Consider the following 57671-nt stretch of genomic DNA (forward strand, 5'->3'; position numbering starts at 1 on the left):
CTTTTGTATTCAGGATGACTCATTATTTTAGGAATGGACAATTGAGGTAGAATCGTAGAGCACACCTCTATCATCTTCGCATTCTCCAAAGTCAGCACAAACTTACTGAACTCCTTTGAAGCTTCACGGTTATAAAACTCCATCCAACCACATCGAGATCCCGGCCACGGGAATTCCTTGGAAATTCCTTTTAAGGAAATGGCAGGCAAATCTCCAATCACTTCCGAAAGCGCTACGGCATTGACTCCATTATAAGTGATATTTTGGTAGATTTCATCTGCAATCAGCAACAACTTGAATTCCCTTGCGATCTTCACAAATCCCTCCAGAACCTCTTTTGGATAAACCATGCCTGTGGGGTTATCCGGATTGATAATCAAGATGCCGACGATAGTTGGGTTGTACTTTACTTTATTGTAAAGGTCATCCATATCAGGCAACCATTGGTTATCTGGATCAAGCTTGTAGGTAATCGGAGCTGTATTTGCATGTGCCGCTTCCGCAGAGCTATGTGTACTATAAGCAGGTGATGGGCCAATTATCCTTGCTGTAGGAATCAAAAATTGATACAACTTGGCAATAGCATCCCCCAAACCATTGAAAAACAGAACATCATCAGCCGAAATCTGACTCCCACCTTTCTCATTGTTCAAATCTGCCAAGTATTTTCGAGTTTCCAGTACCCCCTTGGAATCAGCATAGCCATAAGATTTATCTTGACTAACCAAATCAGAGACAATCTCCTTCATCCAAGCTGGGACAATGTTGTTTTTTTGGATTGGATCACCGATATTTTCCCATGTAATAGTCTGCCCAAGCGACTCTATTAGTCTGGCTTTTTTGACTATCCCCCTGATTTCATAATTCAACTCTTCGGCTCCAGGCCTAAGCAACAAAGTTCTCATAATACTGGTTTTTGAAAATCGACAGCAAAGAAACAAAAATATGCTCTAAGACTAATTGATATTTCAAAAAAGTTGAAAGTGAGTAATAAAAAAGGAAATAGATAATGGCCTTTCCTAAAAAGCCCAAATAAATTAAACGAAGAATCAAAACCTGACACTAGACACTAATGTGTAAACCAAATTCAGGCAAGATCATGCGGATACTCGTCATCAGACAACAGTTCACAGTCAACAGAACCACAAATCGTTCATCCAATAATCTATTGCTTGGCTAAGTGCAAGAAAGTGGATACACATAATAAATTAATTGGATTTCTACATTAAAGGTGAATTAATGACCTATTCAATCAAAAAATATTTCGGTACTATAAAAATCCCGAGGATAGAATACGTTAGATATATTGAAGTTCTTTAGTTTATTTTGTAACTTCAATACATGCGTTATGCGTTAATCCATTTATATAATTTAAAAGAAATGAAAATTATTATTGAGATACCTGATAATGAAGCAACTTTTGGAATGAAAGTCTTAAAAAGCTTATCTTTTATAAAAAATGCAAAACCTATGTCAATAGCTGGAATCGAACTATGGAACGAACTCAAAGAAGCTACGGAACAGGTTCGTCAACATAAACAAGGAAAAGTCAAGTTAAAATCTGCTCAAGAACTTTTGGATGAATTATAGCATCATCCCAACATTTCGTTTTGAAAAAGAACTAAAGCGACTGGTTAAAAAATTCCCTTCGCTAAAAAGCGAATTTTCAGGACTCATTGAAGATATTTCTAAAAACCCAGAAATGGGAGCATATATTGGGAACAGTTGCTATAAAATCCGTTTAGCTATTGCTTCCAAGGGAAAAGGAAAAAGAGGAGGTGCTAGAATCATTTCTCACCTGTATATTTATACCGAAACGGTTTACCTTCTAACAATTTATGACAAGGGAGAAAAGGCTGACCTAAAACAAAATGAACTTAAAGAAATAATTGAAAGCCTAGAGTTAGGGTAAAGCCTCTACCTACATAGAAGAAAACACAGTTGAAATTCATTCAAAATCAAAAGCTCTATTTTTTCATACTCCCAACTAACCAAAAAAAAGTATCCCAAAAGAACTCAAATTTAAAAATGCCTGTTGTTTTTTTATGCCCAAAATATCCTCTCTGAAAGAGTTTTGATTTTTCAGATTCAGCAAAGGATAAACAATGAAGAAAAGAGAACATTTTGTAATTATATTGATTTTGGGGGCTTTGAGTACCATCAGCCCTTTTTCAATAGACATGTACTTGCCAGGATTCCCTGCAATGGCCAAAGACCTTGGTGTCAGTATTTCCAAGATCCAACTTTCCCTTACAAGTTACTTGGTGGGGATTGCCATTGGGCAGTTGTTTTACGGGCCCTTATTGGATAAGTATGGAAGAAAAAAACCATTGGTCCTGGGAATGCTGATTTATATCATCGCATCTATTCTTTGTGCATATGCAGCTTCTGTAGAAAACCTGATTATCATGAGATTTCTCCAAGCGATCGGGGGATGTGTCGGCATGGTAGCTGCACAGGCACTGGTAAGGGACATTTTCCCAATCAACAAGACTGCTCAGGTATTGGCATTACTTACCTTAGTGATCGCTGTATCGCCAATGATAGCACCTACTGTTGGTGGTTATATGACTGCACATTTTCATTGGCATTCTGTATTCTTGGTATTGGCAGCAATCACAGCTGTCATCTTACTAGCGGCAGTTTTTTACCTGCCCGAAGGTGCCGCTCCAGAGAAAAATCTATCCCTGAACCCGGTAAAGGTTTTTGTAAATTATAAATCGGTGCTAAAACAAAGGCAATTTCTCACCTATATGCTTGCAGGAGGAATTGCAGGAGCCGCCCCTTTTGCCTATATCGCTGGCTCTGCCAATGTATTCATGAATATCTACCAAGTCACTGAGCAAGAGTACGGTTTGATTTTTGGGTTTCTGGCATTCGCTATGATCGGCTCTACACAGCTCAACCACTATTTGCTGAAAAAATTCTCGAGTCGAGAGATTATCCAATTCTCATTGATTTATCAGACGCTAACTGGCCTGTTCCTAATCCTCGGTCTCTGGCTTAACATTTTCAATGTGCAAGGTTTGGTTATCACAATGTTTGTATTCCTCACAGCACATGGTCTTAACCAGCCTAATGCAGCAGCGCTATCACTGGCTCCATTTGCAAAAAGTGCAGGAAGTGCTTCTGCTTTATTGGGAAGCATGCGTATGGCAATGGGAGGGATAGTCTCTGCCACAGTCAGCTTCATCCACAATGGCACTGCCATGCCAATGGTCATCATGATGGCACTTTGTGCATTCGGTGGACTGATCACAGTACTTCTTGACAGAAAAATCCCAAATAAAAAACACTCTTCACCTTCAATAAAAAAAGAGATTGTACTTTCAACATAATTTCTGCTGAACAGGATCAATTTCTAAGCTACTTTTGACTTTGATAATTATTGTCATCGGACACTAATGGATTCTATGTTCGTCCGCTTAAGAAAACTTTGTTTTCTTAAGCGGAATTAGGATAAAAGTACTTTAACAAAAAAAACCACCAACAACAGGATCATTTCTGCTTTGGTGGTTTTTGTTTTTCCAGCTAATAATTCTACCTCAAAGGCTTATACTTAATCCTTTTGGGAGTCAGATCGCCAAGGCGTTTTTTCTTATTCTCTTCATAATCTGAGAAGTTGCCTTCAAACCAATACACCTGAGAATCTCCCTCAAATGCCAAGATATGGGTACAAATCCTATCCAAGAACCATCTATCGTGGGAAATGATCACTGCACATCCACCAAAATTCTCCAATGCCTCTTCCAAAGCTCTAAGCGTATTCACATCCAAGTCATTGGTAGGCTCATCGAGTAAAAGCAAGTTCCCTCCTTCTTTCAAGGTCATTGCCAAATGCACTCGGTTCCTTTCTCCTCCAGAGAGTACGCCAACTTTTTTCTCCTGATCTGAACCTGTGAAATTGAATTTCCCTACGTAAGCACGAGAATTCATTTCTTTATTGCCTAGCTTCATGATTTCATTTCCACCGGAAATAGATTCATAGACAGACTTATTTGGATCCAAACTATCATGCTCCTGATCCACATAAGCTAGCTTCACTGTCTCCCCTACTTCGAAGTTCCCTGCATCAGCTTTTTCTCTTCCAGTGATCAGTTTGAACAAAGTAGATTTACCAGCACCATTTGGTCCGATGATCCCGACAATTCCACCTTGAGGTAAATTGAATGACAAATCCTCAAAGAGCAATTTATCTCCAAATGCTTTTGACACGCTATTCACTTCTATGACTTTTGCTCCCAATCTTGGTCCAGGCGGAATATAAAGCTCCAACTTGGCTTCTCTTTCCTTGCCTTCTTCACTGACCAATTTATCGTATGCGCTTAGACGTGCTTTTCCTTTAGCCTGACGTGCTTTAGGAGTCATTCGTATCCATTCCAACTCTCTTTCAAGAGTTTTCTGTCTTTTGGATTCGGTTTTTTCTTCTTGCTTCAACCTGCTTTGCTTTTGGTCAAGCCAAGAAGAATAATTTCCTTTCCATGGAATCCCTTCTCCCCTATCCAACTCAAGAATCCATCCTGCAACATTGTCTAGGAAATACCTATCGTGGGTCACTGCGATTACAGTTCCTTTGTATTGCTTCAAATGCTGCTCAAGCCAAAGTACAGACTCTGCATCAAGGTGGTTGGTAGGTTCATCAAGCAAAAGCACATCCGGCTCTTGGAGCAAAAGTCTACAAAGTGCCACCCTTCTTTTTTCACCTCCAGATAAATTCCCCACTATCGCATCACTAGGAGGAAGCCTCAAGGCATCCATAGCTTTTTCCAACATTGTCTCCAACTCCCAAGCATTGGCAGCGTCAAGCTTTTGCTGTACATCTCCTTGCTTTTCGATCAGCTTATCCATGGCATCAGGATCTTCCATCAGGGCAGGATCCATGAATTGCTCATTGATTGCCTCGAATTCCTTCAGTAAAGCGACTGTTTCGGAAACGGCTTCTTCTACAATATCCTTTACAGTTTTGGCTGGATCTAACTGTGGCTCTTGCTCGAGCATTCCTACAGAGTAGCCTGGTGACCAAACTACCTCACCCAAAAACTCCTTATCGATTCCTGCAATAATCTTCAAAAGTGAACTTTTCCCTGATCCATTGAGACCCAAAACGCCAATTTTTGCCCCGTAAAAAAATGACAAATAGATATCTTTCAGAACTTTTTTCTGTGGAGGATAAACTTTCGACACCCCCGCCATTGAAAATATGATCTTTTCTCCGCTCATTGGTTTGTTTTTTTATTAATATAAATTAACTGAAAGACAAAGATGCAAAAAAAGGGCTTTCTTAGGATAAATGCGATTGAATTAATTAATTTGCAGAAAGTAACCAAAACTAATACAACCTATTAAATCAAAATGGAGCATCCATACGGATACATTAAGGACAATAAGGTATTTCTAAAGGGATTTTTGAACCAACCCGATCGTATCATCGGAGAAGTGAAAGAAGACGAGGCGTCAACCCTTAAGTACTTTGAAGATCGATTTGCTACTGTCAAAGAGAAAGTAGAGAATCTTAAAAAAGATATTGAAGAGAATCAAAACAAAGGCTCTTTCCTCATGAAGCTAATTCATTTGAGGGATTCCCTGATGCAATTTGATGCATTGGGAGATTTTGTACCATTGATAGAAGACCTCAATAAGCTGGAAACATACCTTGAAGAAATCATCAAGGTAAATCGTGAGCGCAATCTTGAAATCAAAAGAGGTCTGATTCTTGAAGCAGAGGCTATAAAAAACAGTACTGATTGGAAAGAAACCACAGAAGAGTTGAAAAACATCAAGCTTCGTTGGATCAAGACTGGACCTGTAGAAAAAGAATATGAAGATGAAATTGAAACTTCATTTAACACTGCAGTAGATACTTTCTTTGACAATAGAAAACTTTTTTTTGAAGGACTCGCTTTACAGGCAGAAGAGAATATAAAAATCTATGAGTCACTTGTAATCCAAGCGCAAGAAGCTTTTAACAATCCAGATGCTAAAAAAGCTTTTGAGATCAGCAAAAGAATCCAGAAAGAATGGAAAGCTTCGGGGAAAGTACCAGCAGAAAAAAGACAGCCACTTTGGGATGAGTTTTCAAAGCTAAATAATAGAATTTTCAGCAGATTCAAAAGAGAAATGCAATCTGGCCCAAGGTTGAGCCCTAGAGAGGTTTTGTCTAAAATGGAAGCGCTAGCGGAAGAAATGAAAAGACTGGCATATCTGGAAACCTCCCCCATGACAGTATCCCAAGGTAGAAAGCTCCAAAATGAATGGAAACCGCTTAGCCAAACCAGACCAAGGGATGCTAATTTGATTTCTAGAAATTTTATATTTTATTCAGAAATTGTATTTGAAAAATCATTTCTAAATAAATTGGCTCTTTCCAAATATTCGGATTTTAGAGATAAATCACAAGAAGAACAGAACAAAATCAAAATCTCCATAATTAGAGATTTGATCAGTAGGGATGAAAGTGAACTAAAGACAGTTAAAGAGAATTCAGCAAACTTCAAAAGTACTGAGCCTGATTTTGAAATAATGCTTAGAAGAAAAATAAGCGCTTTTAGACGAAAAATAGACGTAAAAAATTTCATATTAAAGGAACTTTCAAACAAATAATGAGTTTAAGATTGATAATTTAAAACAATTTCTATTTTTGCACTCCGTTAAGGCGGTAAACATTAAAACATTGACACTATGTACTGGACATTAGAACTTGCATCATATCTAGAAGATGCTCCTTGGCCTGCGACCAAAGACGAATTGATTGACTATGGAATCAGATCAGGTGCCCCTCTTGAAGTTGTAGAAAACCTACAAGAATTAGAGGATGACGGTGAGCCTTACGAGAATATCGAAGAGATTTGGCCGGATTATCCTACCAAAGATGATTTCTTCTTCAACGAGGACGAATATTAAAATAAGAGCCCTTGTGGCTCTTATTCTTTTTTTATACACCCAATACCTTTTTGAGTTTGGGATATCCTGACTTGCTTACTGGAATGGATTCTCCTGATCTCAGTTTTACGATATAGCTATCTTTTTCGTAAGATTCAATTTTGGTGATTTCTGTGATTTTTACAATATAAGATCTGTGGACTCTCACAAATAACTTTGCGTCCAAATCATTTTCAAAAAACTTCATGGTCTTGTTTTTCAAAAACTTGCCATCGACTGTATGGATGTTTACATAATCATCATTGGCTTCAAGGTATATGATCTCAGTGTATGGGATAATCTTGATATCATTTCTATCCTTCAAAACGATTCGCTCTGATGGCCCTTTCAGCTCCAGTTTTGAAACATCTTGTCCAACTCCAACCACCCGCTCCCCGGTTTTGAGGTATTTCTCCATCGCCTTTTCAAACCTATCTTTTGAAAAAGGTTTTAACAGATAATCTATCGCATGTGTATCAAATGCTTTCATAGCATATTCATCATAAGCTGTAGTAAAAATCACAGCCGGCGGATTCTCCAACAATTCAAGCATCTCAAAACCAGTGATTTTAGGCATTTGAACATCTAAGAAGATCAGGTCTGGATCATATTCCTTGATAGCCTTCAACCCAGCAAAACCATCATGACAGACTGCCAAAACTTGAATTTGCTCAAACTCGGACAAATACTCCAGGACAATTTCTGTTGCCAATGGCTCATCATCAATGATAATTGTTTTGATCATAATTTTGAGGGATTTTTAATTCTACTTTAAATACTTCTGCGTGATTTTGAGTTTGGAATAAATCATTTCTTCCAAACAATAGAAACAACCTTCTTCGAATGGCTTGCTGACCAAAGCTTTCTCCAGATGCCTGACCTGCCGAAGGGTCAAAAGGATTAGTAATCTTGATAAAAAGATACTCTTCGTGGCATTCAAAGCTCACCTTGATCAACACAGCACCCAAGACTCCATATAGCCCATGCTTGACTGCATTTTCTAAAAGTGGCTGCACTAGCAACTGAGGCAGCAGAAGTGATTTGCAATTCTCATCAAACTGAAAATCAACCTCCAGCCTATGACCAAATCGCACTTTTTCTATTCCGACAAATAGTTGTAAATACTCAATTTCTTCAATTACAGAAATCCATTTTTGATTTTCTTTTCTAATTGTTTTCCTTAAAAACTCCGAAAGTTGCAAGACCATCTCTCGTGCTTCATCTGGCTTTCTCTTTACTAGGGAGCTGATAGAATTTAGACTATTGAACAAAAAATGGGGCTGAAGCTGCTGTCTTAACTGATACAATTCTGCCTCTTTAACCAACTTATCAATCTGTTCTGCTCTTTCCAACATTTTGATTTGCGTTTCAAGTCTAGAGTGAAAAAGCAACAACAAAGCATAACCCAAAACCATCAAAAAAATCACAAATAACTTAACAATTTGAATTTCTTTTACAAAGTCCAAATATGATTGCTGATGAATCAAAACAAGCTCAATTGAATACTTGCCAACATAAAATATTATGACAGAAACAACCAATGGGAATGATAAAAAAATCAAGAATTGCCTATCCTGCGGAGTGTAGTATCGAAAGATATTTTCCAAGAAAAAATATCCCAAAATCAATAGAAATGTATGGAATCCCACATCCAAAGCTGCCATTCCTAAACCAGGCTCAAAAGTATGAACCAGATAAGCCACTCCCATTACCCAAGCAAGGGTAATAAGAATGGCCTTTAGCCAATTGGCTTTATTGAATTTTAAAGTTGCGCTAATCACCTTTACAATTTGGATCAGAAAGATTTAATCTCCAAACCTCCCAAGATGACAGAGCCATATATTTTTAAAATTTTCTTGGGGTCAGGTGTCACTTGAGGATAAAGTCTTTTGTCTTCGACCCCTGCCAATACATTGGAAACATTCACCTGTACATTCCAATGTGGAGGGACAATTAATTTGACACCTCCCATGGCGACTTCAATGTTGAGCATCGCTGGCTCTACCATATCCGCTTGGGATAGGTCAATTTCAGCACCTCCCAAAATCGCGGATATTTTACCCCCTTTGAAATTTTTTGATAAAATCCTTTTTTGGTCTCCTGACAGAAATGCTTGGGAAGTAATCACCTCTGGCTGATCAAAAGTGCTTTGTGAATAGCTTTTCGTCGAATCCGAATTCTCCTCTCCTACCACTTCTGCATCTTCAGCCTTATAGCCAAAAGGAGGGGTTTGGAAAGATTGATTGAAGTTAGGAGATTTTATGCTTTTTTGATTTAAAATAAAATACAATCCAACAGCGATCAACCCACCTGCCACTAAGTATCCTTCAAATCCATATGGAAGATCAACATATTTTTTCAACATAAAGAATGAACCAAAGAGCAAAAAGAAAAATCCTGCACCACTTTTAAATTGCTGATTGATCAAAAGTACCAAACCAACTGCAATAAAAATCATTGGCCAGCTGAATACCCAGATTGGAAGAAAAATACCTATTTTCTTCAATAAGATTATTGATCCTACTACGATTAATATAATTCCAAGAGTGTAGTTATTACTTTGATTGGAGAACTTTTGATTTGCCATGATTTCTATGTGTTTGATTAATTACTATACCCAAATCTCTCACAAATCATAAAATTATCTAATGTTAAATAGGTCAATCAAAGCAAAAATTCGGTGAACGATAGGATTTTATCGGTAAAAAAAGAGATATGAGACATAAGACATTAGATTCAAGATCCTTATAAATAGTGCCCACTAATTACTTATTGTGACACTTGTCTCTACGAATGGAATGACACGATCAGAAACCTCACCCAAATTATTTGCTCAGCAAATACTCAGCATATTTCATATCCTCGGGAGTGGTGATTTTGATGTTTTCAAGGTTCCCTGCAATCAAAGTCACTTGCCAACCTTGATGCTCATAGACAGTCGCATCATCAGTAAAAGTATGAAGTTCTGATACATCAAATGCTTTCATGATTTTTTTCAGTTGAAAAGTCTGAGGAGTTTGTACTAATCTGAAATATTGTCTTTCCTGATAGACAGATTTGCCATCGTCAGTTAATTTCCTGATTGAATCTTTCAAAGCAACAACGGCTACCGCACTCCCTCTTTTGGCAGCTTCTTCATAGCTATTGAGAATCACATCCACCTCAACAAAAGGTCTGACGCCATCATGGATTGCGACTAACCCATCTTCTTCCTTGATTGAAACCAAACCGTTTTTGACTGACTGAAATCGACTATTCCCTCCTCCTACAAGCCTATGATCAATCTGAAAATCATGTTTTTGGCAAAGTTGTTCCCAAAGCAAAAAGTCATTTTTTGGAATAACGAGAATCAATTCTGAGTCTGGATCAGCTAAAAAGAACCGCTCTAATGTATGCATCAGTATCGGCTTGCCACCAATCTCTAAATATTGTTTGGGCATGGGTGCTCCCATCCTTGTCCCACTACCTCCAGCTACAATGATTGCAAACTTTTTCATTGGTTGATTTCTTAGACATATTTACGAATGCCCAAAGGTGGGGAATAAATAAAAATAAAAAAAGGCTCACAAGGAGCCTTTCTGTTATTATAAGATTAACATTGCATCTCCATAAGAGAAGAAGCGATATTTTTCTTTAATGGCTTCTTTATAAGCCTTCATGATCAAATCATATCCTCCAAATGCCGAAGCAGTCATTAACAATGTAGATTCTGGTAAATGGAAATTTGTAATCAACGCATTTGCTATCTTGAAATCGTAAGGAGGGATAATAAACTTATCAGTCCATCCACTGCTCACTTTCAGCCTGTTGTTAGCAGTCACTGATGACTCAATAGTCTTCAATGTGGTCGTTCCAACAGCTACTACCTTTCTTTTATTATCCAATGAATCATTTACCAAGTCAACTGTTTTCTGAGGAATATCATAATTCTCGGAATCCATTTTATGTTTGGTCAAATCTTCAACATCCACTTGACGGAATGTTCCAAGACCTACGTGTAGGGTAATCGGAGATACCTCAACACCCTTAAGTTCCAATCTTCTCAACAAATGAGGAGTAAAATGCAAACCTGCGGTTGGAGCAGCTACAGCACCTACATGCTCAGCAAATATCGTCTGATACCTTTCTCTATCTTCTGGCTCTACTTTTCTGTCAATAAACTCTTTCAAAATCGGAGTTTCCCCCAAGGTATCGATAGTCTTATAGAATTCTTCGTCAGTACCATCAAAAAGGAATCTGATAGTCCTACCTCTTGAAGTAGTATTATCGATAACCTCAGCTACCAAGTCACTATCTCCAAAATAAAGCTTATTGCCTACACGGATCTTTCTTGCTGGGTCTACCAACACATCCCATAGGCGTAATTCTTGATTCAATTCCCTCAAGAGGAAAACTTCAATTTTGGCTCCTGTCTTTTCTTTATTTCCATACAACCTCGCTGGAAACACTTTCGTGTTATTCATCACGAATACATCGCCCTCTCCAAAATATTCTGTGATGTCTTTGAACAATCTGTGTTCTATTTCACCTGTCTTTCTGTGGACGACCATAAGACGAGATTCGTCTCTATTGTCTGCTGGATATAATGAAATGAGCTTTTTTGGAACTTCAAATTTAAAATCGGATAACTTCATATGGAATGAATGTAGTATGCTTTAGGTTAATTTTACGATACTTTGTAAAAAGTGCAAAGATAATAAGAAAAATCACGAAATCTACCTATATTGTCAAATAGTTTTAACCTGCAAGTAAAAACAGTGAAAGTAATCAAACTAATTTGGGAAAGCTTGAGATTCGCTTCCCAGGCACTTAGCTCCAATCTCACTCGTACAATTTTATCCCTCCTTGGCGTCACAGTAGGGATTTTTTCTATCATTGCTGTTTTCACTTTGGTGGACTCTCTGGAGAAAAACATTAAGTCAAGCCTAAGCTTCTTGGGAAACAATGTGATGTCTATTGACAAATTCAGTTTTTCTGGAGGCGGTGAGGATTATCCATGGTGGAAATACTTTAGAAGACCTAATAACTCTTTCATTGAATATACTTTTCTTAGAGACAATTTGAGAAATGCGGATGCTACAACAATTTTTGCCGATGCAAATACGACAGTTCAATTCGGAAGCAATAGTTTCAGTGGAACAAACTTAAAAGGTGTAGTTTCAACCTACAAAGATGTATATGATGTGCCTCTTGGTTCTGGTAGGTTTTTTACTGAACTGGAAATTTCAGGTGCTAGAAACGTGGCAATTATCGGTGCAAAAATAGCAAATACACTTTTTCCAAATCAAGAACCTCTTGGTAAAGAAATGAAGATCCGAGGGCAAAAATTCTTTGTAATTGGGATTTTTGAAGAAGAAGGAGAAGGTTTGTTTGACATACCCTCCAAGGATGAAGCTTGCATGATACCTTATGGTGCATTTTCTAAAATTTATAATGTTGGAAGGTATGGCATGGGACCAAGTATTGCAATGAAAGGCAAAGATGATGACACCGGTTTGATTGCACTAGAAAATGAAGTAACTGGCCTACTGAGGGCACGAAGGGGATTGAAACCTACGGAAGAAGATGACTTTTCACTTAATAAATCTGAATTTATCATGAATACCATTGGCTCCATTTTCGATGTGATAAGTGGTGCCGGTTGGGTTATCGGAGGATTTTCCATTCTAGTAGGCGGATTTGGAATTGCAAACATCATGTTTGTATCTGTCAAAGAAAGAACTAATATTATAGGAATTCAAAAATCCTTGGGTGCGAAAAATTATTTCATTCTATACCAATTCCTTTTCGAAGCTATGTTCTTGAGTTTGATTGGGGGAGTTACTGGTATTATCTTAGTTTATCTAATCACATTTATCCCACTTGGATCTTTGGTTTTGACACTTTCATTCAAAAACATCATCCTTGGGCTTGGTGTTTCTTCGGTTATTGGTATTGTATCTGGCATAGTACCTGCCGTTTTGGCAGCGAGACTAGACCCTGTAGAGGCCATCAGATCTACTTAATAGAAATCTACATTTACTTTATTCAACAAAAAAAGCAGAAGGAAGTCAATTGACTCTCTTCTGCTTTTTTGTTTCTATCGTATCCTGAATTTACTTGTTGCTATTTTTTATACTTACGCCCTCGATTTAGAAGCAAGTCATTTCGACCAGAGACGCCTGTTCCATGGAATTACAAGGAGAAATCTCGTACTAAATTTCACAATCCAACTTCAATTTTCACTTTCCTGGTTTTAAAAACGGGACGAGACCTCCCCGCAATTCTGCGGGACAAACTTCTCCCGAATGCTTTCGGAATCAAAGTGAAGTAGTCGTAAAAACGAACTTGTCTTTCGCTTCTCGCTTCTAGTCTCTCGCTTCTCTTTCTCAAACCTAGCCTCTTACTTCTTTTGTCTAATACCTTCGAGGTTCAAAAAAACCTCAAAGGTATTACTGGCCTAATTTTCTCAACCCTATTCTTCAGTTACTTCGATTTTCAAAGCTTCGCCATTGAGACCTGCTTTGTCTTTGATCTTTTTCTCAAGCTCTTCCATCAGTTCAGGATTGTCCAAAAGCAATGATTTTACCGAATCTCTTCCTTGACCAAGTTTGTTGCCATCATAAGAGAACCAAGAACCTGCCTTTTTGATGATTTCGAATTCCACTCCCAAATCGATGATTTCTCCGACTTTGGAAATCCCTTGACCATACATGATATCGAATTCCACTACTTTGAAAGGTGGCGCCACTTTATTTTTGACAACCTTAACCTTGGTTCTGTTTCCAAGAATATTGTCTGCACTTTCCTTGATCTGACCAATTCTCCTGATATCCAATCGCACAGACGCATAAAACTTCAGCGCATTTCCACCTGTAGTAGTCTCTGGGCTACCAAACATCACTCCTATCTTATCTCTCAGTTGATTGATAAATACACAAGCACAACCTGTCTTGTTGATCGCCCCGGTAAGTTTTCTAAGTGCTTGGGACATCAATCTTGCTTGAAGCCCCATTTTACTGTCACCCATATCACCTTCAAGTTCGCCCTTTGGGACCAAAGCTGCTACTGAGTCAATAACAATGATATCTATCGCCCCTGATCGGATCAAATGCTCAGCTATTTCCAGTGCTTGCTCGCCATTATCAGGCTGAGAGATCAGTAAATTTTCGGTATCAATACCCAATTTTTCTGCATAAGCTTTATCAAAAGCATGTTCAGCATCAATAAATGCAGCCAAACCACCAGCTTTTTGTGCTTCAGCAATGCAGTGCATCGTCAAAGTCGTTTTACCAGAAGATTCTGGACCATATATTTCTGTAACTCTACCTCTTGGTATCCCACCTATTCCCAATGCCATGTCAAGACCTAATGAACCAGTGGAGATCGCAGGAATATCCTGCACTTTATTGTCACTAAGTTTCATGACGGTACCTTTACCATAGGTCTTTTCCAACTTGTCAATAGTCAGTTGAAGGGCTTTGAGTTTTTCTGTATTTGCGCTCATATTTTTATATTAACTATTTCCTAATTTGATTTTGTGAAATTAATGATTGATACTTGGAGAATCAAATATCTAAACACTCAAGCGTTGTAATCGTATGAAATGATTGTGTACAAAAATCTACATATTTTATTCATTCCGTAAATATTGGAATAAGATTTGAAAAGATGTACTTAGAAACCTTAAGTTAATGAAAAAACAGCTATTAAAGTCAGTAATTGTCGCAATTTTTTGCTTTGCATCTATCCATACTGGATATTCGCAACAAAAGAACAGTGCTTTCAAAAGTGGTGAAGAACTGACATTTAAGGTGACATATGGTTTTTTTGATGCAGCTGAAGCAAAAATGAAAATCAACCCCTATGTCACTAAAATAAATGAAAGACCTGTTTACAAGATAGATGTAACAGGTTCCACCTTGGGGTTGTTTAAACTTTTTAAGGTAAATGACACATGGGGGAGTTATTTAGACACTGCCAAGATAATCCCACTCCAATCATATAGATTTATAGAAGAAGGAAATTACAGGAAAAATGAACGTGTAATTTTTGATCATAAAAAGGGAAAAGCATTGGTTCACTTGTATGACAGAGAAGATACTAAGATTTTAGACACTAAAGATTACAGTATTCCACAGAATGTTCAGGATATAGTCAGTGGATTTTATCTTTTGAGGACCATGGATTTGAAAAAATACCGAAAAGGAGATGTGATTTCTATCTCAGGTTTTTTCGATAAAGAAATATATAACCTAAAATTAATATATGAAGGAAAAGAAAAGATCTCAACTGAAGTTGGGGAACACGAAACCTTCAAACTCACACCAATAATGCCCTCAAATAAACTTTTTAGGGGTAAACGTCCTGTCACTGTATGGGTATCTGACGATCAGAACAAAATACCACTTAAAATCAAAGCTAAATTGATGGTTGGGGCACTGAATATGGACATAGTAAAAGCGGAGGGATTACGTAATAATTAATTTACCTTATGTTAACTTAAACTTAACAAACAGGTGGTTAAAAAAAACTTTGTGTTGTTTTTTGGTTTAGTAAAATGTGAAAAGCGAATTTATCTTATGTCTTTTTATAAATTCGTATCGAAAATAGATTAATAAACCTGCCGCTACCCATGAGTGAAAAACAGAAAGTACGTATTCTTGTAGTAGATGACGAGCCAGACATCATTGAAATCCTTTCTTACAACCTCCAAAAAGAAGGCTATGAAGTAGCTACAGCCGAAGACGGAGTAAAAGGTGTCAAAATAGCATCTAAATTCCAGCCGGATGTTATTCTACTCGATATCATGATGCCTCACCAAGACGGCGTAGAGACATGTAGGCAAATCAGGGAAATCCCTGAATTGAAAAACACATTTATCATTTTCTTGACTGCAAGGTCTGAAGAATATTCTGAAGTCGCAGCTTTTGATGTAGGTGCCGATGATTATATCACCAAACCTATCAAGCCACGAGCTTTGATGAGTAGGATTGCAGCCCTTTTCAGAAGAGAATCCAAAAAAGAACAAGAGCTTACGCAAATAAAAATCAAGGATCTTACAATAGATCGAACAAGTTACACTATAGATAAAAGTGGTAAAACGATTATTCTTCCCAAAAAAGAATTTGAACTGTTGTATTTCCTTGCAAAAAACCCTAATATGGTATTTAGTAGAGATGAACTCTTACAAAATATCTGGGGAGTGGATGTCTTTGTTCTTGCTAGGACAGTCGATGTGCATATCAGAAAAGTAAGAGAAAAAATTGGTGACGACTATATCACTACTGTCAAAGGAGTTGGATACAAATTCGAACTGAATTAATATTACTGCATGCTAACCACATCAAGGGGGATTTCAATAATTTTGGCTATTGCCATTTCGGCCTTGACTGTGGCTTTTTTATTTTTGATGGATGATGCTACCCCTACCCTTTTATTGGTGGCGGGCGGCATTTCATTTTCAGTCTCTTATATTTTGATGAATGTTACTTTGGAGTTTCTGATATTCAAGGAAATCAGCAACATCTATGCGATGCTTGAGAAAATCCAAAAAAAGGACGTTCTGAATATCTCTGAAAAATCACATAAAACATCCATCTCACCACTTCGAAAAATCAACAAAACGATCAATTCTTATGCACTTGCCAAAAACAAGGAAATAGAAACTTTGCAAAAAAATGCGGAATTTAGAAGGGAGTTTATTGCAGATATTTCGCATGAGTTGAAAACACCGATTTTTGCGGCTCAAGGGTTTGTGCATACATTGTTAGATGGGGCAGTAGATGATGAAGAAGTCAGATATAAATTTCTCAAAAGAGCAGCAAAAAGTCTGAACTCCCTAGACAAGCTTGTTCAAGACCTTCTCACGCTCAACCAAATGGAAAGTGGTGTTATCAAATTCCATTTTGAAAAGTTTGATCTGAAAGATGTACTGCTAGAGGTGATCGACGAGTTGGAACAAAAAGCAGAAAAAAGAGACGTATTGATCAGATTCTATTATGACAAGGAAAAAACATTTTTTACTACTGCCGATAGAGATAAAATATTTCGTGTAAGCCAAAATCTTATTTCCAATGCTATCAAGTACAACCACGATGGTGGAGAGGTAGAAGTCAGACTTACCTCTAATAAAAACCAACAGGTAGTAGAAGTCAAAGACAATGGAAAAGGCATTCCACCTGAAGACTTGAAGCGGATCTTTGAAAGATTCTATAGAGTAGAAAAAAGCAGGTCACGGGAAAAAGGCGGGACAGGACTAGGGCTGGCAATCGTCAAACATATACTTGAAGCACATAAAAGCAAGATATCTGTGAGCAGCACTGTAGGCAAAGGTTCTATTTTCAGCTTTTCGTTACCAGCAGAAAAGGAGAAGAAAAAAGAAGAAGAATAAATTCTGTCTTTAAAACGCTGTATCTTATTTAATGGAATTTCCTCACGAAGAAAGTCAATTAAGACACAAACAAACAGAATAACTCTTCCAAAGTCGCCTCCAAATCTTCGGAAAAACCCCCATGAGGAGAGGAAGTCTGTATCATTGAGCTTCTGTTGGCAGTAAGCCACCTAAATCTAGATGTGGCGTCTTGCAAAGCAATCGGACTTCCATTGTCATTCCCAATACAGATTTGATTCAATGACTCTAAATATTTGTCAAAAAGGGCTATATCAGCGTCAGGGTCTAGTGCTTTCACTTTGTTGACATCCATAAAAATCTTGGCTTTCAAAAACCCCTCCTTTTTGCAGGACACCAATACTCCCACATTGATAAATTCCTCCCGTTCTACCCTTGGCACAATTCTCAGGACGGCATATTCATATAAGTATTTACCTTGCATCTTCTGCTTCCTTTATAAATGTCCCAGAAAACTCCAATCGCCTTAACAAAAACTGTTCATAAATAGCTTTTCCATCATCAGCATCTTCTACATCCCTAGAAGCCAAAATCCATTCAGCAGGTATTAAATCTACAATAGCCCTAATGGAATCTCGTGTCAGGATTTTCTTAAATTCAGCATCCACTTCGTGTAGCATTTTCGCTTGCGGCAACAAAACATGTGTTTTGATAGAAGAAAATGGGCTTTCTGCGTGTTTTTGCCAGTTGTCCCAAGAATGGTGGAACAAAAAAGAAGCTCCATGATCAATCAACCACAGTTCTCTGTTCCAAATTAACATATTCGTATTTCTGAAGGTACGATCCACATTTGTAATATAAGCATCCAGCCAAACAATCTTAGATGCCAATAGCGAATCAACCTGCGTAGCACCTGGATCAAAAGTCAAAGCCTTAGATAAAAAGTGCAGTGCCAGATTCAATCCTTGACTTCCCTTGAGCAAGTCTTGGATTTCCTCATCCCCCTCCGATCTTCCAAAAGCTTCATCCAGATTGGCAAAGACTAATTCAGGTACTTTGAATCCTAACAACCTCGCAATCTCTCCTCCAAGCAACTCAGCGATCAATGCTTTTTCACGTTGTCCCGCTCCCCGAAACTTCAATACATAGCTAAACCCATCATCCGCATCTGCCAATGCAGGCAAAGAACCACCTTCCCGCAATGGCATGACATAGCGCATGACATTGACGGTGCGAAGTGTTTTATTGATTGTATCCTTATTCATTTTTGTAATATTCTAATCTCAAAGGTAAAACAAAAGAGGAAATGTCAAGGATAAAGAAAAAATGAAATTTTCGAATTAAAAGTCTCATCGGCACGGACGGCATATTAACCGTAGGCTTTAGCCTACAGAAAAAAACAACAATCTCCCCCAAAAGTCTCGTAGGGATGGCCGACATTTGACAAATCCATAAGATCGGTCATACCTACAGCACTCAACTTCTAAGCTACCATCTTTTACAATGGGTTTAAACCCATGGTCAATATATCGGTCACTCCTACGGAGTTTATTTAAGCTCCTCCAAAATATTCTTCTATAAAAATTTCATCTACTTAATTAATTTCCATACTTTTGCGGCCTTATTGGGAAAAGAAGCTGCATGAAGAAAATTGATTTTAAGGATCTTATTCTGTTTGAAAATGAGGATTACCTCGTGATCAATAAGCTTCCATATTTATCGACATTGGATGACCGACATGAGGCCCAGAACATTCTGGACTTGGCCAAAGGATACACCCCTGATGCCCAGGTGTGTCATCGTCTGGACAAGGAGACTTCGGGTTGCTTAGCTATCGCCAAGCATCCTGCAGCCTACCGAAATATCGCCATCCAGTTTGAAGACAGGAAAGTTGATAAAATCTACCATGCAGTAGTAGAAGGAATCCATGAATACAAAGATGTATTGGTGGATAAGAATCTACTCGCCAATAATAAAGGGATCGCCAAAGTCAGCAAAGACGGTAAGCCGGCACAAACTTATGTCAACACCGCAAAGACCTACTACAAGCATTCTTTAATAGAATGCAGGCCGGTCACAGGAAGACTTCATCAGATCAGGGTTCACTTGGCTTATTTGAAGTCTCCAATCTGCGGGGATGAAACTTACGGTGGAAAGCCACTTTACCTTTCTGAACTAAAAAGACGATTCAACCTCAAAAAAAACACAGAAGAACTACCTATCATGCAGCGAGTTTCGTTACATGCTTATGCTTTAAACTTCATTGGTACAAAAGGAGAAAAAATAGAAGTAATCGCTCCATATCCAAAGGATTTTGATGTGCTTATCAAGCAATTGGAAAAAAACAGATGATTATCAATCATTAACTTCTAGATAAAGATAAGAAAGTGTCAAAAAATCCAATTGTAACTAGGGATTTTAAGGTGTAGATTCAAAATGTTTTAGATAGGAAACACGAGAGTTTAAAAAAAAACAGAAGTAATCCCATGAAAATGTGGGTAATAATATTTTTTCTTTTGCATTAAAAAGAAAAAACTTCTATCTTTGTGTCCCTTTTTGAGGGTGAAATATATTTAACAAGCTAATAATTAAACATTTACACAGTGGATACATTAAGCTATAAAACCGTATCAGCGAATGCCGCAACTGTAGAAAAGAACTGGATCGTAGTGGATGCCCAGTCTGCAGTATTAGGTAGATTCGCAAGTGAGGTAGCGAAAATCTTGAGAGGTAAGCATAAGCCTTCTTATACCCCTCACGTAGACTGCGGAGACAACGTAATTGTCATCAACGCAGACAAGGTTAGATTAACTGGTAAAAAGTGGAACGATAAGGTATATGTTCGTCACACTGGATACCCTGGAGGTCAGCGTATCTCTACGCCAAAGTTGTTGATGCAGAAGTCTGCACCAATCTTGGTAGAGAAAGCAGTAAGAGGTATGCTTCCTAAAAACAGACTTGGAAGACAGTTGTACAGAAACTTATTCGTGTATGAAGGACCAGAACATCCTCATGCTGCACAACAACCAAAAGAACACAAATTCTAATCAAAGCAGTCTATGGAAATTATCAACACAATCGGTAGAAGAAAAACGTCTGTTGCTAGAATCTACATGCAAGCAGGAAAAGGAGAGATCTCTGTTAACAACAGGACGATCGAAACTTACTTCCCGTTTGATTTGCATCAGATCGTAGTAAAGCAGCCTCTTGCCCTAGTAGGTGAAGATGGAGCATATGACATCAAAATCAATGTTGACGGTGGTGGAATCAAAGGTCAAGCAGAAGCTGCGAGAATGGCAATCGCCAGAGCACTATGCGAGATCAACGAAGAGCACAGAGGCGCATTGAAAAAAGAAGGTTTCTTGACACGTGATTCCAGAATGGTAGAACGTAAGAAGCCGGGACGTAGAAAAGCAAGAAGAAAATTCCAGTTCTCGAAACGTTAATCGGAAGATTCTTTACATTTTATATCGAAACTATATTATTTATTAATGGCACAAATAGAATATAAAGACTTACTGGATGCTGGTGTTCATTTTGGACACTTAACTAGAAAGTGGGATCCGAGAATGGCTCCGTATATCTTCATGGAGAAGAACGGTATCCATATCATCGACCTTAACAAAACGCTTGTTTGCCTAGACGAAGCATCCAACGCAATCAAGCAGATCGTACGCTCAGGCAAAAAAGTAATGTTCGTTGCTACTAAAAAGCAAGCGAAAGACTTAGTAGCTGATGAGGCTAGAAGACTAAACATGCCTTACGTAACCGAAAGATGGTTAGGTGGTATGTTGACTAACTTCGCGACAATCAGAAAATCCTTGAAGAAGATGTCTTCCATCGACAAGTTGATGAAAGAAGAGGCTTACAAGAATCTGGCGAAGAAAGAACGTCTGATGATCACAAGACAAAGAGAAAAATTGGAAAGTGTATTGGGCGGTATCGCTGACCTTACAAGACTTCCAGCTGCTTTGTTCATTGTGGACATCAAAAGAGAGCACATCGCTATAGCCGAAGCACAGAAGCTTGGTATCCCTGTTTTCGCATTGGTAGATACGAACTCTAACCCGAACGAGGTAGATTTCCCTATCCCATCCAATGATGATGCATTCAAATCAATCTCTTTGCTCGTAAAAGCGTTTGGCGCAGCTATCGAAGAAGGACTTTCTGAAAGAAAGAAAGATAAGGAAGATGCTAAACTCACTGAAGAGGAGGAAGCAAAAAAAGCTGTGGACGCTGAGACTAAAGAGTAATCCACTACTTTGAAATATAACTTAAAAAATTGAACATCAGGTTTACCCCTATGTTCAATTTTTTGTTTTTGCCTAACCTTTGAAGTTTTTACCTCCAATAAATTAGGCCAAAAACAAACAAACATAAAACCTCGAAGGTTTCTGACCAAAGCGTCAAAACCATTCTTGTTTTCCTGAAATAGAATAAAGTTTAATCTAATAAATTGACTAAAAAATGGCTATTACTGCACAAGAAGTAAATAAATTGAGACAAATGACCGGAGCTGGTATGATGGACTGTAAAAAAGCCCTTACCGAAGCTGAAGGAGATTTCGAAAAAGCTATTGACATCCTTAGAAAAAAAGGTCAAAAAGTATCTGCTTCAAGAGCTGACAGAGAAACCAAAGAAGGTACTATCGTAACGCATGTAAGTGCTGACGGTGCTACAGGAACTTTGCTTTCTTTGACTTGTGAGACTGACTTCGTGGCTAAAAACGAAGAGTTTGTTGCTTTCGCTAACACACTTCTAGACCTTGCTACTTCAAACAATGCTACTTCAGTAGAGCAAATCTTGGCATTGCCATATGAGAACATCACTACTGCAGAAAAAATCATTGAAATGACTGGTAAGATTGGTGAGAAAATCGAAATCTCTCATTATGAAATCGTCACTGGTGAAGCTGTAGTTCCTTATATACACTCTAATGGTAAACTAGGTGTATTGGTATCTTTAACAAGCACTAGCGGTGCGGACGTTGAAGAAGCAGGTAAAGATGTAGCAATGCAGATTGCTGCTATGAACCCTGTAGCAGTTGACAAAGACGGTGTAGATGCTACTACTGTAGAAAGAGAAATCGAAGTTGGTAAAGACCAAGCAAGACAAGAAGGTAAACCTGAAGAAATGCTTGAAAAAATCGCTTTGGGTAAATTGAACAAGTTCTACAAAGAAAATACTTTGTTGAGCCAGCAATTCGTAAAAGATAGCAGCCAAACTATCGCTCAGTACCTTGATAGCGTAAGCAAAGGAATGACTGTAGCTGCATTCAAGAGAGTGTCTATTGGTTAATTATATTTTAGATTTAAGATCTTAGATTTAAAATTTAGAAATACTAAAAAAGCTGACTTCGTGAGGAGTCGGCTTTTTTTAACCTTTGAGGTTTTTAAAACCTCGAAGGTTTTAAATAATTATTTTTTTTACAGATCACTCGAAAGTTTTAAGAGTTTTTTTTCTTAATCCTCTACCATTCCTGCATGCGAAGCCTAATTGCCTCTGATAATGTAGGTGTCTGTATAGAAAAGTACTTCTCTTTAAAGTCAGCCACCATATCAGAGAGTAAGTTCAATTCTATATAATTTTTGGAATCTGTGTTTTCTATATTAACAGGATTAGAAAGCAATTCTTCAATCCTTACTATAAGAGCATTATACTCTTTTTCAGACTTAATCATAATTTAAAACCAAACCTATAATTTACATTCAAATAGTAAGGCCAATAGCCTTCAAATGAAGACATGCTTACTCCCAATGTATTTCTTCGGTTGATATTTTTTCCTGACCAGTCAAACGTCACTTGTGTCACATATCCCAACCTAGCATGTCGCTCCACTATCCAACGACTAGCATACTCTCCTTCATAATTCAAAACCCAGCCGCCATGAATTCCATCGCCTCCATATTGGAAGGATGGACCAAAGCCAATGCCAAGTCTAAAATCATTCTTGGTCTTGATAATATCATATTGGAATCTTACATCTGTAAATAGACTGGCTACAAATGTTTCCATATTTTCTCCATTCATCATAGGTTTCCAATACCTTCCACTTAAGTCAAAATCTTCAACTGATGCCATAAAAGTAAAAGATGGATTGATTGAAAACCTAGGTGTGGCATAATAACTCAATTCATTCATCAAGTTTATCGTCCACAAACCAGCATTCCCTTCAATCCCAGGCCCTGCCCCTATTCTATAAATCAGTTCCTTTTCTCTGCTTTCTTGAGCAATAGCACTGTAAATGGAGATTGACAAAAATGCAATTAGAAATACTAAATGCTTCATCCCTATTAGTTCTGAAATGATTGATAGATACTTTTTCATAAGTAGGAATTTATTAGTTTATAAAATGTTCTCACAAGAATATTGATTCAAAACATTAGTTCAAAATATTTTTTAGTAAAGCACATCTTTAAATTATTTAATTTAAAAAAATAAATAGGTTAAAAACATGAATCACAGGTTTCAAACCATATAAAACATATGAATTTTTGAAGGTCACAAAGCGTGAAAAAATAATTTCCCAAAAATTAACCATAAAGAACCCCAAGATTTCACTTTACACTTTATTCATTGTTTTCCTTTAGTTTTCAATCCTCTTAAATGCCTCATAGCCCAAGTAAAGAGACCTTGCAGCAATTCTGCGGGACCGGCTCCTCCCGAATGCTTTCGGGATCGAGGCGACTTTGTCTCGTCTTCCCGATTTTCACCGGGACAGGCTTTGCTTCTTTTGTCATGTCCTGAAAATAGTTGACACTTTTCTTAAACTTAACTCCTCGTTTTAAAGGCAAGTCATTTCTACTAAAGGGAGAAATCTCATCCTGAATTTCACACCCCAACTTCAACTTTAACTTTCTAGTTTCAAAAAGGGACGAGACCTCTCCCCATAATGCTTTCGGGATCGAGGTGACATAGTCGTTGAAAGCACACTTATATCTTGTGTCTATCTCGTCCTTCTTGAATCTTTTACATTATGTCGCGGATCTCCCAAAACTTCGCTGCTTCCCCACCTTTAGGAGCCTTCTTTTCTTAATCCTTCTAAATTCACCCTTTCATCATCAGTTCCTCAATCTCCTCCGCTTCTATTGGGATATTGCGCATCAGGTCAAGGTAGCCATTTTCTTGGATGACGATATTATTTTCCAATCTAATCCCCAAACCTTCCTCTTGAATATAAATCCCTGGCTCTACGGTGAAAACCATCCCCGGTGTTATCGCTTCATACATAGTCCCAACATCATGAACATCCAAACCTAAATGGTGAGAAGTGCCATGCATAAAGTATTTTTTGTATGCTGGCCATTTTAGGTCTTGATTTTTGATATCTGTTTGGTCTATGAGCCCCAAGCTCACCAATTCCGACTGCATAATCAAGCCCACTTCTTTGTGGTATTCTTGAATATTCACTCCAGGTCTCAAGATATCCATTGCTGCCCTTTGTACACGTAGGACAGCGTCGTAAACGGATTTTTGTCTTTTGGTGAATTTACCATTGACAGGGATTGTTCGGGACATGTCTGCATTATAGTTGCCATATTCCGCCCCTACATCAAACAGTATTAAGTCACCATCTTTGCAGATTTCTTTATTTTCGATGTAGTGCAACACACAAGCATTTGCACCAGAAGCGATAATAGGTTCGTAAGCAAATCCTTTACTCCTATTTCTGATAAATTCATGGATATATTCAGCTTCTATCTCATATTCAGTTACTCCAGGTTTTACAAAAGAAAGGATTCTTCTAAATCCCTTTTCAGTAATATCACATGCAATCTGTAGCTGATCAATTTCTTCCTGTTCCTTTACAGCTCTCAGCTGATGCATCAAAGGAGCCACTCTGCGATAAGTATGAAGCGGATATCTCTCTTTGCAACTATTGATAAATCGAGCATCCCTGCTTTGTACTTGTACATCTGCTCGAAGGTGTTCGTTAGTATTCAAGTATACATTTTCGCTCAAAGCCATCAAGCTGTTGAAAACACTGTCAAAATTTGTCACCCATTGGACATTTTTAATCCCTGAAGCCTCAAAAGCCTCTTCTTTGGTATATTTATGACCTTCCCAAATTGCGATATGCTCGTTAGTCTCTCTTACAAACAAGATTTCTCTCATGTCTGGATTTGGGAAATCTGGACAAATCACCAATATAGATTCTTCTTGGTCAATTCCACTCAAGTAAAAAATATCATTATTCTGCCTAAACCGCATCGTTCCATCAGCATTCGTTGGCATGATATCATTGGAATGAAACACTGCGACAGATTTCGTTGGTAATTTCTCTGCCAGTTTTTTACGATTCTTGATGTAAAATTCTTTTGAAAGCGGGTTATATTTCATTTTAATCGATTTTTTTAGATTTTTTTTGTGAAATAAAACAATCTACAAGAGTTTATTGACGAGTCTATTTTCTCCTAATAAGATTGAATTCTATTAGTCTGTGAAGACTTAAACCAAGGGTTAGAAAAAACAATTTATATAAGTGTTTTTAATAGTCCTCCATAGAATTACAAATATACTTTTACTATTTCTTCTATCCTTCCCTATCGGAGATTTTTACAAGAGTTCAAAACGGAGATTTATCAAAATTTTCACTTCTTTCATTACTATTTTTTGAAAACCAATCAAGTAAACCTTTCTTTAACTCCAACAACTCAAAAACTATTATAATTTTGTACATTAATTGCGAAAACATTACTGATGCAATACAACCTCAAAGAATTACCAAACGGAATCAGAATCATCCATATGGAAGTACCACACACAAGGATGGTTCATTCAGGTTTCATATTGAATATTGGCAGCCGAGATGAATCCAAAGAACAGGAAGGTCTTGTGCACTTTTGGGAACACATGGCTTTCAAAGGAACCAAAAAACGAAAAGCGTTTCATATAATCAATCGCCTAGAGTCTCTTGGAGGTGAGCTCAATGCTTATACGACAAAGGAAAAGGTCTGTTTTTATGCCACTATATTAAAAGAACATTTCAACAAAGCAGCTGAATTGCTCTGTGATATTACATTCAACAGTACTTTTCCCGAAAAGCAAATCGAAAAAGAGAGGCAAGTCATTTTAGAAGAAATGGCGATGTACAGAGATTCTCCCGAAGATGCCATTCAGGATGAATTTGACGAGTTGGTGTTTGAAGGACATGCTTTGGGCAGAAATATTCTTGGGACAGAGGAAACAGTAGGGAAATTTAGCCAACAGGATTTTTTTGATTTTATCTCTAGCCGAATGGATACCACAAACATCGTTTTTTCGGTAGTGGGAAATATCACTTTCAAGAAAGTTCTAAACCAGGTCGAAGGATATCTGTCTTCTATCCCTGCCAAGAGGAGTCTTTACATCAGAAGTAGTTATAACCAATACATCCCAAAATCCAAGGTAGTAGAAAAAGACATCACTCAGGCACACTGTGCAATTGGCAAACCGGCCTACTCCATCTATGATCAGAAAAGGTTTAAGCTTTATCTTTTGAACAATATCTTAGGTGGGCCAAGTATGAATTCCAGGCTTAATCTTTCATTACGTGAAAAGCATGGATATGTGTATGCAGTCGAATCAGCATATCAAACATATTCTGACACAGGTTTTTTGGGGATTTTTTTCGGTACTGAGGAAAACACTGTTAATCGTGCCAAGAAATTGGTTTTGAAAGAAATGGAAAAATTGCGGACGCAAAAACTCGGTATCATGCAACTTCACATGGCAAAAGAGCAGGCAATAGGTCAAATGGCTATGGCGGAAGAAAATTATGCTGCTTTGATGTTGGTTTTTGGTAAAAATCTCTTGGACAAAGGCAAAGTTGATTCTTTGGACAGTATCTTTGATACCATAAGAGAAACCACAGCTGAAGACCTATTAGAAATAGCAAATGAAGTATTTGCACTAGATCAATTAAGTTTTCTTACCTATTTACCTAGATAAAATGGAATTTATAGCACCTGAGCTATTGGCATATTGTGAAAACCATACTTCGGATGAAGATGAATTACTCTTGCATATCACTCGGGAAACACACACCAAAGTGATGATGCCACGGATGCTTTCAGGGCATTTGCAGGGAAAAACCCTGGAACTGATTACCAAACTTTTGAGGCCAAAAGTGATATTAGAGATCGGCACATATACCGGTTACTCAGGTATTTGCATGGCTAGAGGTTTGGGAAAAGATGGAAAATTGATCACTTTGGATATCAATGACGAAATTGCACCTATGGTTAGGGGATTTTTTGAAAAATCAGGACTTGCTGATCAGATTGATTACCAATTGGGTAATGCCTTAGATCTTATCCCAAATTTAGAGGGGAATTTTGACATGGTTTTTATTGATGCTGATAAGGCAAACTATATCAATTATTACAACCTAATCATTGACAGAATGAATCCAGGAGGGATTATATTGGCTGACAATGTCCTTTGGTCTGGGAAAATACTGGTGGAAGAAGGAAAAAAGGTGGACAAAGACACGAAAATATTATTGGAATACAATAAAATGGTGCAAGATGATCCGAGAGTAGAGAATGTACTACTTCCTATTCGTGACGGAATCATGTTAGCGAGAAAATTATGAAGCAAAATAAACTAAATTATATTTTCAGAAACCTGCTTACTATCTTTTTGTTGCTGGCTTTCAGTAAGGCAATGGCACAAACACCACAAGTGCCAAAGGAGATAAGGTTTGCCGATCTTACGCTGCGACTCAATGAGCAAGTGAGAAGAGAAATACAATTGGACGTGGATGCCCTTTACAGAAACCCTACTTATTTCAAAACGAAATTGGAAAGGGTGAATCTTTATATGCCAATTGTCGAGCGTGAATTGCAGAATGGAGGTGTTCCTACAGACTTGAAATATTTGGTAATCCAAGAGAGTAGTTTGATAGCTGATGCAGTTTCGACTTCAAACGCTGTAGGATTTTGGCAATTCAAAAAAGGAACAGCAGAGGAAGTTTTTCTCCGTGTCGATAGTCAGATCGATGAAAGAAAAAATATCGTATCCTCTACACAAGGGGCAGCTAGATATCTAAAGAAAAACAATGCCCAATTCAATAACTGGATGTGTGGACTAGTTGCATATCAGATGGGTTTAGGTGGTGCGAAATCATACTTTGGTACGCAATACAATAATAAAAAAGTAGTAGAGCTTGACAGAAATACACATTGGTATTTCAAAAAATTCCTTGCACACAAAATTGCCTTTGAAGGAAACAATGTACAATTGGTGTCAAATACAGGCTATCTGGAGGAAATCAGCATTCAAGGGCCTACTACTCTAAAAGCTGTAGCTTCTCGATTGAATGTAACAGAAGCTCACCTTAAAGAATATAACAAATGGACTAGCAATGGGAATATCCCTGGAGATAGACCTTATTCAATTATTTATCTGAAAAGCGGATTAGCTCCGACTCCTGCAATTACTCAAACAGCTTCAACTGAAAATGTAACTGAGATCAACTATCAAGATACTAGATATAGTCAGTCTTTAAGACAAGTAAACACCTATCCAAAAGTCTCAGGCAATACTTCTAAAGCAACGCAACCAAATCAGATATTGGTCAATGATATCGAGGCTGTACAAGCTGCCATCAGTACTACCCAAGATGAGTTTACTGATCAAATAGGTATTAGAAAAGCAAAATTTCGCCGAATCAATGATTTAAGTAAAAAAGAACCAATAAAAGCTGGAGAATATTATTACACAGCTCCAAAAAACACCAAAGCAGAGACGGAAGTCCATATCGTAAAGAAAGGTGAAACATTGTGGTCTATTTCCCAAAAATACGGAATAAAACTATCCTCACTTAAGGCCAAGAACAGAATCAGAGTTGACAACCACTTGGTTCCGGGTATGGTTTTGAACCTTCAAGAACATAGAAAAAGAGGAGAGGATATTAAGATCCTTCCTCTAAACCAACAAAATCTAACGACCAAACCCGCCACTGTACAACAATCAAGTCCAACAAACAGTACCCAAGCACAGACAGCTCCAACACCTGTGAGCCAAGAAGTAAAGCAAAGCGCTGACACCTCAAGAATTGTACATACAGTGATCAAGGGAGAAAATCTGTTTAGGATTAGTCAAAAATATGGTGTGAGAGTAGATGAAATCAAAAAATGGAATAACCTTAATGGTGATAATATTCAGCTCGGACAAAAACTGACGATTTATAAACCATAAATCACAAAAGTCAAATATATTTGAATCATGATCAAAAAGCTGTTTTTACTTTTATTTACTTTGTTCGCTTTTTCCCTACAAAGTCAGGCTCAAGATGACTTACAACTTGCTGATACTCTTATCATCAATGGTGAAACGATCATTATGTTGGGCGACTCTGTAATCATATTAAGACCTGAGCAACCTAAATATTGGAAGAAAGGCGGGAATTTCAACCTGAGCATACAGCAAGTGAGCTTGACCAATTGGTCTGCAGGTGGAGCAAGCAACTTGGCCTTAAATACTGGTGTGAATCTTTTTGCGAATTTTCAAAAGGACAAAAAAATATGGGATAGCAACCTGACAGTCAACTTTGGTTTCAACAGACAAAGCGATAGGATGTTTGCTACCCGAAAAACAAATGACAACTTTATTTTCATTAGTAAATACGGGCGAGAACTTACACCCAAATGGTATCTATCGACACAAATCGATGCTAGAACACAGCTACTTTCTGGATATCGATATTTTAGACCCAGTGGTGCTGAAAGAGATGCTAGAACGAAAATATCTGATTTATTGGCTCCTGCATATATTCAATCCTCCACAGGTTTGAATTACAAGAGAGAAATGAAAAACAAGGATAGAATCTCCATTATTGGCTCACCATTTACTGGTAGATTTACAATTGTAATGGATGACTCTCTAAGCCGAGCAGGGGCATTTGGGATAATACCAGGAGAAGTGGTACGTGCTGAAGCAGGGATGTCTCTGACTTCATCCACAGACATACAAATATTGGAAAATATAAGGTGGAAAATGGATCTAAACCTATTTTCGAATTATGAAAAGTTAGGAAATCTGGTCGTAAACATGAATTCTGTCATCAGTATGAAGGTGAATCGATTCATCACTACAAGAATCGAAACCGTGTTGATATATGACGAAAGGGTATTGATTACAAGGTCTGATGATACACAGGGGCCTGCCATTCAAGTTCAAAACTTGATCAACTTTGGGATTGGATTGGATTTTTAGAAGTCTGTCTCTAGGCCAAATTTACGCTGTAGCTCTCTCAAAGCCCCATGTTTCTCCAAAAGATAATTCAACTTATCTGAAGATGTGTAAAGTCTCTTGCCTTCAGGGACTGCATCTTCTTGGATTTGTGCAGAAATGGTCACATTATAATTATTCAGCCTTCTCCTGATTATATTCATCACAACAGGTCTATTTTTTGCGAAAATATCTTCCTGAATCTCACCATTTAGGAAAAATGTGATATGCTCTCCTTCAAGCTTGTAAGGTTGCTTTAGAACAGTCACTTCAAGATTTTTGTGGTCTTTCCTATATTCTTCAACCATATCATGCAGCACATTCTTGAGCTTGTTTTCATCAAATACTTCTGCTAACTGATTGACTTCTGCTTTGATATCAGGCTCCTCTACTTTTGATTCAAGAGATACAGGCTTTTGTGCTGCCATTTTTTTGGCATCCTGAATCGAAGATGGTATTGCTATGGTTTTTTGAACAGGCGATTTTTTCCCACCAAAAGGATTTGCTGCTTCTTTGAATAAACTTGGTGCTGAAGCTGTAGATTCAGACTGTACTGCTAGGCTTTTTTTTTTGCATCCTCTTGTGCCAATACCGCAAGGGAGATTGCTTGATTCAACTTTGCAAGTTTCATCAAAGCCAATTCCACATGCAATCTTTGGTTTTTGCTAGACTTGTAGTGAATATCGCATTGATTGCAAATATTCATAGCAGATAGCAAAAAAGATAGCGAAGCCTCTTTTGATTGTTTCAAATAGCGCGCTTTAGCACCCTCAGAAACTTCGATCAGCTCTACTGTAGCTTCATCTTTGCAAACCAAAAGATCACGAAGGTGCTCATTGAGTCCTACGATGAAGTTATGTCCATCAAATCCTTTTTTCAGAATTTCATCAAAAATCAATAAGGTTTGTCCTATGCTTTCGGCGATAAGGGCATCCACCACCTTGAAATAATAATCATAATCAAGAATGTGAAGATTAGAAATTGTCTCTTGATAAGTCAGCTTATTCCCTGCCGAATAGGTGACGATCAAATCAAAAATCGACAAAGCATCACGCAATGCCCCATCCGCTTTGGTCGCAATCAATCTTAAGGCTTCGTCTTCGTATTCAATTTTTTCTTCCGAAGAAATATAGGTTAAATGTTCTGCAATGTCCTTGATTTGGATTCTGTTGAAATCAAAAATCTGACAACGTGAGAGAATCGTAGGTATTATTTTATGTTTTTCGGTAGTCGCCAAGATAAAAATAGCATACTTGGGAGGCTCTTCCAAAGTCTTCAAAAAAGCATTGAAGGCTTGATTCGAAAGCATGTGAACTTCATCAATGATATACACTTTGTATTGCCCTTGCTGAGGTGCATAGCGGACTTGCTCTACTAGATTTCGGATATCATCAACAGAGTTATTTGAAGCGGCATCTAGTTCGTGTACATTGAAGGATGCATTGTTATTGAAAGCTTTACACGAATCACATTCATTGCAAGCTTCAAAATCTGCAGTTAAATTTTCGCAATTGATGGTTTTCGCCAAAATCCTCGCACACGTAGTCTTGCCAACCCCTCTTGGACCACAAAATAGAAATGCCTGCGCCAAATGATTGTTTTTGATCGCATTTTTCAAAGTAGTCGTAATATGGCTTTGCCCTACTACACTTTTGAAATTGGAAGGTCTATACTTTCTAGCTGAAACAACAAAATTTTCCATCCCTGCAAGATATAAAATTATTGGAAACTAGCCTTTGGTGGAAGCATATTTCAATTATAAATTTTAAGCAAATCTCTGATTATGTGTAGAATTAAATTTTATGAATATCCGCAATGTTGCACGTTAGGTAATAAGTAGCTTTGCAAATTGCGGATACTCGTCAGCAGACAACAGTTCACAGAACCACACTAATCGTTCATCCGACAATCTATTGTTTGGCTAAGTGCAAGAAAGCGGATAGTCATATTAAATTTTTTAAAAATTTATTGAGAGACCCGTTTTGAAAGCATAGATCACATTTGTAATAGGCACTACTGGCTTGTCCTCATAAGAAATCTCAAAAGTGTTGGTGATCGAAAACTTTTCATTCAGCCTTGTATTGAGAATAGTCGAATTGCTGATTCTGTTTCTAAAGCCAGAAATACTTCTATCATAACCTACTTGATAGTAATTGACCATGTTGAAATCTACATAATCATTGATAGTAGCTCTAAAAGTAACGTAATTAGAACTTTTGAAAAGACTCAATTCAACAAAATCATCGGAATTTGGAACCTGCCATTTTTCAAACTCATACATCCCCCCTATTCCAAATAGCAAAGTGATTTTATCAGTTTTCACAAAAGTATGCCTTACAGATCCACCAGCAATCCATCTAGGATCGAGTCCACGGAAATTATCAAAGGAATATTGAACGAATGTTTCATAATTGGCTGCATTTTCCCTCAAAAAATTCACCCTTCCGTGCATCATCCCAAAATTTAAAAAATCAGAATCATTGATCCTCAAATAATCGAACTTAGATATAAACATAAACCCATGTTTGCCCGGATAGTATAATGCATTAACATCTAGATTGTATCCAAAAAGATTTACAGGATCATCGGCTGCAGCACTTCTGTTATACACATTCAGACCAGCTACGGCTTTGAACATAAATACCTTTGAAGTGTCCTTTTCGATCCTTGATCTTTCAATATTCAATATTTGGGCTTCTGTCGCTAGTGGCAGTAATAGAATTGCCAAAAAGATAAATTTTCTCAAAACTTGTTTTGTTTTCTTGATATGCAAAGGTTTCAATTTTAGAATGGCTATGCAAGAAAAAGTGAATTGGATTTTGGTATTTCCAATTGACTTGACATACTTTACCAAATCAAAAATTTGAATAAAGTAGATTTGGTGGACTAAATTGAGTTTCTCTATTTATTAACTGGGATTTAAGACCTTGTTTCTTCCAAAATCATACAACCTACTTCCATTTTTATACATATTTTTCTCTAGAATCAACTTAGAATAGTCCTTCTATCGAGTTTTTTGGAGTTGAATAATATTGGAACATTCATAACAAATAATATACAATAGAAAGGAAGTACAAATTGTAAATTGAAGTCTAAAAATTGACTTTAACACAAAACCCAACCTATAATGAATAAAAAGCTATACTTCTTTGTAGTATTTTGGATCGGTATCCAACTAAATATATTTGGGTTACCCAATGATGATTTTCAAACAATCATGGGTAGGATATTTGATGACTATCAAAATACTCCATCTACTTCCAACTTAGATGCAAATGTGGCCAATCTACTCAGTAGCCTTCAACCAAACGGTTCATGGCCTGATATATCTTATTCAGACCAATCACAGACCAACTGGTCACCTGACAACCATATCAAGCGGATCGGCATCTTAACCAAAGCTTACACTAGAAACTCCAGCAAGTATTTTGAAGACAGTAACCTGCATTCAAAAATTGTGTCTTCAATGGAATATTGGACGAATTTAAATCCTGAACCTACTTCTACTAATTGGTGGTATAGAAGCATCAGTGTTCCGCTTGAGGTAGGAAGGATTCTAATCAGCATGAGGCAAAGTAGCAATGGAATAAGCAACCAACTGGAAACTGCAATGATGTCGTGGATGCTCAAAAGTGTACCTATCACCACTACTCCGGGAAAAGATGGCTCAAACCTTACTGATATTTGCCAGCATTTCATTATGCGTGCTTGCTTACTAGAAGATGCGGATTTGTTGAATCATGCTGTCACTCAATCTGCCAACTCAATATTTGTTACGACTGGCGAAGGTATCCAAAGCGACCATTCCTACAGAGCCCATGGCCCACAACTCTACATCTATGGGTATGGAAGAGAATATTTGTCTGGAATAAGGAATATCGCAGTGAATACTACAGGGACGCAATATGCCATTCCAGCAGAGAAAGTTGCAATCATTTCAGATTTTACACGAAAAGGCTTCATCAAAACCTCGCGAGGTGCTTATGCTGATTACAATGCATTCGGTCGAGGAATCAGTAGAGTAAATGCCACCAGGTCAGATGTCGGACTGATTGAGCAAGTAAGAAATTTTGATCTGGAAATACACCAAGATGAATATGATATTGCTATACATGCCATGAAAGGACAACTACCATTGGATATCGCCATCGAGCCAAGCAATATACATTACTGGAGATCTGACTACACTGTACATCATAGGTCTAAGTATATGTTTTCGGTAAATTCTGTCTCCACTAGAACAGTCAAAACTGAAATGGGAAACGGGGAAAATATCAAGGGACATTACCTGACCGAGGGTTCAAACTTCATAGCTGTAGATGGTGATGAATATTTCAATATATTTCCGGTTTGGGATTGGAATAAAATCCCTGGAACGACAATTCCCGAAAACACTAATTATCCATCTAGGCCTGCTTGGGGAAACAATCCCGGTAAAACCACTTTTGTGGGCGGCGTTTCCGATGGATTATTTGGTGTCAGTACTTTTAGGCTAGATGATTATCAGACCAAAGCAAAAAAATCATGGTTCTTTTTCGATGATGAAGTAGTGGCTTTGGGCGCAGGAATAGCATCCAATGCCAGCCAAAACTTGAATACAAGTATCAACCAATCATTGTTGAAAGGATCGGTTACCATTTCACAAAATCAGCAGGAACAAGAATTGTCAAATGGTTCCCACCATTTTTCTTCAGGGATAGATTGGATATGGCATGGAAAAATAGGATATATTTTTCCAGAAACATCAAACATCAAAATCGCAAACCAAACACAAACTGGTTCATGGAGTAGTATCAACCAAACACAATCATCTGAATCAATCTCAGCAGAGGTTTTCAAGCTATGGATAGATCATGGAATCAATCCCAGTCAAAGTAACTATGCTTATATAGTGGTACCAGGGCTGGACACACCTAGTCAGGTTGCCAATTATGACCATCAAAACCTCCAAATTTTATCCAACACTGATTCTATCCAAGCAGTTTACCATCAGGGATTGGATATCATTCAAGTGGTATTTCATCATGCTGGAGAATTGGAGTTTGGTGACTTTGTAATTAAATCCAACCATCCCTGCATCCTTCTAATAAAATCACCAAACACCTCTTCTGCACAAATAGTGGCAGCTGACCCTACTCAGTTATTACAAAGCAACTTGAGAATTGGCCTCAAATTCCCGAACAATGAAACTTTCAAAATGGCTGAAATAACATTGCCATCTGGGGATTTGGCAGGTAGCAGTATAGAAACTGAAATTAATCTGGATTCTCCTGACTATGAAGAAGTAGCTGAACCTGTCAATCTAATTGCCATTGAAGATGCTTTTGTCAGAGATGGAAGCTACGCATCCACAAACTATCCCACAGGCAATCTAGTTGTGAAAAACGACGGTGTAGGCTGGGCTAGGGAAGCATTTATAAAACTTGACCTAAGTCCCCTTCCATCACTTTTGGACTCAGTAATGCTACAAATTCGTGTGAATAATGCCAACACAACAGTAGATCAAACAACTTGGAAGTTTCATCTTGTAGAAGATAATAATTGGTCAGAAACCAGTCTGACATGGAGCAACAAACCTTCTAGCAGCTCTGTGATCGCCGAAACCCAAGGTGTACCAGCAGGCTCTTTCGTGAAATTCCCTATCCCAATTGATATTATTGAAGCTTTGGACTCAGACAAAAAACTAAGTATTAGAATTACCTCGACTACTTTTGGAAGCACTACAGATGCACAATTTTCTTCGAGAGAGCACCAGACAATTGAATATAGACCAGTGATTATGGCCTACCCAAAAGTAATCCCAGAAGAGAATTTGATAGGAATCCTACCTATAGACGATACTTTTATCCAAGATTTGGATGCCAATGGTGACGCAAAAGACAAAAACTACGGTAGTGCTGGTTTTTTGGCCAGCCAAGTAGGTGGATACCAAAGAGAAGCTTATCTCAAATTTGACCTTGGGGAATTGGAGAGCAATCCCATATTTGGTCAATTGAAACTTTATAGCTTATCCTCAGCTGCGAACACCAATTGGGAATTGTATTTATTGAATGACAACAACTGGGAGGAAGGAAATGGCAACTGGGCAGGAAACGGTTCTTCTGGATTAACTTGGAATAATGCTCCCAAAGAAGGCGAATTGATAATGTCTCAACCTGGAACAAACGAAGCAGGATATGTAACTTTTGATTTGACGGAAATATTGAAAAATGCTGACCAACCGCAAGTTTACAGTTTCAGAATAAAATCAACTCAATCAAACGTATATACATCGTTTGCCTCAAAAGAAAGTGTAAACGAATCACAAAAACCCAAGTTTGAATACCTTCTTGATGATGTCGAAACTGAACATGTTCCCGAAGTCATTATAAATGCACCATCCGTATTACTGTATCCTAACCCAACATCAAATATGGGAACGGTCCAATGTGACAAAATAATAAGAGGGGCTATAATAAAAGACAGGCTAGGGAATACTATTTTGGAAGAATATGGTATTAATAGAAATTCTTTTGAAGTGGACCTAAATGGTCAAAAAAATGGAATGTATTACTTGACCATCTTTGGTGATGATTTCCAAATCACCAAAAAAGCTATCAAGAGAGGTCGATAAACTGGTTTGCTAAAGTCTTTTCAATAATGATTCCTAAGTATTCCCTTCAAAAAAAATTCTCTATTGGCACATGCCAATAGAGAATATTCAATATTACCTAATTCAATTATGAAATCTTATAGGTACTGATTAAAGGTATAAATTAATCTAGTACCATTTTTTCAATCTAAGCAATGCTTCTATGTAATAGTAATCAGCATAAGTCAGCGGCACATCCACTTCTGAGTTTGCTTTGAAATGCCCAACTGAATGCTTCAACAAGAATCCTCCAATTTCATTTTCCTTTGCTCTATATGGATCAGAAGAAAGGTTTTTTAGGATAATCTTAGCCTTATCGACATAGTCATCGGCTTGTTCTGAAGAAACATACTTTGCCAATTCCAATAGGGCTGAAGCATTGATAGCAGCAGCAGAAACATCTCTTTTCTCCTGTGCTTGCTCTGTGATATCAAAATCCCAAAAGGGGATCAAGTCTTCAGGAAGATTTGGATGGGAAAAAATAAACTCCGCAATTGCCTTTGCCTGATAAAGGTAAGCTTCATCTTTGGTGAGTCTATACATCGTAGTATATCCATACAATGCCCACGACTGCCCTCTAGCCCAGGCGGATTCATCATGCAAACCTTGTGCTGTCTCTCTAGCCAAAACCTCTCCATTGGCGGGGTCATAGTCAATGACATGATAAGAACTATAATCGTCTCTGAAATGATTCTTTATAGTTTGGTTGGAATGCTTGATAGCGATGTCCTTGTATTTAGGATCACCACTTTGCTCACTTGCCCAAAACAAAAATTCCAAATTCATCATGTTGTCTATGATTACAGGGAATTGCCACTTGCCATGATCCCAAGACCTGATTACTTGAGCATCTTCATTGTACCTGCTCGCCAGAGACTCTGCCCCTGTGAGCATTATGTTTTTGTAGTCATCGTTGGGATTTAGTCTATCGGCATTTCCGAAGCTACAATAGAGCATAAATCCCAAATCGTGCGTGCCTTTGTTGTGCTGTTCTTTTGCTAGAATCTCAAGTTTTTCGACTCCAAGATCAAGGACTTTTTGGTCCCCTGTGAGTTCATAAATGTAAAATAATGTCCCAGGGAAAAACCCTGAAGTCCACCAAGAAGTCGAGGACGATTCCAATTTAGCTTCTTGAGGATAATAGGTTTTCGGCATGCGATCCTTTGGGGTTTGGGAATACAAATACTTGTATTGTTCAGCTGCAGCTTTAGCCTCGCTTTCGATTAACTTTTCCCATTCATCATCATCGCCCTCTTTATTGGTACAGGCAAACCCTCCTAACATTGTTAAGAAAAGGTATAGAAATATTATTTTTTTCATCTGTAAATCAGTTTAAAATTTCAATTTTAGGTTTGTTTTTGAGTCTTTCCGAAAACTCCAAAAGGGACTTTTCCCATTCTGATCTGGTGGTAATCTCACCAGCTTGATCCCATGCAAACCCAGCAAAATAGGATACAAGATTTTTATTTTTCCTAATATTCACCAAAAGTTGACTTTGATCTATATGCTCAGATACATGCTCCAGAAAACCTTCTATAGGACTAGTCACAACAATAGCGGTACCGATTTCTGTCCCAGACATGGGCTCCCATTGCGCAAAATAACCTTGCTCGGGATTGACAAAAACTTCTCCTTTCTTTTCATGCAAAGTAATACCAGCAGTAAGATACGGAAGCTCTTTTCCATTCATCTCCTCAAACTCAATTTCATATTTGGAGAAATGACTTCCTAGATCAATGCTGATTGTCTTTGTCTCTTTGATTTTCAAGTCATTTGCTTCATAAGGTGCATAGTGAAGTCTGAAAACCGTTCTCAATGGACCATTTTCCAAGATTTCATAATCGGTAAAATTCACTGCTGCAAAGAGCGTGTCTCCAGCCCAAAACCCAGAACTCCCTACTCCTCTACTGCTTCCTACATGGTAAAAATCAGCTCCCTCTCCATCATCTTTATGGTAAGTCCCTGGTGTATTCAATTCTTTGTCATACCATTTGTCTATGATCGGGTAGTCCACTTTTTTGTGCCATGCATCTATTCCGGACGATAAAGTCCCACCACTTTTTCCTTCCAAAACCAAATCCCTGGCATTGGGTCCATAAGTTCGGAATGCAACCTTGTCGTTTTCCCAGGCAAAGTCATCTGTCCTCTCTGGTACAAATCTGGCAAATGTGCTGATTTTCTGTTCGCTTTGAGGATCTGAACTTGGCATGATCGAGATGGATTTTACTTCTCCAGCCTCAAGGCTCACCCCAAGCAACAATTCGTCATCCATCCATTGATAAGTAATAACCAAATCACTATCTTTTTCAACAACACTTAAGTTCCCTTCAAAATACCTATCAAACAACTCTGGCAGATCTTCCTTAGAAACACTTATAATTGCCAAAGGATGTTTTACGGAACTAGTTACTTTGATTTTATATTCATCTGTGGAGTTCTTACATGAAGCCAAAGCAATGATGAAAATAAAGCAACAAAGAATTGATAAAAGGTTTTTCATGGTTAAGTTTTTTTTGCTCAAGATACCACTCTCAGAAGTCCATCACAATTTTTTTTCCACGAGTGATTTGGTTGTGTTAATACATTTACAAAAAAGTCTCAAGGAGCTGTGGCATCAAGCCTCACTCCCTGAGATTTCCAAATACTTACTTGATCGAAATCACCAATTTGGATTCTGTTGAAGACTTGGATTCAAGCCTAATTCATTGATTGGGAGTGGCCATAAGTAATCTCGAGTTGGATCGAAGCTCCTATTTTGTGCTCTTTGTACTACGATAAAATTATCTTCATTGACATCGGGAGTAACAGCTGTACCAAACTCTTCTTCAAAATAGAAGTTACCCAAAACAGGTTTTGGAAGTTCAATCTCGGCAGTTTTCCATCTGATCAAATCCCAATATCTGAATCCTTCCAAAGCGAGCTCCACTCTTCGCTCTCTCCTGATTTCCTCTTTCATATCAAGTCCATTTTGCGAAGCGAAAGCATTGGAAAGATGGGATATCCCAGCTCTAGTTCTCAACCTATTGATAGTTTCATCTAACTCTTGGTCAGAAATGCTTCCATTGAGTTCATATGTTGCTTCAGCAAAATTCAATAAGACTTCAGCATATCGAATGATAGAATAATCAATGAATGAACGGGAATTCTGCCAATCAGTAGGATTTGCATATCGTCTATTAGCATATCCAGTTCTTTGAAATGATAGATTAGGGACATTGAAAATAGGCATGGTACCAATATATGGATCTCCTTGTTTGAACAATGTCGCGCTCAATCTTGGATCTCTATTTTCAAAATCATCTAAGATCTTAGTAGGTGTCTGATACAATGGAGATTTATCGATAGGCAATCCATCTACCATCAGGTAAGAATCCACCAAGGCTTTGGTTGGATTTGCCGCTCCAGTTTCCAAAGTTCGCTGTGCATTGTGAATCAAAACTGCATCAGACAAGGAAATACCATATTGCCTTACAAGGATATTTTCTCTGTTTGATCTTCCTTCTCCTTCATATTGAAACAGTTCAAAATAAGATGGAAACAAATCATGCTGTCCAGATTCAATACATGCTTTGGCTGCATTTACGGCCATTGTCAAATGTTTATTTGCATCTCCTTTTTGGTGGTATTTTGCAAAAGTACCTTCAAATAGTGCCACCCTAGATTTAAATGCCATTGCAGTAGTATTAGAAACCCTTCCATACCCAGTCTCTCCTAATTGTGCAGGTGTTCTCAAATTTTGAATTGCAAAATCCAAATCAGAGTAAATAGTTTCCACAATAGATTCACGTGGATCAGCTGGAGCAAACAGTTTTTCGTCATTTTCGGTCAAGGTTTCTAAAATCAATGGTACATTTCCATAACGTTGCACCAAGCCAAAATAAGCCCATGCTCTAAAGAATCTAGCTTCAGCAAGATACCAATTCAAATTTTCCTCTAAAACACCAAACTCCAAGACGCGAGGCCCTTTCTGAAGAATATTGTTTGCTGCTCTGATTAAATTATATGGGGTATTATAGCTTCCGTCAGTAGATGGTGGAAGCCTTGTTCCATCACTGATGGGGTGAGGACCTATTCCAAATGCATCATCAGACCACACGTCAGTGGTTACTGGCAAATTTGGCAAAAAAGTGTACATGTAGTTGGCAGCCATTCTGATATCATTTTCACTTCTCCAAAATGTGGGATCTGTAATTTGTGTTTCAGGGAGTCTTTCTACATCACAGGATATGACTCCTAAGGTCAACATACAAGCAATGGGTAATATATATTTGATTTTCATGATTTCAGTTAATTTAGGATTTGAATTAGAATGTCAGATTGATGCCACCAGCGAATGTTCCAAAAAATGGATAATCAGCTCTTACATTATTGGTGTTTTCTGGATCAAAAACGCCGTTGAACACACCCATATTTGTCTTTGTCCATAGATCTTGACCTGTTACAAAAATTCTGGCTCGGGATATTTTTGCTTTTTGAAGCAAAGAAGGAGAGAAGGAATATCCAATTTGAATATTTTTCAACCTGATATAACTTCCATCTAGCACCCATCTGTCTGAAGGAAGGTAATTATGAAAACCATTCAAAAAAGGTCTAGGAAATGCAGCGTCTGGGTTTTCTGGAGTCCAGTAATCCCTATGGTGCTCCATTGGCATAAACCATCCTTGCATCAATGGAGCAATCATATCTCTCGTTGGTAAAAAACTTCTTCTTCCTACGCCTTGAAAGAAAATACTAAAGTCAAAATTCTTATAGTTTGCAGAAGCATTTAATCCAAAAAGCAATCTTTGCTGAGTAGATCCCAACAAGGTCATATCTCCTGGATCATCCGTTGTGCCTCTACCTGGAGTAATTCTATTGTCCCCATCTTGGTTGATATACCTAATATCGCCTACACCTGCATTATTGTCTTGAAACGGAGAGTTTTGCACTTCCTCGATAGAAGAAAAATACCCAGGAGCTGTCTGATAACCCCATATTGTACCTAAAGGATAACCTTCCACTATATTGTTCAGACCCAAATTGACTACATTTCTTCCGGAAAATTCAACAAGACGATTGTTGTTGTCTGAAAGATTGAAACCAACATTGTAGCTAAAATCATCCCCAATTTTATTTCTGTACTGCATCTCTAATTCCCAACCCCATGATTTCAAAACACCATTATTGATTCTTGGAGTACCTACTCCAAATGTACCAGGCAATTGTAATGGAGTCAGCATGTCTCTATTATGCTTGATATAATAGTCAAAACTTATCTGGAGCTTATTTTCAAGAAAACCCATGTCTGTTCCGTAATTGAAAGTCTCTATGGTTTCCCATGACAAAGTGGAAGATGGCACTCTATTTTCCCAAAAATAAGTCGTACGCTGCTCAGAACCTCCCATGACCAAAGAAGAGCCTCTTGCTAACAAACTAAGGTAATCATATGACCCAATGATATCCGGGGCCAAAGCTGACCCAAGTCTTCCCCATGATGCCCTTAACTTTAATTCTGATATGAAATTTAAATTATCCTGCATGAAACCCTCTCTGTGGATATTCCAGCCTGCAGATGCTGAGGGGAATACTTTGAATCTTAATCCAGGAGCTAATCTTGAATTTTCGTCACCCCTGACAGTTGCCTCAACTAAGTATTTTCCATCATAACTATAATTCAGTCTCCCAAAAACAGACTGATTCGCTGTAGTATTGATATTTTCGTTTGTTATTCTTGAGTTCTCATCTCCCAGATTGATAGAAGGAAGATCATTACTGATCAAGGCTCTGGCTTGTGAAAAAAGTGAAGTAAACCTATAGTCTTCATACTGATACCCTCCCAATACGTGAAATTTATGTTTTTCACTAATTTCCAAGTCATAGTCAGCCAACATTTGAAAACTTGTATTCAGTATGCGTTGTTTTGTAAGTTCGTAAACATTGGGGTTATTAAGTATAAAAGCTGGGTTTTCACCACCTCTGTCCCATAGATTCACCGTTCGCGCAAATCGATCCCTGTCCAGTGTTCTATATTGACGCCCATAGATAGCACGAATCTGAAGACCTTTGACAAAATCTTTCGCAGTAGCAGTAAATACTCCATCAAAATCATTTCTGGAAGTATTGTCATATCCACCTTCTGACAAAGTCGCATAAGAATTGTTCCCAGAAGTTCCAGCTCCTCCAAACAACCTTCCATCAGGCATGAAAATAGGGAATCTAACTCTTGCTTGATATACTTGCTGGAGCAATCCATATCCACTTGCTCCTACCGAAGGTGCTTCAGTATTGTGTTGCGTATATGCAATTCTAGAGTCCAATCTAATATGCTTAGTTAGCGCTGTACCTAGATTAATCCTTGCATTGTATCTATTGAAGTTATCGGGACCAACCTTGAAAACACCTGCTTTTTCATAATACCCCATTGATACCAAGAAATTGGTCTTTTCATTTCCACCTCTGGCGCTGAAATTATGCGTTTGCATAGGTGAATTGTCCCTCAATACTTGATCTCTAATACTTTGCTGATTGAATGTTATCCATCTATTTGGATTGTTTGGGTCAGGTACAAACTCCACTCCATCTCTAATAAATTGTAGTGCCTCGTCGTTGAATTCAGGTGCTAGCCCACGATTTGCTCTAGCCAAATTTGAATACTCTGCTTCCTCTAACAATGACAATCTTCCTGGAACATTAAGTGCCCATTCAGTACCTATCTGATTGGAATATTCAAAAACAGTTTTTCCAGATTTACCTGCTTTTGTTGTGACCAATATCACTCCACCTGCCGCTTGAGCACCATAAATAGCAGCAGCAGCAGCATCTTTTAAGACTGTTACCGACTCAATGTCGTTAGGATTCAAGGTTTGCATCGTAAACAACGGAGCGGGCACTCCATCTACCATCAACAATGGATTTACATTTCCATTGGCAGAAGTAGCTCCCCTGACTTGAATATTTATCCCTTCGGCACCTGGTTGGCCCGTATTTCTAGTCACATTGAGACCAGGAGTTGTCCCTTGTAGTGCAGTTGCTAGGTTGGGAACTGGTCTATTTTCGATCATTTCTTTACTTACTGTTGAAACAGCACCCGTAAGGTTAGCTTTCTGTTGAGTTCCGTAACCCACTACAATCACTTCTCCCAGTTCAGAAATATCTTCGGTCAACTCTACATCCAGCATTGTTTGGTTACCTATGTTGATTTCTCGTTTAGAATAACCGATAAATGTAAATTCAACTATTGGATTACTTGTAGTAAGAGAAATTGTAAAGCTCCCGTCAATTTCAGTTATTGTGCCATTGGAGGTTCCTTTTTCTATCACATTTACCCCAGGGATGCCCTCCTTAGTGTTACTGTCGATTACTATCCCGCTTACTGTTTTATTGGTTTGCGCGTGTAGTTGATTTTGGACATTGATACTCAGCAATAAGCAGAGCATAAATGGACCAATAATTTTAAAGTAATGTGTCTTCATGTTCTTTTAGGTTTATTAATTATTGTTTTGGTTATTTTCTATTTCCTTTAATCTGTGAAGTGCTTCCAAAAAATAATAGTCAGCATAATTAAGAGGCACATCTATTTCTTCGTTGTGCGGGATACTTCCTGTACTATGTTTGATCAAAAAATGGTGATTTTCTCCGATCTCTGCCAAATACCTCTCTGAACAGAGGTTTGAAATGATCTGCTTTGCTTTTTTCAGATATCCGTTTGGAGAATGCTTGTCCAATTGAATCAAGGCTGAAGCAACAATAGCAGCAGCTGAAGCATCTTTTGGGACTTCTGCAGTTGGAGTCAAACTCATATCCCAATGCGGTATCATATCAGATGGCAAATGGCTATGATTCAAATAATACTCAGCAATATTTTCCGCCAAATCCAAATAAACTTCTTCTCCAGTGAATTCATAAACACTAACAAAACCGTACAAACCCCAAGCCTGACCGCGCGCCCAACTTGATTCATCAGAATATCCCTGCGCTGTCTGGTACCCAAGAGGCTCTCCTGTATTAGTATCAAAATCCACTACATGAAAAGAGCTAAAATCATTTCTGAAAAAATGTTTCATTGTAGTATTGGCATGCGCTATTGCTACTTTCTTATACTTTTCGTCTCCAGTCCATTCAGAGAGCCTAAATAGAAGTTCGAGATTCATCATGTTGTCAATGATGACTGGAAAAGTCCAGCCTCTTTGGCTTTGCCATCCTCTATCCACATCCCAAGATTGGATCGCTCCCACGATAGGGTTGAATCTTTCTATCAATACATCGCCAGCTTCAATAAGTACATCCAAAAACTTCTCGTCACCAGTAAGTCTATATCCGTGTCCATAAGAATTGTTAAAAACAAACCCTAAGTCATGAGATCCTCTAAAGTGTTTCATTTCTTTGTGCAAGCTTTGGAAATATCTTGCTTCTTTGGCCCAAACCTCGTCTTGGGTCATTTCAAAGATATACCACAAGCTGCCAGGGAAAAACCCTGCTGTCCAATCAAAATCATTATTTGCGCTTTTAATTTCACCATTTTTTACCGTCCTAGGAATAGAACTATTTTCCTTTCCCCATTTGACTAAGCCCCCATATTGTAGTGGAATAAATTCTTCTATAGTTTGCTTGCCCTCGATTTCACTGCTACTTAATTTTTCACATGAAATGAAAATCAGAAAGAAAAGAAAATAAAAATTGAAAGAGACTACTTTGTGTATAATTTTCATAGCGATACTTTTTTATATCACTGCAAATTAGCGCCCCCAAATCAAATTCGATGTACACTATTCTTCATAAAAATTCCAATATAATACAAGGAAAAAATAAAGGACTAAAAACCTTCAAAAACCATTTAGAAGATGATTCTCTTTAAAAAATATGTACAAAATTGGCATTTATTTGTACGATTTCGGATCTCTATTTAATGCCTGATGTTAACTTTGCAAAAGAAGACATATAAACGAGAAATGAAACTACTTGAAAAACCCCACTTCCCTAAAATTTAAAAAAAACATTTCTTTTTAATTAAAATTAGGCTTTATTTAATTACGAAAAAATCTTCATTTCATTTGTGAAAACAACATTGTATTCATAAAATGAAATTTGATTTTTATAGCCCTTTAGGTAAATGCTAATATCAAAAACAAAAACTGAATGTGCTAAGTAATAAAGACATGAGCTCCAAACTGAAAAAGTATTTTAAGATCGTTCTTGTTTTATGGATTTTGTACCCACAAACTTCACTTTTCTCAAATGCGCAGAATTTACCATTGACTTTCTACCAAATAGGTGTTGAGGAAGGCATGAGCTCAAGCAATACCCTTTGCTTGCATGAAGATCATCTAAATAGGATTTGGGTTGGGACAATGGATGGGCTTAACCTGTATGATGGTCAGAGAGTCAAGATTTTTCAACCTTCTGAGACATCCCAAAACTCCCTTCTCGGCCATCATGTAAAAAAAATAATACAAAAAGGAAATGCATTGTGGATTCTGACTAACGCAGGTGTTTCTTCCCTTGATTTGGAAACACTGAAATTCAAGCAATACCCCATAGTGGAGGCCATATCTATCACAAATTATAATGACAAAATTCTCTTAGCCACAATTTCTGGACTTAGGATTATTGATGAAGAAAAAGATATTTTAAGTGTTTGCAACATTTTTGGAAATGAAATCCTCCAATTTTCTTCATTTTTTGAATCTGATAAATATCTCTATGCTACTACATCAAGTCAATGGCTATATGTATTAAGTAAATCTACAGAAGAAATCAGGAAAAGTTACATCCCAGAAATCGGAAATGTCAACCAGATTTCAGTTCATAATGGTAATATTTGGGTAGCAAGTTATGACAATGGTGTATTGGAAATAAGCCCTGATTTTGAAATAAAAAACCATTTTCATACTGATGCAAAAGGAGTATTAAAAATCATTCATAACAGTGTCCGAACTGTAAAAACAGATTCGAATGGCAAAGTATGGATAGGAACTTTCCTTGGTCTTCATGTATATAACCCTATCAATCAGACGAATTATTTGTACAGTGCAGACCCTCTAACACCTGGCAGCCTTTCTCATCATTCCGTATGGGATATTATTGAAGACCATCAAAAATCAATTTGGTTGGCTACATATTATGGAGGGCTAAGCTATGTGCAACCTAACAAAGAGCTTTATCAGCGCTATTTCCATCAAGTACCATCCGACAACAAGCTGGGACATAATATTCTTGGTCAAATCCTTGAAGATGAAAAAAATAATTTATGGATTGCTACAGAAGGAGGCGGGTTAGATTATTTTGACAGAAAGAAAAACAAAATCATCAATCATGGCTACTTTGGCAGCAATGGTGATTTTGTAGGCAAAAACATAAAAGCCTTATTTCTTGACAAAAACAAGTTTCTCTATGTAGGCACACATGAAGGTGGGCTATTCAAAATTGACCTTCCGACTTTAAATGTAAAGAGCCTGGCAACTTCGTCCAAAACACAGTTCTCTGTTATCGATATTAAACCATATCAAAACAACCTTTTACTAGCCACTTCAGATGGTTTGAAAATTTATGATCCTGAAAGTAATCTTTTCGAAGATTTCTTTGCAGAATGGCCTAGCAATGTAAAAACCCCAAATGGCTGCAATGCAGTCTTGATTGACCATGAGAAAAAAATTTGGATCGGCACCAAAAGGGAAGGGATTTTCATCGCTGATCCAGTCAGCCGTAAGATAACAAGGCACGACAAATACAACTCCAGCCTTTACAGCAATGACATATTCAAATTCTATCAAGATAGCAACAATAGGATTTGGGTCGCAACCACTGGGGGTGGTTTGAGTCTTTATGATCCAAAACTAAAGAATTTCAAATCCTTTACCCAAGACAACTATGACCTCCCTAGTAATCTAATCTATGGAATACAAGAATCAAAATTTGATAACTTTTGGATTGCTACCAGTAAAGGTCTGGTGCGGTTTGACTTGGAAAAGGAACACTTTTACTCTTTTGATCATGATTCTGGCTTCCCATTACGGGAGATAAATCAGTCTTCTTTGTTACTCACATCAGATGGACACTTATTTGTCGGAGGAATGAGCGGATTGGTTTCATTCGAAGAGCAGGCTAGTATCAAACGACTCAAACTAGAAAAACCATATATCTCAGAACTTATCATCAATAACAAAAAGGTCTCTCCTTCCGAAGATGAAATCATACAATCAGATATTCCTTTTTTATCCAAAATAACCTTAGAGCCAAACCATACCTCTTTGACTTTAAACTTTGCCTCGGGAAATTACATCCAAACCCATAAGAGCAAGTTTCTTTACAAAATGCAAGGATTTGATAAGGAATGGATTGATCCACAAGGACAGTTTTCTGCATCATACACCAATTTATCACCAGGAGATTACACATTTTTGGTCAAGACTTATGATCCACAATATCAAGACAGCTTTATAGAAACATCACTTGCCATCAAAATCAACCCCCCATTTTATAAAACAAATTTTGCCTATTTTCTATATGCCATTTTGACCTTGGGCTTAATCATATCTATCAACTATATATACCTCTATAGAACTAGACTTATAGACCAATTGGAGCTTGAGAAAAAATCGAAAGATCAAATGGCACAAGCCAATAATCAAAAGTTGGAGTTTTTCACAAATGTCTCCCATGAGTTTATCACGCCGCTTTCGATTATCACAGGTACCTTGGAAGGTTTGATTGAGAATAACAAATTGCCAAAATCACTGTTCAACAGAATTCAGATTGCTTATAAAAGCTCCAATCGGCTCAAAAATCTCGCTAAAGAACTGCTTGACTTTAGAAAGCTTGAAAAAGGTCATTTAAAAATAAATGCTTTTGAATCGAATTTCAGCGAGTTTTTGGAAGAAATATTCAATTCATACGAGAACATTGCCACAGACAAAAAAATCAACTACACCTTAAATATGCCTAAAGGCAATATTTACCTAACATTTGATCCAGAACAGCTCGAAAAGGTGTTTTTCAATTTACTTTCAAATTCTTTCAAGCATATTCCTCAACAATCTGGAAGCATCGCCTTGAGTGTAATTGAATCAAAAAACCATATCGAAGTCAAAATTCAAGACAATGGCTCGGGCATTCCAGAAAGTGATGCGAAAAGGATTTTTGACAGGTTTTACCAAATAGAAAACCTTCACAAACAAACCAGTAAATTCGGAACAGGAATAGGCTTGGCTCTATCCAAAGGCATAATCGAGGCTCATAGCGGTGAAATCCTAGTGGAAAGTCAACCTGAAAAAGGAAGTCTCTTCATCGTGAAACTCTATAAGGGAAAGAGCCATTTTATGGCTTCCAACCTCTTGGCAGAGCACGAAACGAGTCCTCAAAAAAACAATGTGAAAATAAGTTCGGAATTCATAGCGAAACCTGAGTTACCAAAAAATGCTCCGAAAATATTATTGGTGGACGACAATGAAGATTTTAGAAATTATATTCAAAATTTCCTATATGACAGTTTCCACGTAATTCAAGCCAATGATGGTCAAGATGGACTTCAAAAAGCAATCCAAGATCAGCCTGATCTTATCATTAGCGATGTAGTCATGCCCGTGCTTTCGGGAACTCAGATGCTTGAAAAATTGAAAAGAAACATCAAAACTGCGCATATTCCAATAATCCTATTGACAGCCAAAATCGAAACGGAACTCAAAATCGAAGGGCTAGAAAATGGTGCAGATGATTACCTTTCAAAACCTGTAAATCCTGTGATTTTAAAAACCAAGGTGTATAACATCCTGAAAAACAGAAAGCTTTTTCAGGAAAGCTTCTCTGAGAAGAAAAAAATCAAAGTCAAACAAACATCTCATCCTAAGGAAGATGCTGAATTTCTAAGTGAAGCGAAAAATTTCATTGAGAAAAATATTGAAAAGGAAGATTTGAATGTTGTTACCTTGGCCAAGCATCTTGGTATAAGTAGGACAAAACTTTACTATAAAATCAAATCCTTGACACACAAAACACCAAATGAATATATCTTAGATATCAGACTACAAAAAGCTGCAAAAATGATTCTAAGACATCCAAACAAAAATCTAGCGGATATTGCTTTTCAGACTGGATTCAGTACAGCAAGATATTTCAGCCATTGCTTCAAAAACCACTATGGAGTCAATCCGTCACAATATGCCCAGGATAAACATTGACCAGTGATTTTTGTACCATGTTCTATGTACCAATTTCAAAGTGCGATGTAGGAAGAATCTTCCAAACCCAGAGATTACCTAACCTTCAAATCTTACAACATTCAAACAAAACCTTTTTTTTAAATTCCGGATTTTACAATTTTGGAATCTTTCAATTTTATAATCTTTAATTTAAAACACCTACTATCCCAAACCTTAAAACTTTTCAACATTCCCAACCTTGAAACCACAGAAGGAACTTTATTTCCCTTATATTTGTCAACCTAATTGGAAAACAATGGGGCTGACCGGTTTTGACAGTAGGTGTAAGGATCGGGCTCGCATGTCAGGTGGAGTATGTACGTCTGTGAATAATTCATACGAACCATAATTGGCGAATCTAATTACGCCATGGCTGCCTAATCTATCCCTCACGGGAAATAGATAACGCTTAAAGGGTTGAGCCTCGATAGAGATTCCCCGGCCACATCTCGCAACCTTTCGTCCTTTCGAGGTTGATTCTGAGGTGTCGAAATGTTAGGACTAGTGTCTGTGATACTACTAAGCAGATGCGAAAATCTAGTAGATAAGTGATATGTAGGTGTGTCATCCAGCAGCATATCATCGAAAACCCAACAGGTGACTAAACATGTAGACGGTACGGTGTTTCCCTATCTGGACGCGAGTTCGAATCTCGCCAGCTCCACAACCTAAACTCCCTGAATCCCCCGAAACTTTTTGAGCTTTCGGAGATTCAGGGAGTTTTTTTATTGACATTTTGGTAAATAAAAGATGATTTTCAATCAATTCTGATTAACCATCCACTAACCTGAGATAAGTCCAATAAAAGAATAATTTAAGGCCTTGAGCTTTTCCTTATAGGTTTGAAGATAAATATTTTTGGCTTCTTCATTTAAAAAACTCCTTTTCACCAATGACTGAACTTCTGGTTTTTCGGATGAAAACCCACTCAATATTTTTAAAACCCTCTGTTTCAAAACTCCGATTTTTATCCCAAATTCATAGAAATCATCATAGGCATAGAAAGCATTCGTTTCATAACTTTCTGTATAATAATCATTCTTAAACAGCCCACCTTTTAATGCAAGTTCCGGATCATTAACATGAAGCCTCGTATTGATAAGGTCATATGCGGGACTCAATTGGTAATCACCTACTTTTGTTTCCAAAATGCTGAAATTTTTTAAATGTGCATCTCCATTGGAGAATAGGAAATTGAACAACAACAATCTGTAGAAGTTTTCCAATGCTATTGGAGCTGAAGGCACATATTGTTTAATTAAGTCTGCAATTTCCTCATAAGAATAATTGTATTTAAATTCTCTGCCATCGGTTTCTTTGGTTTTTCCAGCCAAAGCTGCAAAGTCTTCCATTCCCAATTTTTCACCGCTTTTCAAAACATCAAACCTCTTGGTTAAATATGCAGGCTCCCCATTCTGAAAAAAGACAAGTGCATTTTCTGCTGTAGCTATCCCATAAATTTGCTTTGCTATCTGCATGGTCAAATGTTCGTTGGCAGGAACCTGATCTACCATTTTCAAATCCCGTGGTATTGGCTTGAGTATGTAAGTACCTTGCTTGCCTGGCACAGTCAATCGTATTTTTCCCTTTTCCCATAAAACCGATAACTTTTCCTGTACACCGGAAATTGAAATAAGAGTGCGATTCTTCATCAATTCTGCCATCTCATTTTCATCAGTTGGTTGATGGCTTTGGTAGGAAAGCAGATGGCTGGTTTTTTTCCCTTCAAACATTTGTTTTAAGCAAAGCGTGCTGTAGGTATCATACCCTGGCGCCAATGTACCGGGACAGAAATTTATTTTATTCATACCTCTTTATTTAAGGCTTCTACTGTGATTGAACCTATTGTTTCATGCCGGGCAGTATGCAACAAAAGTCCAAAATAATCAGATTCATCTATTTGAAACTGACGGGACTGAAGCTTTAAGTTTGCCCCTTCAGAAAGCATGTTAAAAAAGAATGGGAATAGATGATCTGCTTGATAATCCTTTTGTTTTTTTGGCAATGTGAGGCTCAATGCTGGTTTACCAGGGTTGGAAAACCATTCTTGATCATAGCTAAAAGTATACTCTTTTGCGCCAAATTGAGTTAAAATCCCCACCAATTCACCATTCCTAAGTACTCTAGCCTGTCTCATGGATTAATGATATTTTTTATGCCTATCGAAACTTCCATCCCAAGCACCTCGCCAATCTTGCTGAGAACCTTTACAGATGGATTTGCTTCCCCCCTCTCCAATTTATACAAAGTATTGATACTAATCCCTGCCATCTCTGCGAGATCAGGCTGTGTGATGTCAAGCATCTTCCGACGTTCCCTTATGTAATTCCCTATCTCCTGAATTGTCATTATAATGTGATTTTCAATAAAAATAGACAAAACTGAATTAAAAATCAATAAAAAATCACATTATAATATGAAAATCAATTCGGAATTAAAAATGTTCAATCCCATCTGGGCTTGTTGTTTCCTGTATCATCATTATTCCCCGGGTTGCGACCCGGGGCTCCGTCACGGCCAAGTATTCAAGGTTTAACCCGTCATCCGTCGGGACAGGTCCATCGGGGTTGATTACATTTTGTCTTGAATCTTGTGTCTTCTATCTCCTATCTAATCTCTAGCTTCTAGTCTCTCGCATCTCGTATCCATTTTCACTCCAAACTATACCATTCCACTTCCAGTGGCATTCTACGTCCTTGTGCTTCTGGAGCGAAATGGGTAGAAAGATAGTCAACAATGGCATCTTCATTCTCTCCCAATTCCCAAAACCCTTGTGTTTCCTGCATCCAACGAATCACTTGTATCCATCCTTCACGGGTAAATCTATTCTGGGTAACGAGCTTTGCAGAATGACAATTGGTACAATTAGCCAAAACCAATTGAAGCCCCTCTCCTTCCACCAAACCCACTTCTTCCAATTTCTCAGGTGTCCATTCATCTTGAAAGGCTTCACTAATCTGTTCTGAATTTCGAGATTTTTCTTTGGCTAGCCAGCCTTGTACCAAGTCAGGCTGGTATTGTAACAACAAGACAACTCCAATGGAAGAAAGCACCAAAAAAAGCAATAAAAAACCCAAAATTGACACAGATCGGATCATTCTCTTAACATCCTCTTCTTTCATTTCAGCTTACTTTTACGGCTATTCTGTGACAAGCATTGTTAAGGTAGCCTTTTGGATTCCATCCAGGAACTACCATAGGTTGACTATTTCCATTTTCATCAGTTGCCATTACCCAAATTTCATAATATCCTTTTTTTGGAAATTTGACATTTGTCTGAAAATGCTGCCAAGCAAACCTATTCACTGGCTTGTCAAGATTGCAAGATTGCCAAGTGGCACCAAAATCTATAGAATAGGCAACTTTGCTGACTTCCTCCTCACCTGCCCAAGCATGCCCTCTAATTTCAAGTGTTTTACCTAAAGAAAACTCGGCTCCAGATTTAGGATGGGTGATCAAAGATTTGACGGGCATGGATTCTATGATACGCATGTTTTCTGCAGCCGTCTGTGTACCGGGCTCAATGGGCTCTATTGGAACTCTGTAAGATGGTGATTCCATCTTTGATCCATCATGTACTTTATTCCTTACAGAAATAGCTTTTAGCCATTTTCCCGATGCAGAAGCTGGATAACCCCCTGCTACTAATCTCAAAGGATAACCATGAGCCATTGGAATTTCTTTACCATTCATCTGAAAAGCCAACAAAGTCTCGTCTTGCATGGCCTTTTTGATTGGAATTCCTCTCGAAATGGCTTCTTTTTTTGGATCACCACTAAGATGAGCATCTGCACCATGATATCCAATATAGACTGCATCCTTCTTGATACCCACATCTTCCAAGAGATCTTTCAACCTGATTCCGGTCCACAAAGCACAGGAAACCGCACCTTGCCCCCATTGATTTCCTTCTGTAGGTGGATAAAATTCACCTCTCCCATTACCACCACATTCCAAGGTGAGTTGGTAGGTGTAATTTTTGAATTTACTTTTCAATTCGGAAAGCGAATAGCTTTTTTCCTTTTGTACCGACTCCCCTTTTACTGTCAATGACCAAGTGGAGATATCAATTTTCTCAGGAATTGAACCATTATTTCTGACAAACATTTTGTCTGCAGGGGTAACTTTATCATCAAGCAAGTGAATGGGAGTCTCAATATTCCAAGGACGGTCATTGAGTACCTTCAGAGCAGAATCTTTACCCAATGCCTTTAGGCTATCTTGCTCCTGGAGGAAAACAGGTAAATAATCTTTGGGCAAATTCTTAGCGAATACAATTTCCGCTCCCAAAGCCGAAGCCAAAGATGCCAAAGTGATTTTTTTGATAAATGCTCTTCTTTGCTTTTTCACAAATGATTCAAATCCTAATTTACATCAAGTCCCAAAATATTCATTCAACTCCCCAACCATCAAAGACTTATCCTTAAGATCTTTGATTACTTTACCTTTTTCCAACAAGACTATTCTTTCGCAAATATCTGTTACGTGATTCAAGTCGTGACTGGAAATCAAGAAAGTGATTTGGGAAAGTTCTTTTTCCTGAAGAATCAATTTTTTCAGTCTATTCTGTGAACTTGGATCCAGATTTTCAAAAGGTTCGTCAAGCATGACTACCTGTGGGTTTCCCATCATAGCTGCAGCGACACCAACCTTTTTGAAATTTCCTTTTGACAAATCTCTCAAATACTTTTTCTTTCCTCTGATTTCATCGTTGAACAGCTCATCGAATTTGGCAAGATGAAGCGCCAAATCCTCCACAGATAGTCCATATATCTTTCTTAAAGTTTCGAAATACTCATCTGCTGTCAGGTATGACAAAAGCATGTGTTCGTCAAGATAAGCGCCAACTTTGGATTTCCAATCTTCTGATTTGCTTACATCTTCTCCATCGATAATTACATTTCCGGAAGTGGCACGTACCAAGTCAAGAATAATCCTGAAAAGTGTCGTTTTACCAGCACCATTATTACCCACCAAACCAAAACATTCTGATTTTGGGATTTCTAATGTCTCAACATCCAATACAACAATATCTTTGTATTTTTTCTGAAGGTTAGTTATTGTGATCATAATTCTTGTCTAAATGCGGATGAAATTTCATATCTGTTTTTTAATACCTTATTAACAGGAAAGGAAGATAAATATGGTCCTGCTATAATACCAATGACTCCAGTAATTCCCAGCGCCAACAATCCGGCATATTGGTTGATCAATAAGGCAAAAGGAAAATATACTGCATAAGGCCCCAAGAAAATCGGAAGCATCATCAGAAACTGTGCGATTCCAACACCTTCATAATTGAACATAGCCCCTTTGTTTAGATCCATTGGTTTTGGTTTCCAAAGCGAAAGGTAGATCACCAAATGGATGACTACTCCCATATTGAATAAGAAAGTGGCTAGGTGGATCAATAGTATTTCCCAACCGAAATAAACATAAGGAACTGATGCCAAAAAGCAAAATGCAGAAGTAACCACAAAAAGCAAGTACTTCCCTTTGACCAATGCCTCCACTCCTCCTCGTTTATTGAGGAAGAAATCAAAATTTGCGGAATTCCAACTCAAGAAAAGCTGACCATATTGCAACATGAAAATGCTGGTAATAAATGTCCCAACAAATACAAACATGTGGCTAAATCCATCATCGGACTTATAGAGTGGATTGGTATAAAATATCAATCCATACAAAAGAAAGAAGCCAGCCAACATGAGATAGGTTCTGCTCTTTTTATGCCTAATGATCAATTTCCACTCTAAATTTGCAAGCTCACCAGCCAAACCAAAGCGGTCAAAAATCCCAAAATTTGAATTAACAAACCTAACCTCTTCTTCTTTCGAAAGGTCTTCGAGGTATGCATTTTTGGTATAAAAGGAATATGCAAGCCAATACATACCGATGCACAAGCCAAGCAAACATGCCACTGGAATAATTGACGTCAATGAGTAGTCGAAAAATGGCTTAATCAATTCTCCCAAATTAAACCATCCATAATAACTAGACCCAACTCCTAATAAAATCACTGCAAAGCTGACTATCAAACCTATAAAGCTGTCTTCAAATTTTTGCTTGAACCACAACATAAACCAATGAAGTGACCAGCTTGCAAGTAAGATAGAGAACAACCAAGTCCACGCACCTTGACTCCCATATTCTGGTGCAATTACCCTGAATGCGAAAGGTGTAAAAAGTAGTAATGCTATCAACGATAATGGAGACACAAATGATCTTCCCAAAAGGAAATTGATAATCCTACTTTTCTTTATTGGTAAATGCAAGAAGCGCTCAAGTTCAATTACTGGAAGCTTTTGGGTGAAATACCTGACCATAAATTCGAATAGAAAAAAGTAAATCAGGTATGAATTCAACACGCTGAGTGTGTCTGTTGTCTTGAAAACCTCCTCTATCACCTCTTTCAGTACCAAGCCTAAAATCAGTAAATAAGAAAGAAGTAGTACTGCCAAAAATCCAAGAAAAACAGCTACCAAAACCGATTTGGCAAAGGAAGTGGATCGCATGGTTTTTGTCAATTCCAATTTGATTAGTTGTAGCATCATAGGCTTTGATATTAATGATAAATAGGCATTAAATATTTTAACCATTCAAGATAGAATAGATTTTTAATTATTCTATGAAAATCATGAAAGAGTTACTTAAAATCAATAATTTGATTCATTACAAAGCACTTATAAAATCCTTTTCTTCAGCATAAAATCATTTTAGATATAAACACTTAGAAATCTCATATTACCTCATATATTTGCGGAGTTTCTTGACTGATTCATAAACGCTTAGCCCAACAATTCACCCATGAAAAAAACAATTCTGCTTTCATCTTTGATGACATTGATTTCCCTTTCCCTTCTAGCCCAATCAAAATCAGATTCTCTTTCGATCATCAAAATGGAAAAAGAGATAGAATTGCTTAAAAGTTACAACGAAAGCCTCTCTGAGAATCTTGACATCACCAAAAAAGCACTCAATAACCTTATCAATGACAAAAATATCACTGACGAAACACGATGGATTTCTCTTAGGTCCAGTATCGTCCATTCAACGCAAATCTATAAAAAGCTAAGTGATGATATCATCAACCTCAAATCCAGAATGACTGATCAGGATTATCAAGGTTTTATCAATTCATTGGGAAGTATTGAAGGTGGACCTTTGGGGTTTTCATTGGAAGAAGTAATCATGGAATCCGCAAAAAAAATAGGGCTTTTCGATACCAAAACCAAAATGGATAGGTTTCTTGAAATATCAAACAACATTGTATCGAGCCCACTTACTTCAGGTGTACCATTTGTTTCACAAGCCTTTTTCGCTTCCAATTCGCTGATAAATGTAGCATACAGTACCATGTTTACTGAGAAAAAACCAGATTTTCAAAAACTGGGAAAATTTGAAG

Annotated in this window: 49 protein-coding genes and 1 other RNA gene (2 of these 50 running past the window's edge); 22 read left to right on the forward strand and 28 right to left on the reverse strand. The window is 37.7% G+C overall.

Annotated elements, in window-relative coordinates; translation table 11 throughout:
- On the reverse strand, window positions 1-905 hold the 5' portion of the coding sequence (locus MM213_RS09385; RefSeq protein ID WP_241411661.1) for a pyridoxal phosphate-dependent aminotransferase. It extends 400 nt beyond the left edge of the window; 905 of the gene's 1305 nt are visible here — the first part of the coding sequence; it begins with the start codon at window positions 903-905; its stop codon lies beyond the left edge, outside the window.
- A 475-nt stretch (window positions 906-1380) separates the two neighbouring features.
- On the opposite strand from MM213_RS09385, the gene MM213_RS09390 reads away from it, so the two are divergent.
- The 3 genes from MM213_RS09390 (at window position 1381) to MM213_RS09400 (ending at window position 3338) form a co-directional block, all read left to right on the forward strand.
- Window positions 1381-1590 carry a hypothetical protein gene (locus MM213_RS09390; RefSeq protein WP_241411663.1) on the forward strand — a complete coding sequence of 70 codons (210 nt, stop codon included), beginning with the start codon at window positions 1381-1383 and terminating at the stop codon, window positions 1588-1590.
- Entirely contained in the window at window positions 1580-1912 is a 333-nt protein-coding gene (locus tag MM213_RS09395; RefSeq protein ID WP_241411665.1) for a type II toxin-antitoxin system RelE/ParE family toxin, read from the forward strand. Before MM213_RS09390 ends, MM213_RS09395 begins: the two co-directional genes overlap by 11 nt.
- Before the next feature lie 193 nt (window positions 1913-2105).
- Window positions 2106-3338, forward strand: a complete 1233-nt coding sequence (locus MM213_RS09400; protein ID WP_241411667.1) for a Bcr/CflA family multidrug efflux MFS transporter — start codon at window positions 2106-2108, stop codon at window positions 3336-3338.
- Window positions 3339-3540: 202 nt separating this feature from the next.
- On the opposite strand, the gene ettA is transcribed toward MM213_RS09400, so the two are convergent.
- Window positions 3541-5220, reverse strand: coding sequence for an energy-dependent translational throttle protein EttA (gene ettA / locus MM213_RS09405; protein ID WP_241411669.1), 1680 nt, complete (start codon window positions 5218-5220; stop codon window positions 3541-3543).
- A 132-nt stretch (window positions 5221-5352) separates the two neighbouring features.
- Here ettA and MM213_RS09410 point away from each other — a divergent pair, with 132 nt between their 5' ends.
- Together MM213_RS09410 and MM213_RS09415 are read left to right on the forward strand one after the other, a co-directional pair.
- Window positions 5353-6600, forward strand: coding sequence for a DUF349 domain-containing protein (locus tag MM213_RS09410; RefSeq protein WP_241411670.1), 1248 nt, complete (start codon window positions 5353-5355; stop codon window positions 6598-6600).
- A 78-nt stretch (window positions 6601-6678) separates the two neighbouring features.
- The gene (locus MM213_RS09415; RefSeq protein ID WP_226390688.1) at window positions 6679-6900 is read left to right on the forward strand and encodes a DUF2795 domain-containing protein; all 222 of its coding nucleotides are present in this window, start codon (window positions 6679-6681) and stop codon (window positions 6898-6900) included.
- Window positions 6901-6931: 31 nt separating this feature from the next.
- Here the strand turns inward: MM213_RS09415 and MM213_RS09420 are convergent, their stop codons facing one another.
- The 5 genes from MM213_RS09420 to queA form a co-directional block, all read right to left on the reverse strand.
- Entirely contained in the window at window positions 6932-7663 is a 732-nt protein-coding gene (locus tag MM213_RS09420) for a LytR/AlgR family response regulator transcription factor (RefSeq protein ID WP_241411671.1), read from the reverse strand.
- Window positions 7641-8699 (reverse strand): sensor histidine kinase, encoded by a 1059-nt coding sequence (locus MM213_RS20945; protein WP_241411673.1) that lies wholly within the window; start codon window positions 8697-8699, stop codon window positions 7641-7643. Before MM213_RS20945 ends, MM213_RS09420 begins: the two co-directional genes overlap by 23 nt.
- A gap of 14 nt (window positions 8700-8713) precedes the next feature.
- Complete coding sequence (locus MM213_RS09430) at window positions 8714-9505, reverse strand: LiaF transmembrane domain-containing protein (RefSeq protein ID WP_241411675.1); 792 nt, start codon at window positions 9503-9505, stop codon at window positions 8714-8716.
- 238 nt (window positions 9506-9743) lie between these two features.
- A complete protein-coding gene (locus MM213_RS09435; RefSeq protein ID WP_241411676.1) occupies window positions 9744-10415 on the reverse strand; it encodes a 2-C-methyl-D-erythritol 4-phosphate cytidylyltransferase in 672 nt (223 codons plus the stop codon).
- An 87-nt stretch (window positions 10416-10502) separates the two neighbouring features.
- Window positions 10503-11552, reverse strand: coding sequence for a tRNA preQ1(34) S-adenosylmethionine ribosyltransferase-isomerase QueA (gene queA, locus MM213_RS09440; protein WP_241276292.1), 1050 nt, complete (start codon window positions 11550-11552; stop codon window positions 10503-10505).
- A gap of 123 nt (window positions 11553-11675) precedes the next feature.
- On the opposite strand from queA, the gene MM213_RS09445 reads away from it, so the two are divergent.
- Window positions 11676-12923 carry an ABC transporter permease gene (locus MM213_RS09445; RefSeq protein ID WP_241411678.1) on the forward strand — a complete coding sequence of 416 codons (1248 nt, stop codon included), beginning with the start codon at window positions 11676-11678 and terminating at the stop codon, window positions 12921-12923.
- Window positions 12924-13372: 449 nt separating this feature from the next.
- On the opposite strand, the gene recA is transcribed toward MM213_RS09445, so the two are convergent.
- Entirely contained in the window at window positions 13373-14404 is a 1032-nt protein-coding gene (recA, locus tag MM213_RS09450; RefSeq protein ID WP_241276294.1) for a recombinase RecA, read from the reverse strand.
- Between the two features lie 187 nt (window positions 14405-14591).
- On the opposite strand from recA, the gene MM213_RS09455 reads away from it, so the two are divergent.
- From MM213_RS09455 to MM213_RS09465, 3 genes are all read left to right on the forward strand, one after another.
- Window positions 14592-15383, forward strand: a complete 792-nt coding sequence (locus MM213_RS09455) for a DUF3108 domain-containing protein (protein ID WP_241411679.1) — start codon at window positions 14592-14594, stop codon at window positions 15381-15383.
- 149 nt (window positions 15384-15532) lie between these two features.
- Window positions 15533-16222, forward strand: a complete 690-nt coding sequence (locus tag MM213_RS09460; protein WP_241411681.1) for a response regulator transcription factor — start codon at window positions 15533-15535, stop codon at window positions 16220-16222.
- A 9-nt stretch (window positions 16223-16231) separates the two neighbouring features.
- Window positions 16232-17290, forward strand: a complete 1059-nt coding sequence (locus tag MM213_RS09465; protein ID WP_241411683.1) for a sensor histidine kinase — start codon at window positions 16232-16234, stop codon at window positions 17288-17290.
- A gap of 58 nt (window positions 17291-17348) precedes the next feature.
- On the opposite strand, the gene MM213_RS09470 is transcribed toward MM213_RS09465, so the two are convergent.
- Together MM213_RS09470 and MM213_RS09475 are read right to left on the reverse strand one after the other, a co-directional pair.
- Window positions 17349-17732, reverse strand: coding sequence for a DUF3037 domain-containing protein (locus MM213_RS09470; protein ID WP_241411684.1), 384 nt, complete (start codon window positions 17730-17732; stop codon window positions 17349-17351).
- Window positions 17722-18513, reverse strand: coding sequence for a HipA family kinase (locus MM213_RS09475; protein ID WP_241411686.1), 792 nt, complete (start codon window positions 18511-18513; stop codon window positions 17722-17724). Before MM213_RS09475 ends, MM213_RS09470 begins: the two co-directional genes overlap by 11 nt.
- 376 nt (window positions 18514-18889) lie before the next feature.
- Here MM213_RS09475 and MM213_RS09480 point away from each other — a divergent pair, with 376 nt between their 5' ends.
- The 5 genes from MM213_RS09480 (at window position 18890) to tsf (ending at window position 22546) form a co-directional block, all read left to right on the forward strand.
- Window positions 18890-19600, forward strand: coding sequence for an RluA family pseudouridine synthase (locus tag MM213_RS09480; RefSeq protein ID WP_241411687.1), 711 nt, complete (start codon window positions 18890-18892; stop codon window positions 19598-19600).
- A gap of 251 nt (window positions 19601-19851) precedes the next feature.
- Complete coding sequence (gene rplM, locus MM213_RS09485; protein WP_241411689.1) at window positions 19852-20295, forward strand: 50S ribosomal protein L13; 444 nt, start codon at window positions 19852-19854, stop codon at window positions 20293-20295.
- A 12-nt stretch (window positions 20296-20307) separates the two neighbouring features.
- Entirely contained in the window at window positions 20308-20694 is a 387-nt protein-coding gene (gene rpsI, locus MM213_RS09490) for a 30S ribosomal protein S9 (RefSeq protein ID WP_241411691.1), read from the forward strand.
- A gap of 45 nt (window positions 20695-20739) precedes the next feature.
- Complete coding sequence (rpsB, locus tag MM213_RS09495; RefSeq protein WP_241276303.1) at window positions 20740-21501, forward strand: 30S ribosomal protein S2; 762 nt, start codon at window positions 20740-20742, stop codon at window positions 21499-21501.
- 214 nt (window positions 21502-21715) lie between these two features.
- Window positions 21716-22546: a translation elongation factor Ts gene (gene tsf / locus MM213_RS09500; RefSeq protein ID WP_241411692.1), complete on the forward strand. Its 831-nt coding sequence runs from the start codon at window positions 21716-21718 to the stop codon at window positions 22544-22546.
- A 172-nt stretch (window positions 22547-22718) separates the two neighbouring features.
- Here the strand turns inward: tsf and MM213_RS09505 are convergent, their stop codons facing one another.
- The 3 genes from MM213_RS09505 to MM213_RS09515 form a co-directional block, all read right to left on the reverse strand.
- Window positions 22719-22928 (reverse strand): hypothetical protein, encoded by a 210-nt coding sequence (locus MM213_RS09505; RefSeq protein WP_241411693.1) that lies wholly within the window; start codon window positions 22926-22928, stop codon window positions 22719-22721.
- The gene (locus tag MM213_RS09510) at window positions 22925-23575 is read right to left on the reverse strand and encodes a hypothetical protein (protein WP_241411695.1); all 651 of its coding nucleotides are present in this window, start codon (window positions 23573-23575) and stop codon (window positions 22925-22927) included. Before MM213_RS09510 ends, MM213_RS09505 begins: the two co-directional genes overlap by 4 nt.
- A 720-nt stretch (window positions 23576-24295) precedes the next feature.
- Window positions 24296-25588, reverse strand: a complete 1293-nt coding sequence (locus MM213_RS09515) for an aminopeptidase P family protein (RefSeq protein ID WP_241411697.1) — start codon at window positions 25586-25588, stop codon at window positions 24296-24298.
- A 360-nt stretch (window positions 25589-25948) separates the two neighbouring features.
- Between MM213_RS09515 and MM213_RS09520 the strand changes: the two genes are divergently transcribed.
- From MM213_RS09520 to MM213_RS09535, 4 genes are read left to right on the forward strand one after another with little or no spacing between them, the layout of a single operon-like run.
- Window positions 25949-27178 carry a M16 family metallopeptidase gene (locus MM213_RS09520; protein ID WP_241411699.1) on the forward strand — a complete coding sequence of 410 codons (1230 nt, stop codon included), beginning with the start codon at window positions 25949-25951 and terminating at the stop codon, window positions 27176-27178.
- Between the two features lies 1 nt (window position 27179).
- Window positions 27180-27824: an O-methyltransferase gene (locus tag MM213_RS09525; RefSeq protein ID WP_241411701.1), complete on the forward strand. Its 645-nt coding sequence runs from the start codon at window positions 27180-27182 to the stop codon at window positions 27822-27824.
- Window positions 27821-29431, forward strand: coding sequence for a LysM peptidoglycan-binding domain-containing protein (locus MM213_RS09530; protein WP_241411703.1), 1611 nt, complete (start codon window positions 27821-27823; stop codon window positions 29429-29431). The genes MM213_RS09525 and MM213_RS09530 overlap by 4 nt, the downstream gene beginning before the upstream one ends.
- A gap of 27 nt (window positions 29432-29458) precedes the next feature.
- The gene (locus MM213_RS09535; protein ID WP_241411705.1) at window positions 29459-30448 is read left to right on the forward strand and encodes a DUF3078 domain-containing protein; all 990 of its coding nucleotides are present in this window, start codon (window positions 29459-29461) and stop codon (window positions 30446-30448) included.
- Here the strand turns inward: MM213_RS09535 and MM213_RS09540 are convergent.
- The 3 genes from MM213_RS09540 to MM213_RS09550 all read right to left on the reverse strand — a co-directional run bounded on the left by MM213_RS09540 (window position 30445) and on the right by MM213_RS09550 (window position 33191).
- Complete coding sequence (locus MM213_RS09540; RefSeq protein ID WP_241411707.1) at window positions 30445-30891, reverse strand: DUF8439 domain-containing protein; 447 nt, start codon at window positions 30889-30891, stop codon at window positions 30445-30447. The genes MM213_RS09535 and MM213_RS09540 overlap by 4 nt on opposite strands.
- 128 nt (window positions 30892-31019) lie before the next feature.
- Window positions 31020-32165, reverse strand: a complete 1146-nt coding sequence (locus MM213_RS09545) for a DNA polymerase III subunit gamma/tau (RefSeq protein WP_241411709.1) — start codon at window positions 32163-32165, stop codon at window positions 31020-31022.
- A gap of 255 nt (window positions 32166-32420) precedes the next feature.
- Window positions 32421-33191, reverse strand: coding sequence for a DUF481 domain-containing protein (locus MM213_RS09550; RefSeq protein WP_241411711.1), 771 nt, complete (start codon window positions 33189-33191; stop codon window positions 32421-32423).
- A 399-nt stretch (window positions 33192-33590) separates the two neighbouring features.
- On the opposite strand from MM213_RS09550, the gene MM213_RS09555 reads away from it, so the two are divergent.
- Window positions 33591-37076: a polysaccharide lyase family 8 super-sandwich domain-containing protein gene (locus MM213_RS09555; protein WP_241411713.1), complete on the forward strand. Its 3486-nt coding sequence runs from the start codon at window positions 33591-33593 to the stop codon at window positions 37074-37076.
- Window positions 37077-37223: 147 nt separating this feature from the next.
- On the opposite strand, the gene MM213_RS09560 is transcribed toward MM213_RS09555, so the two are convergent.
- The 5 genes from MM213_RS09560 to MM213_RS09580 all read right to left on the reverse strand — a co-directional run bounded on the left by MM213_RS09560 (window position 37224) and on the right by MM213_RS09580 (window position 45781).
- On the reverse strand, window positions 37224-38414 hold the full coding sequence (locus MM213_RS09560) for a glycoside hydrolase family 88 protein (protein ID WP_241411715.1): 1191 nt from the start codon (window positions 38412-38414) through the stop codon (window positions 37224-37226).
- 7 nt (window positions 38415-38421) lie between these two features.
- A complete protein-coding gene (locus MM213_RS09565) occupies window positions 38422-39594 on the reverse strand; it encodes a BT3233 family polysaccharide utilization protein (RefSeq protein ID WP_241411717.1) in 1173 nt (390 codons plus the stop codon).
- A 159-nt stretch (window positions 39595-39753) separates the two neighbouring features.
- On the reverse strand, window positions 39754-41373 hold the full coding sequence (locus MM213_RS09570; protein WP_241411719.1) for a RagB/SusD family nutrient uptake outer membrane protein: 1620 nt from the start codon (window positions 41371-41373) through the stop codon (window positions 39754-39756).
- Between the two features lie 25 nt (window positions 41374-41398).
- Entirely contained in the window at window positions 41399-44545 is a 3147-nt protein-coding gene (locus MM213_RS09575) for a SusC/RagA family TonB-linked outer membrane protein (RefSeq protein WP_241411721.1), read from the reverse strand.
- Window positions 44546-44560: 15 nt separating this feature from the next.
- The gene (locus tag MM213_RS09580; RefSeq protein ID WP_241411723.1) at window positions 44561-45781 is read right to left on the reverse strand and encodes a glycoside hydrolase family 88 protein; all 1221 of its coding nucleotides are present in this window, start codon (window positions 45779-45781) and stop codon (window positions 44561-44563) included.
- Window positions 45782-46210: 429 nt separating this feature from the next.
- Here MM213_RS09580 and MM213_RS09585 point away from each other — a divergent pair, with 429 nt between their 5' ends.
- A complete protein-coding gene (locus tag MM213_RS09585) occupies window positions 46211-50245 on the forward strand; it encodes a hybrid sensor histidine kinase/response regulator transcription factor (protein ID WP_241411725.1) in 4035 nt (1344 codons plus the stop codon).
- A 279-nt stretch (window positions 50246-50524) separates the two neighbouring features.
- Window positions 50525-50933, forward strand: a transfer-messenger RNA (tmRNA) gene (gene ssrA, locus MM213_RS09590).
- 115 nt (window positions 50934-51048) lie between these two features.
- Here the strand turns inward: ssrA and MM213_RS09595 are convergent.
- The 7 genes from MM213_RS09595 to MM213_RS09625 form a co-directional block, all read right to left on the reverse strand.
- Window positions 51049-52074: a type II toxin-antitoxin system HipA family toxin gene (locus tag MM213_RS09595; protein WP_241411727.1), complete on the reverse strand. Its 1026-nt coding sequence runs from the start codon at window positions 52072-52074 to the stop codon at window positions 51049-51051.
- A complete protein-coding gene (locus MM213_RS09600) occupies window positions 52071-52403 on the reverse strand; it encodes a HipA N-terminal domain-containing protein (RefSeq protein WP_241411729.1) in 333 nt (110 codons plus the stop codon). Before MM213_RS09600 ends, MM213_RS09595 begins: the two co-directional genes overlap by 4 nt.
- Window positions 52400-52615: a helix-turn-helix domain-containing protein gene (locus MM213_RS09605; protein WP_241411731.1), complete on the reverse strand. Its 216-nt coding sequence runs from the start codon at window positions 52613-52615 to the stop codon at window positions 52400-52402. The genes MM213_RS09600 and MM213_RS09605 overlap by 4 nt, the downstream gene beginning before the upstream one ends.
- A gap of 302 nt (window positions 52616-52917) precedes the next feature.
- Window positions 52918-53388 carry a cytochrome C gene (locus MM213_RS09610; RefSeq protein ID WP_241411733.1) on the reverse strand — a complete coding sequence of 157 codons (471 nt, stop codon included), beginning with the start codon at window positions 53386-53388 and terminating at the stop codon, window positions 52918-52920.
- A gap of 1 nt (window position 53389) precedes the next feature.
- Window positions 53390-54616 carry a sulfite oxidase gene (locus MM213_RS09615; RefSeq protein ID WP_241411735.1) on the reverse strand — a complete coding sequence of 409 codons (1227 nt, stop codon included), beginning with the start codon at window positions 54614-54616 and terminating at the stop codon, window positions 53390-53392.
- Window positions 54617-54640: 24 nt separating this feature from the next.
- Window positions 54641-55336, reverse strand: coding sequence for an ABC transporter ATP-binding protein (locus tag MM213_RS09620; RefSeq protein WP_241411737.1), 696 nt, complete (start codon window positions 55334-55336; stop codon window positions 54641-54643).
- Window positions 55333-56820: a DUF5687 family protein gene (locus tag MM213_RS09625; protein ID WP_241411739.1), complete on the reverse strand. Its 1488-nt coding sequence runs from the start codon at window positions 56818-56820 to the stop codon at window positions 55333-55335. The genes MM213_RS09620 and MM213_RS09625 overlap by 4 nt, the downstream gene beginning before the upstream one ends.
- A gap of 253 nt (window positions 56821-57073) precedes the next feature.
- On the opposite strand from MM213_RS09625, the gene MM213_RS09630 reads away from it, so the two are divergent.
- Window positions 57074-57671, forward strand: partial view of a hypothetical protein gene (locus MM213_RS09630; protein ID WP_241411741.1) — the beginning only. The gene runs 635 nt beyond the window's last position; the window shows 598 of its 1233 coding nt (coding positions 1-598); the start codon lies at window positions 57074-57076; its stop codon lies off the right edge, out of view.

Origin of the sequence: Belliella alkalica (assembly GCF_022549785.1) — a bacterium.
In the GTDB taxonomy this organism is placed as follows: Bacteria; Bacteroidota; Bacteroidia; order Cytophagales; family Cyclobacteriaceae; genus Belliella; species Belliella alkalica.

Bases quoted from the DNA above. Each gene is read 5' to 3' on its own strand.
- MM213_RS09470 (WP_241411684.1), bottom strand. From the start codon at position 17,732: ATGCAAGGTAAATACTTATATGAATATGCCGTCCTGAGAATTGTGCCA.
- MM213_RS09625 (WP_241411739.1), bottom strand. From the start codon at position 56,820: ATGATGCTACAACTAATCAAATTGGAATTGACAAAAACCATGCGATCC.
- MM213_RS09475 (WP_241411686.1), bottom strand. From the start codon at position 18,513: ATGAATAAGGATACAATCAATAAAACACTTCGCACCGTCAATGTCATG.
- MM213_RS09525 (WP_241411701.1), top strand. From the start codon at position 27,180: ATGGAATTTATAGCACCTGAGCTATTGGCATATTGTGAAAACCATACT.
- MM213_RS09400 (WP_241411667.1), top strand. From the start codon at position 2,106: ATGAAGAAAAGAGAACATTTTGTAATTATATTGATTTTGGGGGCTTTG.
- MM213_RS09600 (WP_241411729.1), bottom strand. From the start codon at position 52,403: ATGAGACAGGCTAGAGTACTTAGGAATGGTGAATTGGTGGGGATTTTA.
- MM213_RS09480 (WP_241411687.1), top strand. From the start codon at position 18,890: ATGAAGAAAATTGATTTTAAGGATCTTATTCTGTTTGAAAATGAGGAT.
- MM213_RS09575 (WP_241411721.1), bottom strand. From the start codon at position 44,545: ATGAAGACACATTACTTTAAAATTATTGGTCCATTTATGCTCTGCTTA.
- MM213_RS09410 (WP_241411670.1), top strand. From the start codon at position 5,353: ATGGAGCATCCATACGGATACATTAAGGACAATAAGGTATTTCTAAAG.
- tsf (WP_241411692.1), top strand. From the start codon at position 21,716: ATGGCTATTACTGCACAAGAAGTAAATAAATTGAGACAAATGACCGGA.
- MM213_RS09435 (WP_241411676.1), bottom strand. From the start codon at position 10,415: ATGAAAAAGTTTGCAATCATTGTAGCTGGAGGTAGTGGGACAAGGATG.
- MM213_RS09545 (WP_241411709.1), bottom strand. From the start codon at position 32,165: ATGGAAAATTTTGTTGTTTCAGCTAGAAAGTATAGACCTTCCAATTTC.
- MM213_RS09510 (WP_241411695.1), bottom strand. From the start codon at position 23,575: ATGAAAAAGTATCTATCAATCATTTCAGAACTAATAGGGATGAAGCAT.
- rpsB (WP_241276303.1), top strand. From the start codon at position 20,740: ATGGCACAAATAGAATATAAAGACTTACTGGATGCTGGTGTTCATTTT.
- rpsI (WP_241411691.1), top strand. From the start codon at position 20,308: ATGGAAATTATCAACACAATCGGTAGAAGAAAAACGTCTGTTGCTAGA.
- MM213_RS09535 (WP_241411705.1), top strand. From the start codon at position 29,459: ATGATCAAAAAGCTGTTTTTACTTTTATTTACTTTGTTCGCTTTTTCC.
- MM213_RS09395 (WP_241411665.1), top strand. From the start codon at position 1,580: ATGAATTATAGCATCATCCCAACATTTCGTTTTGAAAAAGAACTAAAG.
- MM213_RS09420 (WP_241411671.1), bottom strand. From the start codon at position 7,663: ATGATCAAAACAATTATCATTGATGATGAGCCATTGGCAACAGAAATT.
- MM213_RS09505 (WP_241411693.1), bottom strand. From the start codon at position 22,928: ATGATTAAGTCTGAAAAAGAGTATAATGCTCTTATAGTAAGGATTGAA.
- queA (WP_241276292.1), bottom strand. From the start codon at position 11,552: ATGAAGTTATCCGATTTTAAATTTGAAGTTCCAAAAAAGCTCATTTCA.
- MM213_RS09520 (WP_241411699.1), top strand. From the start codon at position 25,949: ATGCAATACAACCTCAAAGAATTACCAAACGGAATCAGAATCATCCAT.
- MM213_RS09560 (WP_241411715.1), bottom strand. From the start codon at position 38,414: ATGAAAAAAATAATATTTCTATACCTTTTCTTAACAATGTTAGGAGGG.
- MM213_RS09555 (WP_241411713.1), top strand. From the start codon at position 33,591: ATGAATAAAAAGCTATACTTCTTTGTAGTATTTTGGATCGGTATCCAA.
- MM213_RS09610 (WP_241411733.1), bottom strand. From the start codon at position 53,388: ATGAAAGAAGAGGATGTTAAGAGAATGATCCGATCTGTGTCAATTTTG.
- MM213_RS09595 (WP_241411727.1), bottom strand. From the start codon at position 52,074: ATGAATAAAATAAATTTCTGTCCCGGTACATTGGCGCCAGGGTATGAT.
- MM213_RS09415 (WP_226390688.1), top strand. From the start codon at position 6,679: ATGTACTGGACATTAGAACTTGCATCATATCTAGAAGATGCTCCTTGG.
- MM213_RS09620 (WP_241411737.1), bottom strand. From the start codon at position 55,336: ATGATCACAATAACTAACCTTCAGAAAAAATACAAAGATATTGTTGTA.
- MM213_RS09605 (WP_241411731.1), bottom strand. From the start codon at position 52,615: ATGACAATTCAGGAGATAGGGAATTACATAAGGGAACGTCGGAAGATG.
- MM213_RS09515 (WP_241411697.1), bottom strand. From the start codon at position 25,588: ATGAAATATAACCCGCTTTCAAAAGAATTTTACATCAAGAATCGTAAA.
- MM213_RS09430 (WP_241411675.1), bottom strand. From the start codon at position 9,505: ATGGCAAATCAAAAGTTCTCCAATCAAAGTAATAACTACACTCTTGGA.
- MM213_RS09565 (WP_241411717.1), bottom strand. From the start codon at position 39,594: ATGAAAAACCTTTTATCAATTCTTTGTTGCTTTATTTTCATCATTGCT.
- MM213_RS09540 (WP_241411707.1), bottom strand. From the start codon at position 30,891: ATGGCAGCACAAAAGCCTGTATCTCTTGAATCAAAAGTAGAGGAGCCT.
- MM213_RS09465 (WP_241411683.1), top strand. From the start codon at position 16,232: ATGCTAACCACATCAAGGGGGATTTCAATAATTTTGGCTATTGCCATT.
- MM213_RS09460 (WP_241411681.1), top strand. From the start codon at position 15,533: ATGAGTGAAAAACAGAAAGTACGTATTCTTGTAGTAGATGACGAGCCA.
- MM213_RS09580 (WP_241411723.1), bottom strand. From the start codon at position 45,781: ATGAAAATTATACACAAAGTAGTCTCTTTCAATTTTTATTTTCTTTTC.
- MM213_RS09570 (WP_241411719.1), bottom strand. From the start codon at position 41,373: ATGAAAATCAAATATATATTACCCATTGCTTGTATGTTGACCTTAGGA.
- MM213_RS09455 (WP_241411679.1), top strand. From the start codon at position 14,592: ATGAAAAAACAGCTATTAAAGTCAGTAATTGTCGCAATTTTTTGCTTT.
- MM213_RS09530 (WP_241411703.1), top strand. From the start codon at position 27,821: ATGAAGCAAAATAAACTAAATTATATTTTCAGAAACCTGCTTACTATC.
- MM213_RS09390 (WP_241411663.1), top strand. From the start codon at position 1,381: ATGAAAATTATTATTGAGATACCTGATAATGAAGCAACTTTTGGAATG.
- recA (WP_241276294.1), bottom strand. From the start codon at position 14,404: ATGAGCGCAAATACAGAAAAACTCAAAGCCCTTCAACTGACTATTGAC.
- ettA (WP_241411669.1), bottom strand. From the start codon at position 5,220: ATGAGCGGAGAAAAGATCATATTTTCAATGGCGGGGGTGTCGAAAGTT.